58 protein-coding genes, 1 other RNA gene, 1 pseudogene and 1 other annotated feature (1 of these 61 running past the window's edge) are annotated in these 55,352 nt (G+C 63.2%); of the genes and pseudogenes, 38 read left to right on the forward strand and 22 right to left on the reverse strand.

Going from position 1 to position 55,352, the window contains the following annotated elements; all coding sequences use genetic code 11:
• From CQ13_RS10130 to CQ13_RS10140, 3 genes are all read right to left on the reverse strand, one after another.
• Positions 1–318: transposase (locus CQ13_RS10130; protein ID WP_197427299.1), on the reverse strand; the 318-nt coding region annotated here is incomplete at its 3' end.
• Between the two features lie 189 nt (positions 319–507).
• Entirely contained in the window at positions 508–1,989 is a 1,482-nt protein-coding gene (locus CQ13_RS10135) for a SulP family inorganic anion transporter (RefSeq protein WP_057842767.1), read from the reverse strand.
• 79 nt (positions 1,990–2,068) lie between these two features.
• Positions 2,069–2,122, reverse strand: a sequence feature (sul1 is cis-regulatory element that is thought to sense ions involved in sulfur or methionine metabolism; They are found in Alphaproteobacteria).
• Between the two features lie 279 nt (positions 2,123–2,401).
• Positions 2,402–2,875, reverse strand: coding sequence for a VOC family protein (locus tag CQ13_RS10140; protein ID WP_057842768.1), 474 nt, complete (start codon positions 2,873–2,875; stop codon positions 2,402–2,404).
• A 301-nt stretch (positions 2,876–3,176) separates the two neighbouring features.
• Here CQ13_RS10140 and CQ13_RS10145 point away from each other — a divergent pair.
• A pseudogene (locus tag CQ13_RS10145) lies at positions 3,177–3,374 on the forward strand (transposase); the annotation flags it as partial.
• 201 nt (positions 3,375–3,575) lie between these two features.
• On the opposite strand, the gene CQ13_RS10150 reads toward CQ13_RS10145, so the two are convergent.
• The 8 genes from CQ13_RS10150 to tkt all read right to left on the reverse strand — a co-directional run bounded on the left by CQ13_RS10150 (position 3,576) and on the right by tkt (position 13,309).
• The gene (locus tag CQ13_RS10150) at positions 3,576–4,370 is read right to left on the reverse strand and encodes an inositol monophosphatase family protein (protein WP_057842769.1); all 795 of its coding nucleotides are present in this window, start codon (positions 4,368–4,370) and stop codon (positions 3,576–3,578) included.
• Positions 4,371–4,596: 226 nt separating this feature from the next.
• Positions 4,597–5,697, reverse strand: coding sequence for a tetratricopeptide repeat protein (locus tag CQ13_RS10155; protein ID WP_057842770.1), 1,101 nt, complete (start codon positions 5,695–5,697; stop codon positions 4,597–4,599).
• Between the two features lie 9 nt (positions 5,698–5,706).
• Positions 5,707–6,417 (reverse strand): thiamine phosphate synthase, encoded by a 711-nt coding sequence (locus CQ13_RS10160; protein ID WP_057842771.1) that lies wholly within the window; start codon positions 6,415–6,417, stop codon positions 5,707–5,709.
• Positions 6,418–6,419: 2 nt separating this feature from the next.
• A complete protein-coding gene (locus tag CQ13_RS10165) occupies positions 6,420–7,445 on the reverse strand; it encodes a class I fructose-bisphosphate aldolase (protein ID WP_057842878.1) in 1,026 nt (341 codons plus the stop codon).
• 113 nt (positions 7,446–7,558) lie between these two features.
• The gene (fba, locus tag CQ13_RS10170; protein ID WP_057842772.1) at positions 7,559–8,626 is read right to left on the reverse strand and encodes a class II fructose-bisphosphate aldolase; all 1,068 of its coding nucleotides are present in this window, start codon (positions 8,624–8,626) and stop codon (positions 7,559–7,561) included.
• Positions 8,627–8,679: 53 nt separating this feature from the next.
• Positions 8,680–9,876, reverse strand: coding sequence for a phosphoglycerate kinase (locus tag CQ13_RS10175; protein WP_057842773.1), 1,197 nt, complete (start codon positions 9,874–9,876; stop codon positions 8,680–8,682).
• 130 nt (positions 9,877–10,006) lie between these two features.
• Positions 10,007–11,014 (reverse strand): type I glyceraldehyde-3-phosphate dehydrogenase, encoded by a 1,008-nt coding sequence (gene gap, locus CQ13_RS10180; protein WP_057842774.1) that lies wholly within the window; start codon positions 11,012–11,014, stop codon positions 10,007–10,009.
• A gap of 312 nt (positions 11,015–11,326) precedes the next feature.
• Positions 11,327–13,309: a transketolase gene (gene tkt / locus CQ13_RS10185; RefSeq protein WP_057842775.1), complete on the reverse strand. Its 1,983-nt coding sequence runs from the start codon at positions 13,307–13,309 to the stop codon at positions 11,327–11,329.
• A 288-nt stretch (positions 13,310–13,597) separates the two neighbouring features.
• On the opposite strand from tkt, the gene CQ13_RS10190 reads away from it, so the two are divergent.
• From CQ13_RS10190 to CQ13_RS10205, 5 genes are all read left to right on the forward strand, one after another.
• The gene (locus tag CQ13_RS10190) at positions 13,598–13,924 is read left to right on the forward strand and encodes a DUF4164 domain-containing protein (protein WP_057842776.1); all 327 of its coding nucleotides are present in this window, start codon (positions 13,598–13,600) and stop codon (positions 13,922–13,924) included.
• Positions 13,921–14,304, forward strand: coding sequence for a cell division protein ZapA (locus CQ13_RS10195; RefSeq protein WP_028349229.1), 384 nt, complete (start codon positions 13,921–13,923; stop codon positions 14,302–14,304). Before CQ13_RS10190 ends, CQ13_RS10195 begins: the two co-directional genes overlap by 4 nt.
• A 52-nt stretch (positions 14,305–14,356) precedes the next feature.
• Positions 14,357–14,517, forward strand: a non-coding RNA gene (gene ssrS / locus CQ13_RS40135) — 6S RNA.
• A 194-nt stretch (positions 14,518–14,711) separates the two neighbouring features.
• Positions 14,712–15,287 carry a 5-formyltetrahydrofolate cyclo-ligase gene (locus CQ13_RS10200; RefSeq protein ID WP_057842879.1) on the forward strand — a complete coding sequence of 192 codons (576 nt, stop codon included), beginning with the start codon at positions 14,712–14,714 and terminating at the stop codon, positions 15,285–15,287.
• Between the two features lie 3 nt (positions 15,288–15,290).
• Positions 15,291–16,112 carry a TIGR00282 family metallophosphoesterase gene (locus CQ13_RS10205; RefSeq protein WP_057842777.1) on the forward strand — a complete coding sequence of 274 codons (822 nt, stop codon included), beginning with the start codon at positions 15,291–15,293 and terminating at the stop codon, positions 16,110–16,112.
• 13 nt (positions 16,113–16,125) lie between these two features.
• On the opposite strand, the gene CQ13_RS10210 is transcribed toward CQ13_RS10205, so the two are convergent.
• The 4 genes from CQ13_RS10210 to CQ13_RS10225 form a co-directional block, all read right to left on the reverse strand.
• A complete protein-coding gene (locus CQ13_RS10210; protein ID WP_057842778.1) occupies positions 16,126–18,333 on the reverse strand; it encodes a xanthine dehydrogenase family protein molybdopterin-binding subunit in 2,208 nt (735 codons plus the stop codon).
• 5 nt (positions 18,334–18,338) lie between these two features.
• Positions 18,339–19,355 carry an FAD binding domain-containing protein gene (locus CQ13_RS10215; RefSeq protein WP_057842779.1) on the reverse strand — a complete coding sequence of 339 codons (1,017 nt, stop codon included), beginning with the start codon at positions 19,353–19,355 and terminating at the stop codon, positions 18,339–18,341.
• A complete protein-coding gene (locus CQ13_RS10220; protein ID WP_057842780.1) occupies positions 19,352–19,867 on the reverse strand; it encodes a (2Fe-2S)-binding protein in 516 nt (171 codons plus the stop codon). Before CQ13_RS10220 ends, CQ13_RS10215 begins: the two co-directional genes overlap by 4 nt.
• A gap of 228 nt (positions 19,868–20,095) precedes the next feature.
• A complete protein-coding gene (locus CQ13_RS10225) occupies positions 20,096–21,868 on the reverse strand; it encodes a methyl-accepting chemotaxis protein (protein WP_057842781.1) in 1,773 nt (590 codons plus the stop codon).
• Positions 21,869–22,069: 201 nt separating this feature from the next.
• Between CQ13_RS10225 and CQ13_RS10230 the strand changes: the two genes are divergently transcribed.
• The 10 genes from CQ13_RS10230 to CQ13_RS10270 all read left to right on the forward strand — a co-directional run bounded on the left by CQ13_RS10230 (position 22,070) and on the right by CQ13_RS10270 (position 28,594).
• The gene (locus tag CQ13_RS10230) at positions 22,070–22,816 is read left to right on the forward strand and encodes a YebC/PmpR family DNA-binding transcriptional regulator (protein ID WP_057842782.1); all 747 of its coding nucleotides are present in this window, start codon (positions 22,070–22,072) and stop codon (positions 22,814–22,816) included.
• A 205-nt stretch (positions 22,817–23,021) separates the two neighbouring features.
• Positions 23,022–23,549: a crossover junction endodeoxyribonuclease RuvC gene (gene ruvC, locus CQ13_RS10235; RefSeq protein WP_057842783.1), complete on the forward strand. Its 528-nt coding sequence runs from the start codon at positions 23,022–23,024 to the stop codon at positions 23,547–23,549.
• Entirely contained in the window at positions 23,546–24,163 is a 618-nt protein-coding gene (ruvA, locus tag CQ13_RS10240; protein ID WP_057842784.1) for a Holliday junction branch migration protein RuvA, read from the forward strand. The genes ruvC and ruvA overlap by 4 nt, the downstream gene beginning before the upstream one ends.
• Before the next feature lie 41 nt (positions 24,164–24,204).
• The gene (locus CQ13_RS10245; RefSeq protein WP_057842880.1) at positions 24,205–24,624 is read left to right on the forward strand and encodes a cytidine deaminase; all 420 of its coding nucleotides are present in this window, start codon (positions 24,205–24,207) and stop codon (positions 24,622–24,624) included.
• On the forward strand, positions 24,621–25,670 hold the full coding sequence (ruvB, locus tag CQ13_RS10250) for a Holliday junction branch migration DNA helicase RuvB (RefSeq protein WP_057842785.1): 1,050 nt from the start codon (positions 24,621–24,623) through the stop codon (positions 25,668–25,670). Before CQ13_RS10245 ends, ruvB begins: the two co-directional genes overlap by 4 nt.
• Positions 25,671–25,871: 201 nt before the next feature.
• Positions 25,872–26,783, forward strand: a complete 912-nt coding sequence (locus CQ13_RS10255; protein ID WP_057842786.1) for a metallophosphoesterase — start codon at positions 25,872–25,874, stop codon at positions 26,781–26,783.
• 51 nt (positions 26,784–26,834) lie between these two features.
• A complete protein-coding gene (locus CQ13_RS40795) occupies positions 26,835–27,026 on the forward strand; it encodes a type II toxin-antitoxin system VapB family antitoxin (protein WP_245309119.1) in 192 nt (63 codons plus the stop codon).
• 10 nt (positions 27,027–27,036) lie between these two features.
• Complete coding sequence (ybgC, locus tag CQ13_RS10260; protein ID WP_057842787.1) at positions 27,037–27,489, forward strand: tol-pal system-associated acyl-CoA thioesterase; 453 nt, start codon at positions 27,037–27,039, stop codon at positions 27,487–27,489.
• Positions 27,490–27,555: 66 nt separating this feature from the next.
• Positions 27,556–28,023 (forward strand): nuclear transport factor 2 family protein, encoded by a 468-nt coding sequence (locus CQ13_RS10265; protein WP_057842788.1) that lies wholly within the window; start codon positions 27,556–27,558, stop codon positions 28,021–28,023.
• Positions 28,024–28,027: 4 nt separating this feature from the next.
• Positions 28,028–28,594 carry a TetR/AcrR family transcriptional regulator gene (locus tag CQ13_RS10270; protein WP_057842789.1) on the forward strand — a complete coding sequence of 189 codons (567 nt, stop codon included), beginning with the start codon at positions 28,028–28,030 and terminating at the stop codon, positions 28,592–28,594.
• 160 nt (positions 28,595–28,754) lie between these two features.
• Here the strand turns inward: CQ13_RS10270 and CQ13_RS10275 are convergent, their stop codons facing one another.
• A complete protein-coding gene (locus CQ13_RS10275) occupies positions 28,755–29,399 on the reverse strand; it encodes a glutathione binding-like protein (protein WP_057842790.1) in 645 nt (214 codons plus the stop codon).
• A 107-nt stretch (positions 29,400–29,506) separates the two neighbouring features.
• Between CQ13_RS10275 and CQ13_RS10280 the strand changes: the two genes are divergently transcribed.
• Together CQ13_RS10280 and CQ13_RS10285 are read left to right on the forward strand one after the other, a co-directional pair.
• Positions 29,507–30,187 (forward strand): TetR/AcrR family transcriptional regulator, encoded by a 681-nt coding sequence (locus CQ13_RS10280; RefSeq protein WP_057842791.1) that lies wholly within the window; start codon positions 29,507–29,509, stop codon positions 30,185–30,187.
• 167 nt (positions 30,188–30,354) lie between these two features.
• Positions 30,355–30,783, forward strand: a complete 429-nt coding sequence (locus CQ13_RS10285; protein WP_057842792.1) for a VOC family protein — start codon at positions 30,355–30,357, stop codon at positions 30,781–30,783.
• 95 nt (positions 30,784–30,878) lie between these two features.
• On the opposite strand, the gene CQ13_RS10290 is transcribed toward CQ13_RS10285, so the two are convergent.
• Entirely contained in the window at positions 30,879–31,844 is a 966-nt protein-coding gene (locus CQ13_RS10290; RefSeq protein WP_057842793.1) for a 2-hydroxyacid dehydrogenase, read from the reverse strand.
• A 334-nt stretch (positions 31,845–32,178) separates the two neighbouring features.
• On the opposite strand from CQ13_RS10290, the gene CQ13_RS10295 reads away from it, so the two are divergent.
• The 5 genes from CQ13_RS10295 to CQ13_RS10315 all read left to right on the forward strand — a co-directional run bounded on the left by CQ13_RS10295 (position 32,179) and on the right by CQ13_RS10315 (position 35,450).
• Complete coding sequence (locus tag CQ13_RS10295; RefSeq protein WP_057842794.1) at positions 32,179–32,547, forward strand: YciI family protein; 369 nt, start codon at positions 32,179–32,181, stop codon at positions 32,545–32,547.
• Positions 32,544–33,815 carry an RNA polymerase sigma factor gene (locus CQ13_RS10300; protein ID WP_057842795.1) on the forward strand — a complete coding sequence of 424 codons (1,272 nt, stop codon included), beginning with the start codon at positions 32,544–32,546 and terminating at the stop codon, positions 33,813–33,815. Before CQ13_RS10295 ends, CQ13_RS10300 begins: the two co-directional genes overlap by 4 nt.
• A 123-nt stretch (positions 33,816–33,938) precedes the next feature.
• The gene (locus CQ13_RS10305; protein ID WP_057842796.1) at positions 33,939–34,352 is read left to right on the forward strand and encodes a DoxX family protein; all 414 of its coding nucleotides are present in this window, start codon (positions 33,939–33,941) and stop codon (positions 34,350–34,352) included.
• A gap of 32 nt (positions 34,353–34,384) precedes the next feature.
• Positions 34,385–34,921, forward strand: coding sequence for an SRPBCC family protein (locus CQ13_RS10310; protein WP_057842797.1), 537 nt, complete (start codon positions 34,385–34,387; stop codon positions 34,919–34,921).
• A gap of 115 nt (positions 34,922–35,036) precedes the next feature.
• On the forward strand, positions 35,037–35,450 hold the full coding sequence (locus CQ13_RS10315) for a VOC family protein (RefSeq protein ID WP_057842798.1): 414 nt from the start codon (positions 35,037–35,039) through the stop codon (positions 35,448–35,450).
• 129 nt (positions 35,451–35,579) lie between these two features.
• Here CQ13_RS10315 and CQ13_RS10320 read toward each other — a convergent pair whose 3' ends face one another.
• The 4 genes from CQ13_RS10320 to CQ13_RS10340 all read right to left on the reverse strand — a co-directional run bounded on the left by CQ13_RS10320 (position 35,580) and on the right by CQ13_RS10340 (position 39,902).
• Complete coding sequence (locus tag CQ13_RS10320; protein ID WP_245309123.1) at positions 35,580–36,011, reverse strand: hypothetical protein; 432 nt, start codon at positions 36,009–36,011, stop codon at positions 35,580–35,582.
• Between the two features lie 539 nt (positions 36,012–36,550).
• A complete protein-coding gene (locus CQ13_RS10330) occupies positions 36,551–37,339 on the reverse strand; it encodes an SDR family NAD(P)-dependent oxidoreductase (RefSeq protein ID WP_057842800.1) in 789 nt (262 codons plus the stop codon).
• A 166-nt stretch (positions 37,340–37,505) separates the two neighbouring features.
• Positions 37,506–39,191 carry a methyl-accepting chemotaxis protein gene (locus tag CQ13_RS10335; RefSeq protein WP_430649674.1) on the reverse strand — a complete coding sequence of 562 codons (1,686 nt, stop codon included), beginning with the start codon at positions 39,189–39,191 and terminating at the stop codon, positions 37,506–37,508.
• Positions 39,192–39,401: 210 nt separating this feature from the next.
• Entirely contained in the window at positions 39,402–39,902 is a 501-nt protein-coding gene (locus CQ13_RS10340; protein ID WP_057842882.1) for a winged helix-turn-helix transcriptional regulator, read from the reverse strand.
• A 114-nt stretch (positions 39,903–40,016) separates the two neighbouring features.
• Between CQ13_RS10340 and CQ13_RS10345 the strand changes: the two genes are divergently transcribed.
• The 15 genes from CQ13_RS10345 to CQ13_RS10415 all read left to right on the forward strand — a co-directional run bounded on the left by CQ13_RS10345 (position 40,017) and on the right by CQ13_RS10415 (position 54,829).
• Positions 40,017–40,562, forward strand: coding sequence for a dihydrofolate reductase family protein (locus CQ13_RS10345; RefSeq protein ID WP_057842802.1), 546 nt, complete (start codon positions 40,017–40,019; stop codon positions 40,560–40,562).
• 52 nt (positions 40,563–40,614) lie between these two features.
• Entirely contained in the window at positions 40,615–41,268 is a 654-nt protein-coding gene (locus CQ13_RS10350) for a glutathione S-transferase family protein (RefSeq protein ID WP_057842803.1), read from the forward strand.
• Between the two features lie 11 nt (positions 41,269–41,279).
• A complete protein-coding gene (locus CQ13_RS10355; protein ID WP_057842804.1) occupies positions 41,280–41,648 on the forward strand; it encodes a nuclear transport factor 2 family protein in 369 nt (122 codons plus the stop codon).
• Between the two features lie 82 nt (positions 41,649–41,730).
• A complete protein-coding gene (locus CQ13_RS10360; protein ID WP_057842805.1) occupies positions 41,731–42,939 on the forward strand; it encodes a serine hydrolase domain-containing protein in 1,209 nt (402 codons plus the stop codon).
• Between the two features lie 132 nt (positions 42,940–43,071).
• A complete protein-coding gene (locus CQ13_RS10365; protein WP_057842806.1) occupies positions 43,072–43,488 on the forward strand; it encodes a YciI family protein in 417 nt (138 codons plus the stop codon).
• 59 nt (positions 43,489–43,547) lie between these two features.
• A complete protein-coding gene (locus CQ13_RS10370; protein ID WP_057842807.1) occupies positions 43,548–43,973 on the forward strand; it encodes a YciI family protein in 426 nt (141 codons plus the stop codon).
• An 85-nt stretch (positions 43,974–44,058) separates the two neighbouring features.
• Positions 44,059–44,424, forward strand: coding sequence for a hypothetical protein (locus tag CQ13_RS10375; RefSeq protein ID WP_057842808.1), 366 nt, complete (start codon positions 44,059–44,061; stop codon positions 44,422–44,424).
• A gap of 120 nt (positions 44,425–44,544) precedes the next feature.
• Positions 44,545–45,270, forward strand: coding sequence for a TetR/AcrR family transcriptional regulator (locus tag CQ13_RS10380; protein WP_057842809.1), 726 nt, complete (start codon positions 44,545–44,547; stop codon positions 45,268–45,270).
• Positions 45,271–45,377: 107 nt separating this feature from the next.
• The gene (locus CQ13_RS10385) at positions 45,378–45,863 is read left to right on the forward strand and encodes a DUF2852 domain-containing protein (protein ID WP_057842810.1); all 486 of its coding nucleotides are present in this window, start codon (positions 45,378–45,380) and stop codon (positions 45,861–45,863) included.
• A 642-nt stretch (positions 45,864–46,505) separates the two neighbouring features.
• Complete coding sequence (locus CQ13_RS10390) at positions 46,506–48,158, forward strand: efflux RND transporter periplasmic adaptor subunit (RefSeq protein WP_057842811.1); 1,653 nt, start codon at positions 46,506–46,508, stop codon at positions 48,156–48,158.
• Between the two features lie 13 nt (positions 48,159–48,171).
• The gene (locus CQ13_RS10395) at positions 48,172–51,300 is read left to right on the forward strand and encodes an efflux RND transporter permease subunit (protein WP_057842883.1); all 3,129 of its coding nucleotides are present in this window, start codon (positions 48,172–48,174) and stop codon (positions 51,298–51,300) included.
• A gap of 26 nt (positions 51,301–51,326) precedes the next feature.
• Complete coding sequence (locus CQ13_RS10400) at positions 51,327–51,701, forward strand: hypothetical protein (RefSeq protein WP_057842812.1); 375 nt, start codon at positions 51,327–51,329, stop codon at positions 51,699–51,701.
• Positions 51,702–51,825: 124 nt separating this feature from the next.
• The gene (locus CQ13_RS10405; protein WP_057842813.1) at positions 51,826–52,593 is read left to right on the forward strand and encodes a serine acetyltransferase domain-containing protein; all 768 of its coding nucleotides are present in this window, start codon (positions 51,826–51,828) and stop codon (positions 52,591–52,593) included.
• 217 nt (positions 52,594–52,810) lie between these two features.
• Positions 52,811–53,218, forward strand: a complete 408-nt coding sequence (locus tag CQ13_RS47060; RefSeq protein ID WP_082637402.1) for a twin-arginine translocation signal domain-containing protein — start codon at positions 52,811–52,813, stop codon at positions 53,216–53,218.
• 489 nt (positions 53,219–53,707) lie between these two features.
• A complete protein-coding gene (locus tag CQ13_RS10415; RefSeq protein ID WP_057842815.1) occupies positions 53,708–54,829 on the forward strand; it encodes a PQQ-dependent sugar dehydrogenase in 1,122 nt (373 codons plus the stop codon).
• An 83-nt stretch (positions 54,830–54,912) separates the two neighbouring features.
• Here CQ13_RS10415 and CQ13_RS10420 read toward each other — a convergent pair whose 3' ends face one another.
• Positions 54,913–55,352 carry the 3' end of a ferritin-like domain-containing protein gene (locus CQ13_RS10420; protein ID WP_082637403.1) on the reverse strand. 454 nt of this gene lie beyond the right edge of the window, so the window shows 440 of its 894 coding nt (coding positions 455–894); the start codon falls outside the window, past its right edge; it ends in the stop codon at positions 54,913–54,915.

Consider the following 55,352-nt stretch of genomic DNA (forward strand, 5'->3'; position numbering starts at 1 on the left):
CGCCCGCGAGAACGCCGAATGATCCGGGATAGCATCCTCGATACCGAGCTTGCAGAACCAGCGATAGGCGAGGTTCACCTGCACTTCACGGCAGAGCAGCCGCTCCGAGCGGATCGCAAAGACGTACCCCACGACCAGCATCCGGATCATCAGTTCCGGATCGATCGACGGGCGACTCATCGACGAATAGTGAGGTGCAAGCTCGCTGCGAAGCCAGGAAAGATCGAGAGCAGCATCGATCTTCCGCACCAGATGATCTTCGGGAATCGCGGCGCTAAGATCAAACTCGTAGAACAGTTGACCTTGGTCACTCTTCAGACGGCCCGATCATGGATCGACCTCGTCGCGATTCGCCTCAACACAACGGAATCTCGCCTCGAGGCCTCTCTCAACCGACTTTTGCAACAAAATCTGCCATGAGGCAACATCGCAAGGTGCCGGGCAAAGTCCCATGCGGGTGCCAACTTCACTTCGGCTACGAGCACTCGATATTTGAGATCAGAGACGTTAGTGCGCAGGCTTCTGCCGCACATTCGGCTTATGGTGCGTCCCGAACCGCTCGACCATGGTCGCACTCGCCTCGTTCAATCCAATCACTTCAACATGCGCACCGTGGCGACGAAGCTTCAGGACGATATCGTCCAGCGCGCCGATCGCGGTGATGTCCCAGAAATGCGCGTCGCTCACGTCAATGCGAACGCGGTCGGGCACGTCCTGATAGTCAAAGGCATCGACGAGGCTATTGGAGGACGCGAAGAACACCTGTCCGGTTACAAAATAGGTGATCTCGCGACCGTCTTCCGACAGCTCGGTGATGATCCCGAGCAACCGGGCAACCTTTGCGGCAAAAAAGACACCACTCAGGACGACACCGGCGAGAACACCCAGCGACAGGTCACCGGTGGCCACTACAACGACGACGGTCGCCAGCATCACCCCGCTTGAACTTAAGGGGTGCGACCGCAAGCTGACGATGGACGACCAGTTGAAAGTACTAATCGAGACCATGATCATCACGGCGACCAGCGCCGCCATGGGGATTTGCTTGACCCAATCGCCCAGCACAACAATCAGGAACAGCAGGAATGCACCGGCGAAGAATGTTGAAAGTCTGGTCCGGGCGCCGGCGGTGACATTGATCACCGATTGGCCGATCATCGCACACCCGCCCATCGCGCCCAAGAAGCCCGTCACGAAACTGGCGAGGCCTTGACCGACGCATTCCCTGTTCTTGTTGCTGCCGGTGTCGGTCATGTCGTCCACGATTGAAGCAGTCAGAAGACTCTCCAGCAATCCAACAGCAGCCATCGTCAGCGAATAAGGCAAGATGATCTTCAGCGTCTCCAGATTGAGCGGGACCTGAGGCACCGCGAAGAAGGGGAGGCTTGACGGCAATTCCCCCATGTCACCGACAGTGCGCAGTTCGATGCCGGAATAGATCGTGAAGGCAGTCAGGACCACGATGCTGACAAGAGCCGACGGAACCCGTTTTGTGACGTACGGGAAAAGATAGATGATCGCGAGGCCGACGCCGACCATCGCATAAGTTTCCCAACCGACATGCATCAGTTGCGGCAACTGGGCCAGGAAGATCAGAATGGCAAGCGCATTGACGAAACCAGTCATCACCGAGCGTGATACAAACTTCATCAGCAGACCGAGGCGCAAGGCTCCGGCCACTATCTGGATCACTCCCATGAGAACCGTGGCTGCGAACAGATATTGCAGGCCGTGGTCTCGCACCAGCGTGATCATGAGAACGGCGGTAGAGGCGGTTGCCGCCGAGATCATGGCCGGTCGGCCACCTACGATGGCGGTGACGCACGCAATCGAGAAGGAGGCGTAGAGGCCGACCTTAGGATCAACACCAGCAACAATAGAGAACCCGATTGCCTCTGGAATAAGGGCCAGTGCAACGAGTACGCCTGACAGCAGTTCGGTTGGGATGTTCGTCAGCCACTCGCGACGCAACGATTGAAGGAATCTCATTTTTAGAACCAAATAGGACCAGCGAGGCGACGGGCGACGCCCGATCGGCCTTGAATTAGGTACATCGCTATTCGCTGAGGGGTTTCCGGGGGATAGGCGCCCGGCCGAGCCACCCGATCAAATCGGGTCCGACGAGACTTGGATAATGCCCTCGCTGCGCCGCAACATCAAGCGAGAATTTGACCAGCGGACTTCACTGAAATCTGAAGGGCGGAAGGGCAGACGTTAATTGAGGTTCTGCGACAAAGCTAGCAGTTGCGTTGGCTCTTATGATGTCCGTTCAGGGTCATAAGCGCCATTTCGACATTCAACCAACCACTTCCGGTCTAGCCCGGTCAACGGACATGGCCAGACCGGTACGGTTGGTCCGTTTAGTGCCCAATAGCAGCCATCACGGACTTCCTGCCTCAACTCAGCCGCGGCGCGCCGCCTCGATCGCAGCGACATCCATTTTCCTCATTTTCATCATGGCATCAAACGCGCGCTTGGCTTCGTCGCCACCTGCCGCCATTGCTGCGGTCAGCACGCGGGGTGTAATTTGCCACGACACGCCCCATTTATCTTTGCACCAGCCGCAGGCGCTCTCTTGGCCGCCATTGCCGACGATGGCGTTCCAATAGCGGTCGGTCTCAGTTTGATCGTCAGTGGTGATCTGGAACGAGAAGGCTTCGTTGTGTTTGAACATGGGGCCGCCGTTGATGCCGATACACGAGACGCCGGCAACATTGAATTCGACCGTAAGCACATCTCCCTTCTTACCGGATGGGTAGTCACCCGGCGCACGGTGGACGGCACCCACGGTGCTGTCAGGAAAGGTTTCGGCATAAAAACGAGCGGCTGCCTCAGCATCCCCATCGTACCATAGACAAATAGTGTTCTTTGCCATCGTGCATATCCACTCACTTTGACCCAAGCCCGGCGGGCTGGTTTAAGCCCTAAGGACGAAGTCAATTAATGCCGGCCGACATCGGCCCAAGGTTTTTTTGGAAGCCAAAGATCCCGTCAACCGCCAGTTGCGAAATGGGTCAATCGCAACACCGGCGACCCAGCGGCAAGTCCGGCCATGTCGGCTATACCTCCGAAAGCGGAAGTAAATTCAGAGGCATTAGCGGCTCCGCTAGGGGCCGGTGCGGATTGATGGCGCTACCCTGGACGTCATTCGAGCTTCGAAACCGAAGCCTCGAATCATGCGCTACGAATTCAGCGAACATGAGTGGACCGCCATTAAGCCGACGTTGCCGGACAAGCCGCGCGGCGTTCGGCGAGTAGATGGCCGCCGCGTGCTCGATGGCATCGTTTGGGTCCTGCGTTCAAGTGCGCCATGGCGCGACCTGCCCGCGAGCTATGGTCCCCGCACGACTTGTTACAATCGCTACCTTCGGTGGATGATGGTCTTGTCTCGCTGATTTGCCGGACGTGTCAAATGTCTACTTCGGCACTCGACGAGTGCCGGCTACTGTGCATGGGGTTGTTTTCAATATTTTGGCTGGGAGCGCCGAGGCTCCTCCGTGTCCTTCCGCCGCCTGCGGAAGGCTGCATCACCCGATCGCGGATGATGCGACGGCGCGTGGCTTGCAACCGTCGCCCTATTTTCCCAGCGGCCCGAGTATCTTCAACAACTCGCCGTGCACGAACTCGTTTCCGCACACCACATGCCCGGTTGTCAGCGCGTCGTCGCTGCCCTCGATCCCACTCACGATCCCACCGGATTCCCGCACCATGATCTGCCCCGCTGCGATATCCCACGGCGACAGGTTGCGCTCCCAGTAGCCGTCGAGGCGGCCGGCGGCGACGAAGGCGAGGTCGAGCGAGGCGGCGCCGAAGCGGCGGAAGCCCGCGACCTTGTTCTGCAGCGCGGCCATCTCACGGTTTGCCAGTTGATGGTCGCCGCGGCCGATATGCGGCAGGCCGCATGCGACCACGCATTCGTTGAGCTGGCGGCGGCCGGCGACGCGCAGCCGCTGGTCGTTGAGGAACGCGCCCTTGCCGCGCTCCGCGATGTACAACTCGTCGTTGGCCGGGTTGTAGATCACGCCGGCGATTACGGTGTCTTCGCGCCGCAGGCCGATCGAGATCGCGAATTGCGGGATGCCGTGCAGGAAGTTGGTGGTGCCGTCAAGCGGATCGACGATCCAGGTGTGGGTCTTGTCGGCGCCTTCGCGCGTGCCGCCTTCCTCGCCGATGAAGCCGTAGCCGGGACGCGCCTTGGCGAGATCCTCGTACAGCATTTCCTCGGCGCGCTTGTCGGCCTTGGTGACGAAGTTCGCCGGCCCCTTCAGCGACACCTGCAGATGCTCGATCTCGCCGAGGTCGCGCTTGAGGCTGCGGCCGGCGCGGCGCGCGGCTTTCACCATGACGTTGATAAGGGCGGAGTAGAGCATGATGAACAGGTTTCGTTGGCGCGATGATTGTGAGTGGCGATCTGAGTATTGTTCCGTCATCCCAGCAACAACGGCTACGCCGTTATTGCCGGGAGCGCGGGACGCGCGCCTTAAAGGACGACGGCCACCGGCGGGATCGTTCATCCTTCGAGGCTCGCATATAGCGAGCACCCGAGGGATGACGGGAAAGGCATGGGTGCCCTCTGGAGCCGCCGCCGTCAAGGCGTCATTTACTGGCAGTGCCGATCCATTTTTTCGCAGCTTCCTGGGCCTTGGCGCGCTCTTCGGGACTGATCTCGGAGAACCTTTCGTCCAGCTCGGGGTCGCCTTTGCCGGCGGTCTTGGCGACAATGTGCCACTTGAAGCCCTCGATCTTGTCCATCGGCGCGCCCTGTCCGGTGACCAGCACGCGGGCGAGCCGGTTCTGCGCGATCGGCGAGTTCTGCCGCGCCGCCTTGCGCAGCAGCGCGACCGCCGCGGCCTGGTTCTTCGGCGTGCCGGTGCCGTTGTAGAGCGCAATCGCATATTCGACCTCGGCGTCGACATTGTCGGCCAGCGATGCCGCCTGCAGCAGCCGCACCGCCTTGTCGATGTCCTTCGGCACGCCGGTGCCTTCCTTGTAGAAGGTCGCTAACGCGTATTGTGCTTCCGGACTGCCTGCGTCGGCTGCGACGCGCAGCAATTCGGCAGCGCGCCGGACATCCTGCGGCAGCGTGTTGCCGTCGAGGTAGAGCAGCGCCAGATTGTAGGCCGCCTTCGGGTTGCCGAGCTTGGCCGCGGAGGCCAGGAGCTTGACGGCCTGTTCCCGATTGGTCGGCCCGCCGCGGCCGGACAGCCGCATCATGGCGAGTGCGAACATGGCCTCGCGGTCGCCGGCATCGGCCGCACGCTGGTACCAATCGGCCGCCTTCGCATAGTCGCGCTTGATGCCGAGCCCATTGGCGTAGAGCTCGCCCAGCATCGTCATCGCCTTTGGGTCGCCGTTATATTGTGCGCGCGTCGTCGCGAGATCGAACGCCGTCTTGTACATGCCGCGCTGATAGGCGCCGTAGACGAGATCGACGTTGGGATCCTCGAAGGCCGTCGTCGGCGAGGGTGCCGGCGTGGGCGTTGCCTCCGGTTTGGGCGCAGCCACCGGTTTCGGCGGTGCGGCGGCGGGCTGTTTCGCTGCGGGCGGAGCCTTTGGCTTGGGCGGCGCTTCCTTTTTCGCCGGCGGAGGGCTGGCGGGCGGTTGCGCGGCAGGCGGCGTCAGCGAGATCTGCGCGGAGGCGCCGGCCATCGTCATCACGAGGCCTGCAAGCAGCGATATGGGACGCAGGAGTTTCATTGTCCGGCGTTATCCGTGCCCGGCCTTATCCGTGCCAGACTTATCGGTACCAGCTTTGGCTTTTCCGAACGCGGCTTCGTACGCCTGCGCGACTGCCTGCGCGGTGTCGACTAGTGCCGCCTTGGCGCCGCGCGGATCGGCCCAGATGAAATCGCCGACCAGCACGAAATCGGCTCCGGCAGCCGCAAATTCGCAAACCTCCTCGCGCGAGGCGGCAAAGCCGACGCAGGGCGGCTCGAACAGTTCATCCCACCATTGCAGGCGTTCGGCAATCGCTTCAGTCGATGGCCGCTGTCCCTTGGCATCGGGCTCGCCGAACAGCACGTAGTCGGCGCCCGCTTCGCCCGCGGCCATCGAATCGTGCCGCGTGGCAAGGCCGCCGATGCCGGCGATGCGGTCCGGCTTCAGCGACGGCCAGGCATCTTCCAGCGCGGCGAGGCCGGTCAGATGCGCACCGTCGGCGCCGGCACGCGCCACCAGTTCGACATGGCCGTCGAGCAACAGCGCCGCGCCGCCATTCTGGATCGCGGGCGCGAGTGCTTTCACGCGCGAGATCATCGTGCGCTGGTCGGTCTGCTTCAGCCGCAACAGCACCGCCGCGACGTCGGCCGCGGCCAACAGCTCCGGAAGCTGGTTTGCGAGCTGCGATGGATCGTCCACCTCGGGCGTCGCGAGATAGAGGCGCGGCGCCGGGCGCGGCGGAACGGGTTTGTTGGACAAGTCTAGGCGACCTTCTTTTCCTGGCCGGTGTCCCACTCGCCCTTGCTCGCCAGCGCGTTCATCCGCGCACGGTGTGTGAACGCGCGCTGGCCTGCGGCGACGTTCTCGGCCTTACCCGACCACGCCTTCTGCGGCGCCGCCTGCAGCGCTCGGCCATAGGAGAAGGTCAGCCGCCACGGCAGGCCGCCGATCCGGTTCATGGCGTTCAGATGCGCGGTCGCTTCCTCATCGGACTGTCCACCGGAGAGGAAGGCGATGCCTGGCACGGCCGCGGGAACGCACGCCTTCAGGAGACGGACGGTTTTCTCCGCAACTTCCTCGACGGAAGCCTGCTTTCCGCACTTCTTGCCTGAAATGGCCATGTTGGGCTTCAGCACCATACCCTCGAGTTCGACACGCTGGACCCGCAATTCCTGGAATGTCTTGTTCAGCACACGCTGGGTCACGTCGTAGCAGCGCTCGATATCGTGATCGCCGTCCATCAGCACCTCCGGTTCGACGATCGGCACGATCTGCGCCGCCTGGCACAGCGCGGCGTAGCGCGCCAGCGCATGCGCGTTGACGTGGATCGCCGTCTGTGTGGGGATGCCGCTGCCGATATCGATCACCGCACGCCACTTGGCGAAGCGCGCGCCGCGCTCGTAATATTTTTTCAGGCGCTCGGCGAGCTTGTCGAGGCCGATGGTCACCAGTTCGCCCGGACATTGCGGCAGCGCTTGCGTTCCTTCATCGACCTTGATGCCGGGGATGGCGCCGGACTGCTCAATCAGCTTGACCAGCGGCGTGCCGTCCTTGGCGTTCTGCCAGATGGTTTCGTCGTAGAGGATGACGCCCGAGACGTACTTGCTCATCGCCTCGGTGGAGCGGAACAGCATTTCACGGTAGTCGCGGCGGTTCTCCTCCGTGGATTCGACCTTGATGGCGTCAAAACGCTTCTTGATCGTGCCCGAGGATTCGTCGGCGGCGAGAATGCCCTTGCCTGGGGTGACCATGGCGAGGGCAACCTTGTTGAGATCAGCAAGATTCATGGGAACGTTCTCCGAAAACATCATGCCCTTGCGCACCAAAATAGGCGGTTCTCGGGCAATTGCCTAGAAAACGTTCGTCGCACCCCGGGTGTTTGCAAGGCGCGGGGGCCGGCTCAGGCGACCCGCGGGTCCAGCTCACCCTTGCCGTACCGCTTGGCCATTTCGGCCGTCGTCAGCACCTTCTTGATCTTGCTGGCTTGCCCTGCGGTATTGAATTCCTGCAGCCGCTGCTTGCACAGCTTGGCCATCGCTTCCATCGCGGGCTTGAGGTATTTGCGCGGGTCGAACTCTTCCGGATTGTCCTTGAAGACTTTGCGGATCTGCCCGGTCATCGCCATCCGGTTGTCGGTATCGATGTTGATCTTGCGCACGCCGTTCTTGATGCCGCGCTGAATCTCGGACACCGGCACACCCCAGGTCGGCTTCATCTTGCCGCCATTGGCATTGATGATTTCCTGCAGGTCCTGCGGCACCGAGGACGAGCCGTGCATCACCAGATGCGTGTTCGGCAGCTTGCGATGGATTTCCTCGATCACGTTCATGGCGAGGATGTCGCCATCCGGCTTGCGGGTGAACTTGTAGGCGCCGTGCGAGGTGCCCATCGCGATCGCCAGCGCGTCGACCTTGGTCTCCTTGACGAACTTCACGGCTTCGTCGGGGTTGGTGAGCAACTGGTCGTGCGAGAGCTTGCCCTCGGCGCCGTGGCCGTCTTCCTTGTCGCCCATGCCGGTCTCCAGCGAGCCGAGCACGCCGAGTTCGCCCTCCACCGAGATGCCGCCGAGATGGGCCATGTCAGTGACCGTCTTGGTCACGCCGACATTGTAGTCCCAATCACCCGGGGTCTTGCCGTCGGCCTTGAGCGAGCCGTCCATCATGACCGAGGTGAAGCCGGCCTGGATCGCGGTCATGCAGGTCGCGGGCTCATTACCGTGGTCGAGATGCACGCAGACCGGGATCTGCGGATAGATTTCGGTGACGGCATCCATCATGTGCCTGAGCATCACGTCGTTGGCATAGGAACGCGCGCCGCGTGAGGCCTGGATAATGACGGGCGCATCGACCGAGGAGGCGGCCTCCATGATGGCGAGCGCCTGCTCCATGTTGTTGATGTTGAACGCCGGCACCCCGTAATCGTGCTCTGCCGCATGATCGAGCAGTTGACGCAAGGTAATGCGAGCCATTCAAATTCTCCTGTATTTGCCGCGCCTTTGGCGCTTCTTCATTAAGTCCTGGTCTAACGCTGCTTGAGAACTTCGACGCCGGGAAGCGGTTTGCCTTCCATCCATTCGAGAAACGCGCCGCCGGCCGTCGATACGTAGGAAAAATCGTCGGCCACGCCGGCCTGGTTCAGCGCCGCGACCGTATCGCCGCCGCCGGCGACCGAGATCAGCTTCTTCGCCTTGGTGCGCTCCGCTGCGTGCTTGGCCGCAACCACCGTGCCGCGGTCGAATGGCGTCATTTCGAACGCGCCGAGCGGGCCGTTCCAGACCAGTGTCGCGGCGTCGTCGATCGCGGCGTGAATCCGCGCGATCGATTGCGGCCCGACGTCGAGGATCATGCCGTCGGCCGGGATGGCGTCGAGGCCGTAGGCGTGCGAGGGCGAGTTGGCGGCGAAGTGATAGGCGACCACGGCATCGACGGGGAGGATGATGGCGCAGTTCGCGGTGCTGGCCTTTTCCAGGATACGCAGCGCGGTCGCGGCGAGGTCTTTTTCCGCCAGCGACTTGCCGACGCCGACGCCCTGCGCGTGCAGGAAGGTGTTGGCCATGCCGCCGCCGATCACCAGCGCATCGACTTTCGTCACCAGGTTTTCGAGCAGATCGATCTTGGTGGAGACTTTTGCGCCGCCGATAATCGCGATAACCGGTTTGGTCGGCGCTTCCAGCGCTTTGCCCAGCGCGTCGAGTTCGGCCTGCATGGTGCGGCCGGCATAGGCGGGCAGCTTGTGGCCAAGACCTTCCGTCGTAGCGTGCGCGCGGTGCGCTGCCGAAAAGGCGTCGTTGACCCAGATGTCGCCGAGCTTCGCCAGCTCCGCGACGAAGGCAGGATCGTTCTTCTCTTCCTCTTTATGGAAACGGGTGTTTTCCAGGCAGAGGATACCGCCGTCCTTCATCGCAGCCACGGCCTTGGCGGCGGCTTCGCCGATGCAGTCGTTGGCGAAAGCGACCGCCTTCTTGATGACCTTCGACAGGGCTTCAGCGACGGGTTTGAGCGAATCCTTGGCGTCGCGCCCCTTCGGGCGGCCGAAATGGGCGAGCAGGATGACCTTGCCGCCCTTGTCGGCGATCTCGGCAATGGTCGGTGCGACGCGCTCGAGCCTGGTCGCGTCGGTGACGCGGCCGTTCTCCATGGGCACGTTGAGGTCGACGCGCAGCAGCACGCGCTTGCTCTTCACGTCGACGTCATCGAGGGTGCGGAATTTTTTGGACATTGGCGCTCTCTTGTCCCCGGGCGCACTGCGGCGCCAAGCGCCGCTGTGCAGAACCGGGACCTCTACGCTGGAGTGGGTCCCGGCTCTGCGTCGCGTCACTTCGTGCCGCGCCGCGTCCGGGACACGAGACTTACAGCAACTTCCCCATCGCCACGGCGGTGTCCGCCATGCGGTTGGAGAAACCCCATTCATTGTCGTACCAGGACATCACGCGCACCAGCGTGCCGTTCTGCACCTTGGTCTGGTCCTCGTGGAACGTCGACGAGTGCGGATCGTGGTTGAAGTCGATCGAGACATTCGGCGCGGTGGTGTAGCCGAGGATGCCCTTGAGTTGCTGCTCGGAGGCGCGCTTCATCGCCGCGTTGATTTCCTTGGCATCGGTTGCGCGCTTGGCGACGATCTTGAGATCGACGACCGAGACGTTCGGCGTCGGCACGCGGATCGCGACGCCGTCGAGCTTGCCCTTTAGTTCGGGCAGCACGAGGCCGATCGCCTTCGCCGCACCGGTCGAGGTCGGGATCATCGACATCGCCGCCGCGCGGCCGCGATAGAGATCCTTGTGCAGCGTGTCGAGCGTCGGCTGGTCGCCGGTGTAAGCGTGGATCGTAGTCATGAAACCGGTCTCGATGCCGACGGTGTCGTTCAAGACCTTGGCGAGCGGCGCCAGGCAGTTGGTGGTGCAGGAGCCGTTGGAGACGACCAGGTGATCCTTGGTCAGGATGTCGTGGTTGACGCCGTAGACGATGGTGGCGTCGGCGTTGTCGGCGGGCGCCGAGACCAGCACGCGCTTGGCGCCGGCGGTCAGGTGCGCGGAGGCCTTGTCCTTGGCCGTGAAGATGCCGGTGCATTCCAGCGCAATGTCGACGCCGAGCGCCTTCCACGGCAGCTTCGACGGATCGCGCTCGGCGGAAACCTTGATCTTGCCGTTGCCGAGGCTGATCGAGTCACCGTCGACGGTCACGGTGCCGGGGAAGCGGCCATGCACGGAATCGAAGCGCAGCAGGTGGGCGTTGGTCTCGACCGGGCCGAGATCGTTAATGCCGACCACTTCGATATCCTTGCGGCCGGATTCTGCGATGGCGCGCAAGATATTGCGGCCGATGCGGCCAAATCCGTTGATCCCGATGCGGACTGCCATGCTGGTTTCTCCTCTGATAGCCGGTGCCCGCCCCGCGGAGACGTTCCACGGAGGTGCTGACGGCGGAACGCCCGGTTCGGCCGGGCGGGAACGGTCAATATGGGGGTCTAGGTAGTCCTTTTTCCCCCACAGCTCAACCGCCAGCGGAGCGCCGCCGATTTGAAGTTCCTGCTATGGTTGCTGCGAGCACCGTCAGGAACTTCAAAATCTACAAGCGGCGCTCCCAAACGTATTCAATCGTCTAGTGCCCATCTATTTCCGAAGTTCGCATCGCACGGGCCGCAAAAAGCGCGCGAACTTCGGAAACGGGCACTAGACGCGCTTCAGGACAGCGTTAACCGCAGCCTCGGCGGTAATTCCGAAGTGCTTGAAAAGGTCCTTGGCGGGGGCGCTTGCACCGAAACCGTGCATGCCGATGAATTCACCATCCTGGCCGATCACCGCGTCCCAGCCCCAGCGTACCGCGGCCTCGATGGCGACCTTGATCGGCGCATCGCCGATAATGGCTGACTTTCGGTCTGCCGGCTGCGCCAGCAGGAGCTCGAGCGAGGGCACGGAGACCACCCGCGACGGGATGCCACGCTCACTCAGTTGCTTCTGGGCTGCCACCGCGATCTCGACCTCGGAGCCCGAGGCGAACAGTGACACTTTTGCGTTGCCCTGCGCCGCGACCAGCTCATAGGCGCCATGCGCGCAAGGATTATCGTTCGGTGCACTGGTGCGAAGCTGCGGCAGGTTCTGGCGGGTGAGCGCCAGTACCGTCGGGCCGTCGACACGGTTGAGCGCCAGTTCCCAGCATTCCGCGACCTCGACGGCGTCGCACGGCCGGAACACGCGCATGTTGGGAATCGCGCGAAGCGCCGCGAGATGCTCGACCGGCTGATGCGTCGGCCCGTCCTCGCCAAGCCCGATCGAATCATGGGTCATCACGTAGACGACGCCCGCGCCCATCAGCGCGGCGATCCGCATCGCGGGTCGGGCGTAGTCCGTGAACACCAGGAAGGTCGCGCCGTTCGGCGCGAAGCCGCCATGCAGGAAGATGCCGTTCATCGCGGCGGCCATGCCGTGCTCACGGATGCCGTAATGGATGAAGCGGCCCTTCGGCGCCTTGGCCGAGAACGCCACTGCCGACTTCGCCTTGTTGTTGTTGGAGCCGGTGAGGTCGGCCGAGCCAGCCAAAAATTCCATCGGCATCGCAGCCGCAATTGCCTCGATCGCCGATTCGGATGATTTCCGCGTCGCGACATTCTGCGGCGATTCCAATAGCGCCTTCTTGTGCGCCCGCAGCGCCTTCGACAGCGCGGCCGGCCGCTCGTGCCGCATCCGCCGCTCGAACTCGGCGCGCTTGCGGGGGCCGAGCTCGGCGAAAACGCTTTCCCATTCCTCGCGCGCGGCTGCGCCCCGGCTGCCGGCGGCACGCCATGCCTTCAGCACATCGTCAGGCACCGAGAAGGCGTCGAGCGAAATGCCGAGCTTTTCCTTGGCGCCCTTGAGCTCGTCGGCGCCGAGTGCCTCGCCATGGGCCTTCGCCGTGCCGGCCCGCGTCGGCGCGCCGTAACCGATGGTGGTCTTGCAGGAGATCAGCGACGGCTTGTTGGATTTTTGCGCGCGGGCGATGGCGGCGGCAATCGCCTTCGGGTCCTGGCCGTCGATCAGTTCGGCCGCCCAGCCCGCGGACTTGAAGCGCTTCACCTGGTCGACCGAATCGGCGAGCGATGTCGGGCCGTCGATCGAGATGCCGTTGTTGTCATACAGCACGATCAGCTTGTTCAGCTTCCAGTGCCCGGCCATCGCGATCGCTTCCTGCGACACGCCTTCCATCAGGTCGCCGTCGGAAGCGAGCACGTAGGTGTGGTGGCTGACCACCTTTTTGCCGAACTCGGCGGCCAGCATCTTTTCCGCCAGCGCCATGCCGATCGAGGTAGCGATGCCCTGACCGAGCGGGCCGGTGGTGGTCTCGACGCCGCTGGTCTCGAAATTCTCCGGATGTCCCGGCGTCTTGGAGCCGAGCTGACGGAAATTCCGGATCTGATCGAGCGTCATGTCCTTGTTGCCGGTGAGGTACAGCAGCGCATAGAGCAGCATCGAGCCGTGTCCGGCCGACAGCACGAAGCGGTCGCGGTCCGGCCAGGTCGGTGCCGCCGCGTCGAATTTGAGGAACTGCGTGAACAGCACGGTCGCGACGTCGGCGGTGCCCATCGGCAGGCCGGGATGGCCGGATTTCGCCTTTTCGACGGCATCCATGGCAAGCCCGCGAATCGCATTGGCCATACGGGTATGATCGACCTGCGTCATGATGAAAATCCGCCTGAAGTGAGGTGCTTGGTTAGGGGAATGTACCGGGCGAAGGCCGCAATACGGGCGTGTTTGAGGGAAAGTGCGGGCTGGATAGCACCTCAATCCCCGGGAGTCCAAGGCGTGGAAACGCCCTTGCCATGCGAAAAGTTGCTTAGCAGTGCATAGCTTCGCGCGGGCGTTGCGCTTGGCTCGCTTGCCACGTAAATTTCATCCTCTAACCGCTTGCCGAACCGCGGATTTTGCTGCTGTGCGGCGGGCCTACCGCGAGGGTGCGCGCTGTCTCTCATGGGCGATCGTCACACCAACGGGGCCGGCAATGCCGAGCCGGTCTATGCCGACATCGACGCCGCCACACGGCGCCTGATGATGGCGCTGGATGCGCTCGAGGCCGCGGCCGAGCGGCGGCGTGACGCCGACCGCGACGAGAACGAGCTGGCGAGCCGGATCCAGGCGCTCGGCGCCGATCGCTCGCGGCTCGCCGACGAACTCGACGGTTCGCTGGTGAAGACGCGGCGGCTGGAGCGCGCCAACCGCGAGATATCTGAAAAGCTGGATGCCGCGATCGGCACCATCCGTGCGGTGCTCGATGCCGACGCCGGGGAGAGTGAATGAGTCACATCAACGTCACCATCAACGGCCGGCAGTACCGCATGGCCTGCGAGGAAGGGCAGGAGGTGCGGCTGTTGAAGCTCGCCGAGAGCCTGGAATCGCGGGTCGGCGAGTTGCGCGGCAAGTTCGGCGAGATCGGCGATGCGCGCCTGACGGTGATGGCCGCACTCACCGTGTGCGACGAACTGCTGGATGCCAACGCGCGCATCCGTGCGCTGGAGGGCGAACTCGAAACCCTGCGCAACGTTCGCACCGCCGCCGCCGATCGCGCCAAGGCCACCCAGGTCGCCGTCGCCAACGCGCTCAACGCCGCCGCCGACCGCATCGAGAAAACCACGCAGGTCATCAACCGCACCATCGGCAGCGGCGTCGCGATCGGGTGATTGGTAGCGTTAGCGCTGGCGGATTGGCTCCGTAACGCTTACATTGCATCCTGCGAAGCTGCGTCGTGCGTCAGGAGCCATATATCCCCGGGGCCTTATCGATCCTTTAGGGAACTGTCCCTGGCCGGGTCCGTGGATCCGGACATATGGTGCCCACCTACTTTCGTAGGGAACTCCGGGATCGAGTGCTTCAACGGCGTTCGCGGCTTCGCACTTTAATTTGTTGCTTGCGACCTCGTCCTACCCGCGCACGTCCCGCCATACCCCGCGCATGCGGGGTATCCAGTACGCCGCGGCGTCTCGGTTGAATCACTGAAGTCTCTGGAATACTGGATCACCCGCCTTGCGCCTTCGCTCGTTGAGCTTCGGCGGACAGGTCGCGGGTGATGACAGCGGAAAGATACTGGATGACGGCAACCTTGTCGAAAGCCGATCTCCGCGCCGCAGCTCTGGCGAAACGCGATGCGTTGAGCGACGAGCAGCGTGCGGCTGCGGCGCAGGCGATGGCGAAGCGCGGCCTGCCATTCGAGGTCGAGCCAGGGCTCGTCGTGTCGGGATACTCGCCGATCCGCAGCGAGATCGATCCCGCGCCCTTGATGCGCAAGCTCGCCGAGCAGGGCGCAAGGCTCGCGCTGCCGGCGGTGCTGTCGCGCGGCAAATCGCTCGCGTTTCGCGCGTGGTCGCCCGACGATAGGCTGATGATGGGGCCGCTCGGCATTCTCGAACCGTCGCCGGCTGCGGCCGAACTCGTTCCCGATATCATGCTGGTGCCGCTGGCGGCGTTCGATCGCGCCGGCCACCGCATCGGCTATGGTGCCGGACACTACGACTTCACGCTTGCCCACTTGCGCAAGGCGAAGGCCATTACGGCTGTCGGCACCGCCTTTTCCGTGCAGGAAATAAAGGGCGTTCCCGCGCTGCCGCACGACGTGGCGCTGGATTATGTGCTAACGGAAAAGAAAGTGTTCGATTTCCGGAGCTGAACTTTGCGTATTCTCTTCGTTGGTGACGTGGTCGGTCGCGCTGGGCGCGCCGCAGTCGCGGCATATCTGCCCGGCATGATCAGGGACTGGGCGCTCGACCTCGTCGTCGTCAATGGCGAGAATTCTGCCGGCGGGTTCGGTATCACCGAGGTGATCTATCAGGAATTGCTCGACGCCGGGGCGGATGCCATCACGCTCGGCAATCACGCCTGGGATCAGCGTGAGGCGCTGGTGTTCATCGAGCGCGCGCCGAAACTGGTCCGGCCCGCGAACTATCCAAAGGGCACGCCGGGCCGGGGAGCGGCGCTGGTCGATACCAAGAACGGCAAGCGCGCGCTCGTTATCAACGCGATCGGCCGCGTCTTCATGACGCCGTTCGACGATCCCTTCGCGGTGCTTAATCAGGAGCTCGAGGCCTGTCCGCTGCGCGAAGCCGCGGATGCGATCGTGGTCGATTTCCATGGCGAGGCGACCAGCGAGAAACAAGGCATCGGCTACTTCTGCGACGGCCGCGCCAGCCTCGTCGTCGGCACGCATACCCATGTGCCGACCGCCGATCATCAGATCCTCGCCGGCGGCACCGCCTACATGACGGACGCCGGCATGACCGGCGATTATGATTCCATCATCGGCATGCAGAAGGAAGAGCCGCTGCGGCGCTTTACGACGGGCATTCCATCAGCCCGTTTCGAACCGGCCGCAGGGGTGGCGACACTCAGCGGTGTCGCGGTCGAGACCGATGATTTAACCGGCCTCGCGCTGCGTGTTGCGCCGGTGCGGGCCGGCGGCAGGCTCGAGCCGGCCGTGCCGGCGTTTTGGGCGTGAGGCCGCGACGGATTCAATTGAACTGAACCACCTTGTCGAGCGTGATCGGCAGGTCGCGGACGCGCTTTCCCGTCGCATGATAGACCGCGTTGGCGATCGCCGCCGCCACGCCGACGATGCCGATCTCGCCGAGGCCTTTGATACCGAGCGGATTGACGATCTCATCCGGCTCATCGACGAAGATCACCTTGATGTCGTGCACGTCGGCATGCACCGGCACATGGTATTCGGCGATATTGGCGTTCATGACGCGTCCGAAGCGATGGTCGAACAGCGTTTCCTCGTGCAGCGCCATGCCGATTCCCCAGACCACGCCACCCATGACCTGGCTGTGGGCGGTCTTCGGGTTGAGGATGCGGCCTGCGGCGACGGCATTGACCACACGGGTCACGCGGATCACGCCAAGCTGTTCGTCCACCTTGACCTCCGCGAAGATGGCGGAGTGGACGTTGCGCGCGTGAGACTTGTCTTCGGCAACCTTGTTGGCCTCCTCGCGCGTGATGCGATCGGCGTTGCCGGACTGCATCGCGCTGGCAATCGAGACCGCGCGGGTCGCATCCCGCTTGCTGACGATCTTGCCGTCGATCAGCGCGACGTCGTCCACGCCGGCGCCCGCCAGCGGCGAATCTTTCATGCCGATTGCAAGCTTCAGCAAGTCGCCGCGAACCGCGCGGGCGGTATTGGCAATCGCGTTGCATACTGAGGATGCGATCCACGAGCCGCCCTCCAGCGGACATTGCGGCAGCGTGGAATCGCCGAGCTTGACGTTGATGCTGTCGATCGGCAGGCCGAGCATGTCGGCCGCGACCTGTGCCATGATCGTGTAGGTGCCGGTGCCGATATCGGAGGCTGCGGTCGCCACTTCCGCATGGCCGTTCGCCGTCAGCACGATGCGCACCGTGGCCGGCATCTGCAGCGCCTCCCATACGCCGGATGCCATGCCCCAGCCGACCAGGTCGCTGCCCTCGCGCATCGAGCGCGGCTCCGCTGTGCGCTTGTCCCAGCCGAACGCCGCCGCGCCCTGCCGGTAGCACTCACGCAGTTGTTTGCTGGTATAGGGAATATCCGCGCCTTGATCGCGGTCGGAATAGCATTGCAGCCGCAACTGCACCGGGTCCATCTTGAGCGCGACGGCGAGTTCGTCCATCGCGCACTCGAGCGCATAGACGCCGGTCGCAGCCCCCGGCGCGCGCATGTCGCAGGACGTCGGCACGTCGAGCTTCACGAGCTTGTGCTCGAACTTCGCGTTGGGACTCTTGTAAAGCAGATTGCCCCAGCCGGTGTCGTTGCGCGCGAATTCCTCGAACTGCGAGGTCACGGCGATGGCCTCGTGCGTCATCGCATCGAGCGTGCCGTCGCTATTGGCGCCGAGCGCAAGGCGTTCGATGGTCGCGGGCCGGTGGCCTAAGGCGTACATCTGTGCCCGGCTGAGCATGACGCGAACCGGACGGTTGAGCGCGCGCGCCGCCAGCACCGCCAGCACGACCTGGTATTGCGGGCGCAGGCCGGAGCCGAAACCGCCGCCCATATACGGCGACATGACGCGAACCGCGTCCGGCTTCATCTTGAACACGCTGCACAGATATTGCTGCACGTTCTGGACGCCTTGCGTCTTGTCATAGACCGTGAGCTGGCCGTTATCCCAGATCGCCGTCGAGGCGAACAATTCCATTGGATTGTGGTGCTCGGTCGGAATGAAATATTCGGCTTCGTGGCGCAGGGCGGCGGACGCAAATGCCCTTTCGGCATCGCCGCGCGGCTTCTCCGGCTTGTCGATGGCATACGCGTTGGCGCGCTCGGCGTGCAGATCGGTGATGTGAGGGGCCTTCTCGTATTCGACCTTTACCAGCGAAGCAGCGACGCGCGCGGTTTCCCAATCCTCGGCCAGTACCAGCGCGAGCGGTTGTCCGCTGAAAAGGACTATGTCGTCGTAGAGTGGGCGATAGGGTGAGCCTTTTTCCGTCGCGACTTCGTCCTTGTAGGCGTCGTCCTTATCGGCCATCTGCGGCCGATTCCGATGGGTCAGCACGTCGATCACACCGTCAACCTCAAGCGCCCCGCTGGTGTCGATGCGCACGATCCGCCCCTTCGGAATGGTCGATTCGACGACATAGCCATGGACGAGGCCGGGGACGTTGAACTCGCCGGCATATTTGGCTTCGCCGGTGACCTTTGCCCTGCCGTCGACGCGGGATGTCGCTGATCCGATATGGGATGCCATGGCGCTCACCGTATTTTCTTGTCGGAGTTCGACTGCGGCGTGCCCCGCGCGGCCTGATCGAGCGTCCGTATGATGGCGCGCCGCGCCAGGCCGATCTTGAAGTTGTTGTGTCCGTAGCCTTTGGCGCCGTGCAGCAGCCAATCCGCGGCCTTCGCAAACGCGGTCGCGTCAGCGCGTTGTCCGAGCAGGGCCGCTTCGGCCGCGGAACTGCGCCACGGTTTGTGCGCAACGCCGCCGAGCGCCAGGCGGGCTTCCTTGATCGTGTCGCCGTCGAGTTCGAGCGCTGCCGCCACCGATACCAGCGCGAACGCGTACGACAGACGATCGCGAATCTTCAGGTAGGAATAGTTCGCGCTAAACCCTTTTGGCGGAAGCTCGATGGCCGTGATGATCTCATCGGGTTCCAGATTGGTGTCGCGCTGCGGCGTGTTGCCGGGCAGGCGATGGAAATCGGCAAACGCGATGGTGCGCGCCCCGGCCGGACCTGTGACATGCACGGTGGCTTCGAGCGCTGCGAGTGCCACACACATGTCGGAAGGATGCGTAGCGATGCAGGCCTCGCTCGTTCCGAGGATCGCATTGATGCGGTTGACGCCATCGATCGCCGAGCAGCCGCTACCCGGCTCACGTTTGTTGCACGGCGTCGCCGTGTCGTAATAATAGAAGCAGCGCGTCCGCTGCAGCAGGTTGCCGCCGGTCGAGGCCATGTTGCGCAACTGCTGCGACGCGCCTGATAGTATCGCGCGCGAGAGCAGTGGATAGCGCCCTTCGATCAGGGGGTGGTAGGCGAGGTCGGTGTTCGGCACCATCGCGCCGATCAGAACGCCGCCGGCGGAGGTTGGTTCGATACTCCTGAGCGGCAGGTGCGAAATATCGATGAGCCGGCTCGGTCCCTCGACATCATATTTGATCAGGTCGATCAGGTTGGTGCCGCCCGCGATGAATTTTGCGGAAGGATCGGTGGCAATCTGCTTGATGGCGTCGGCGACGTCGTTTGCGCGCGCATATTGAAACGGGGTCATGATCGCTCCATCGCCTGCTGGATCGCCGCCACGATGTTCGGATAGGCGCCGCAGCGGCAGATGTTGCCGCTCATGAGTTCGCGAATCTCGTCGGCCGTTTTGGCTTTGCCCTCGGCGATCAGCCCGGCGGCCGAGCAGATCTGCCCCGACGTGCAGTAGCCGCACTGAAATGCATCGTGATCGATGAAGGCCTGCTGCAGCGGATGCAACTCGCCGTCTTGTGCAAGGCCCTCGATGGTTACTATTTCGGCGCCTTGCTTCATCACCGCCAGCGTCAGGCAGGAATTGATCCGCCGCCCGTCGACCAGAACGGTGCACGCGCCGCATTGTCCGTGGTCGCAGCCCTTCTTGGTGCCCGTCAGGTCGAGATGGTCGCGTAGCGCGTCGAGTAACGTCGTCCACGGGGCGACCGTGAGTTCCATATGGTTGCCATTGACGGTCAGCCTGATCGGAATTTTCTCCGGCACCGTAGCAGTCCGCGTTACACGTTTTGCCGTGCCAGATCGCGCCATGTTGATCTCCGCCTGCCTGGGCTGGTGCGCAAGGATGGTGCGCCGGGATGATCCAGCCTGAGTTCGCGCTGAGGGGGCCAAGCCCGCCTATCAACGAGTTCGAACAGGGAAGGTTCAGAGCGAAAGCACGATATGCGAATCTGCTTGCTGTACAGTTTTTGGACAGGCTTCTGGCGCGATCGCGCGAAACCGCGCGACTGAATGCGGCTTGTCGGCCGGTTAAAGTGATTACAGCCGGTAGGCCGTGCGAAAGCCGCCCCAGTGGCGGCCCTTGACGCGGATCGGCACGTCGATTTCGCGCATCATCACGGTGTTGCCGTTGCCCATGTCGCGGGCGTAGCTCTGGATCAGATAGGCGCGCTGATTGCGTCCGGCAGCGAGTCCGGCCGGATCGTTGAAGATACGGCGGTTGCGGCTGTTGGCGGTATTCCAGGTGACGTCGCCCGGCCGCTGCGGGTGCGAATAGATTTTGTTGTGCACCGGCAAATAGCCGTTGGTGTCGATCATGGCGCAGAACGCCATCCGCTCGTCCTTGGCAAGGAACGCTTCTTGGAACGGCGGCAGCGCGCGATCGGCCCAGTCCAGGATTTTGGTGCGGTATTGCACCGGGTTGCTGCCTGGTATCTCGACATAGTTGGTATCGAACATGTCTTCCATCGAGATGGCGCCGCTATCGATGCCATTCTCGAAAATCTTCTTCAGTGCTGCGCCGGCTTCCATCGCGCGGGTGACCGCTTCGGTGTTGTCGTCCTGAATCGACCACAGCTTGTCTTCGATCTTCTCGGTCAGCGCGGCATTCGTCCGCTCAAACCGGGCCTGCGTTCCGGCCTTCGAGCGCTCACTGACGCGAATGCGACAAGCGCCGATGTCCTGGAGCGTCGCCTCGAAACTCTGGCCCTGCGCGAGCCCTTCGGCGTCTGGCCCGCTGACCAGGATGCCGTCGATCGAAATCTCATAGACCGGCGCCGATATCACGCCGCGCGGCGTCTGGATTTCGATCTTGAGGCTGCAAGGTAGCTTTTGCTGTTCGCGGCGCTCCGGGCGCTCGCCTTGCCGCAGCAGCACCGCGCAACGCGCCTTGAGCTTCTGCGCAAACGTGGTGACGGCCCGTCCGGCCTTGGCGACGCTTTCGCCATGGGCCTCGGCTTCCTTGGTGGCGCTGTCGATTTCGATGGCGCTGGCGCCGACGGAAGCGATGAAGCTCGAAGCGGAGGCCGCATTGTCGGCCATCTCGCCGGTGGTCGCGCTCTGCTCGGCGACCGCGCCGTTGACGTTCTCGAACACCGGGCGGATCGCCTCGATCGCCTGCGTGATGCGATGCACGGCATCGACCGAGCCCGCGGCATCCCGCTGCAGCGCCTCGATCTTCTTGGTGATTTCCTCTGTCGCGTTCTGGGTCTGCACCGCGAGCGCCTTCACTTCGGTGGCGACCACGGCAAAACCGCGCCCGGCTTCACCGGCGCGTGCGGCCTCGATGGTGGAATTGAGCGCCAAGAGCGTGGTCTGCCGCGCGATCTGCGCGATCAGGTTGACCACGTTGCCGATCGCGGCCGATGATTCCCGCAGGCGGTCGACATTGGCGCCGGCTTCGCGGGCGGCCTCACTGGCTTGGTCGGCGAGCTTGCCGGCGTCGCGTACCTGGGAGCCGATCCCTTGCGCCGATTGGGTGAACTTGTCGGCGGCGTGCGAAAACGTCGTCGCCGTGCCCTGTGCAGCGCTGGTGCGGCTCGTCAGGGCGTCGGTGCGCTGGCGAATGGTGGTGAGCGTCGCAGCGGTCGCCTCGGCGCCGCCGGCGACCAAATTGGCCGCGCGCTCGAGCTGGCGGATCATCGCGCCGAGTTCGAGTTCCAGAAGTTCGAGGATCGCCCTTGCCGACTCGTCCTCGCCGGAGGAGCCGGCTTCCGTCACGGCAGCGGCCGGCTGAGCCGCCGTTTGAAGCTTGGGCTGGACGGTAGGCAAGGCCGGTTCCGGTACCCGCTTTTTGAACAAACCGAAGGCCATGACGTCTCTTAAAAGTTGAGGATCGGTGCGAAATCCTCTCATCCGGGCATGAAATCATGGTTAACAACTGCCTGATATTTCGGCGCGCGGCAGTACCGGCATACCCGGATGGGCTGTAAATCTTTGATTTCGGCCAGTTGCCGGCCTATAAGGCCGCGCTTCACCCCCTACATTCCCCGGGACGAATCCAAGAGACTCCGCATGGCCGGCCATTCCCAATTCAAGAACATCATGCACCGCAAGGGCCGGCAGGATGCCCAGAAGTCCAAGCTGTTCAGCAAGCTGGCGCGCGAAATCACGGTCGCCGCCAAACTTGGAACGCCGGATCCGGCGATGAACCCCCGGCTGCGCGCGGCCGTGATCGCGGCGCGCCAGGAGAACATGCCGAAGGACAATATCGAGCGCGCTATCAAGAAGGCGATCGGCGGTGAGAGCGAGAGCTATGACGAGATCCGCTACGAGGGCTACGGCCCCGGCGGCGTCGCCATCATCGTCGAGGCGCTGACGGACAACCGCAACCGCGCCGCCTCTGACATCCGCTCCTATTTCACCAAGTCCGGCGGCAATCTCGGTGAAACCGGTTCGGTCGCCTTCATGTTCGACCGCACCGGCATCATCGAATACGACGCAAGCAAGGCCTCCGACGACGCGATGCTGGAAGCCGCGATCGAGGCCGGCGCCGACGACGTCGTATCCAGCGAAAGCGGCCACGAAATCTACGCCTCGCAGGAAACCTTTCGCGACGTTGCGAAAGCGCTGGAAGCCAGGTTTGGCGAAGCCCGCAAGGCAGCGCTGACCTGGAAGCCGCAGAACACGGTCGCGGTCGACGATGAGACCGGCGAGAAGCTGTTGAAGCTGATGGATCTCTTGAACGAGCACGACGACGTGCAGAACGTCTACGCCAATTTCGAGGTCTCCGACGCGCTGGTCGCCAAGATGGGCGGGTAGTTGGTCGTCACACTCCACTGTCGTCGCCCGGCTTGACCGGGCGATCCAGTATTCCAGAGGCCGTTGTGATTGTACCGAGAAGCCGCGGCGTGCTGGATCCCCGCCTTCGCGGGGATGACAAGAGGAGCAAGGGGCGACGACCGGGGCAGGGGATTTCCGTTCTCTTTATGTTTCGTTCACCCGGCTCTGGCGTTATCACTACGCCATGACATCCCCACCGATTCGCCAACCCGTCCGGATTATCGGCATCGACCCCGGCCTGCGCCGCACCGGCTGGGGCGTGATCGAGACCGAGGGAAACCGGCTCGTCTTCATCGGCTGCGGCTCGGTGGAGCCGCCGGATGGTCTGCCCCTGGCCAGCCGTCTCTTGGCGATCCATGAAGGGCTTGCCGCCGTGCTCGGCGATTTCACGCCGGCGGAAGCTGCGGTGGAGCAGACCTTTGTCAACAAGGACGGCGTCGCCACGCTGAAGCTCGGCCAGGCCCGCGGCGTCGCCATGTTGGCGCCCGCGATGTTCGGCATTGCCGTTGCGGAGTATGCGCCCAATCAAGTGAAGAAGACCGTGGTCGGCGCGGGCCATGCCGACAAGAACCAGATCGCGGTGATGCTGAAGATATTGCTCCCGAAGGCCGAGCCCAAATCCGCCGACGCCGCCGATGCGCTGGCGATCGCCATCACCCACGCCCATCATCGCCAGGGCGCGGCGCTGCGGCTGAAAGTGGCGAGCCTATGATCGGCAAACTCAAAGGCCTGATCGATTCCTACGGCGAGGATTACGTGATCCTCGACGTCGGCGGCGTCGGCTATCAGGTGCATTGCTCGTCGCGGACGCTGCAGGCGCTGCCGTCGCCCGGCGACGCTGCGGTTCTCTCGATCGAGACCTATGTCCGCGAGGATCAAATCAAGCTGTTCGGCTTCCGCACCGACACGGAGCGCGAGTGGTTTCGCCTGCTTCAGACCGTGCAGGGTGTCGGCGCCAAGGTCGCGCTGGCGGTGCTCTCCACGCTGCCGCCTGCTGAACTCGCCAACGCCATCGCGCTGCGCGACAAGGCCGCAGTATCGCGCACGCCCGGCGTCGGGCCAAAGGTTGCCGAGCGCATCGTTTCTGAATTGAAGGACAAGGCGCCGGCGTTTGCCAATGTCGATCCGGCCGTGGTGCATCTCGCCGGCGCGATCGACAGCGACCGCGCGCCGCGCCCGGTCACCGACGCGATCTCGGCTTTGGTCAATCTCGGCTACGGCCAGCCGCAGGCGGCCGCTGCGATTGCCGCCGCCTCGCGCAGCGCGGGCGAGAATGCCGAGACCGCGCAACTGATCCGGCTGGGCCTGAAGGAACTGGCGAAATAGACTATGTTCGCCAGTGACAGATGAAGGAACGCGTTTCCGCCATGTTGAGTGAAAAAGACCAGGAACTAATTGACGCCGCGATTGACGCGATCAGGCCGCGTTATCGCAACAAGTGGCAGGAGGTCGGCGCTGCGATGCGCACCCGCGACGGCCGCATCGTCACCGGCGTGAATATCGATGCCTATATCGGCCGGATCGCCGTCTGCGCGGAGGCGATCGCCATTGGGCGCGCCATCACCGAAACCGGCGATCGCGGCATCGAGACCATCGTCGCCGTGCGCCATCCCAAGCCGGACGAGCCCGGCGATATCGCCGTGGTCTCGCCCTGCGGCATCTGTCGCGAGCTGATCCACGATTACGATGCAAAGGCGCGGGTCATCGTCCCTGACAATGGCCGCGAGCCGAAGGTCGTCACCATCGGCGAGCTTTTGCCCAACAAGTACCGGAGGGGCAACGGGTGAACACCCCCTCCCGCATCGTCACCCCCGAGCGCCGGTCCGACGATGTCGGCGACACCGCGTTGCGCCCGCAACTGCTGTCCGAATTCGTCGGCCAGGCGCAGGCGCGCAAGAATCTCTCGATCTTCATCGAGGCGGCGCGCAAGCGCGGCGAGGCGCTGGACCATGTGCTGTTCGTCGGGCCCCCCGGCCTCGGCAAGACCACGCTGGCGCAGATCGTGGCGCGCGAGCTCGGCGTCGGCTTTCGCGCCACCTCCGGTCCCGTCATCGCCAAGGCCGGCGATCTTGCAGCACTGCTCACCAACCTCGAAGAGCGCGACGTTCTGTTCATCGACGAGATCCATCGCCTCAGCCCAGCGGTCGAGGAAGTGCTGTATCCCGCGATGGAGGATTTTCAGCTCGACCTCATCATCGGCGAAGGGCCGGCGGCGCGTTCGGTCAAGATCGATCTCGCAAAGTTCACCCTTGTCGGCGCCACGACGCGCGCCGGGCTGTTGACCAATCCGCTGCGCGACCGTTTCGGCATTCCGATCCGGCTGAACTTCTACACCGAGGAAGAGCTGGAGAAGATCGTCAGCCGCGGCTCCCGCGTGCTCAATATCGGCATGACGGCCGACGGTGCCAACGAGATCGCGCGCCGCGCCCGCGGCACGCCCCGCATCGCCGGCCGCCTGTTGCGTCGCGTGCGTGATTTTGCATCCGCAGCCGACGCCAGCTCGGTCGACCGCGCCATCGCCGACCACGCGCTGAGCGCGCTGGAAGTCGATGCCGCTGGCCTCGATGCCATGGACCGCCGTTATCTCACGACGATTGCGATGAACTATGGCGGCGGCCCGGTCGGCGTCGAGACCATGGCGGCCGCGTTGTCCGAACCACGCGATGCGATCGAGGACATCATCGAGCCGTTCCTGATCCAGTGCGGCTACCTCCAGCGCACCCCGCGTGGCAGGCTGCTCACCTCGCACGCCTTCCGCCATCTGGGGCTTGCTGAGCCCACACGCGATCCCGCCCAGTTCGGCCTGTTCGGCAATGGCGATAGCGACGACTGAGCGTTCGAACCCGATCCTTCCAGCGGTGCACTAAGGGCAAAATAGCCGGCGCGCCGGATGAGCTGAAGACGCGCCTGGACGCTCTTGTGGGACAGAATCGCTGGTGAGAAGCTGCTGGAGGTCTGCTAACGTTCTGCACAAACGTACCCCAATTCGGGCCCAATCCGCCACCATGTTGGCGCTGCATCACGATTGGATCACATGTTAACACGCCGTCATTTCTTGAAGTCCATGGGTGGATTGGGCGCGCTGGGCGTCTCGACCACCGCTTACGGGTTCAGCGCGCCGGTCGTCCGGCTTCGCGTCGTGCGGTACGATATCTCGCCGCCGCAATGGCCGGCAGGTCTCAAGCTCAGGATCGCCGCCATCGCCGACCTCCACGCCTGCGATCCCTGGATGTCGCTCGATCATATCGGTGAGATCGTCGAACGCACCAATGCGCTGAAGCCTGACATCGTCGTCATGCTCGGCGACTACGTGGCCGGACATCGCAAGGTGACGCGCTTCATTCCCGACGCCGAATGGGCGGGAGCGTTGGCCGGATTGAAGGCGCCGCTCGGCGTGCATGCGGTGCTCGGCAATCACGACTGGTGGGAAGACAAGGAAGTGCAGCGCAACGGGCAGGGGCTGCCGAGCGCGGGCCGTGCGCTGGAAGCGGTCGGTATCCCGGTGTACGAAAACGACGCCAGGAAGCTCAGCAAGAATGGTCACTCGTTCTGGCTCGCCGGTCTCGGTGACCAGCTCGCCTATGTGCCGGCGCGCCGCTTCAGATCGCTCAAGCGGATCGGCGTCGACGATCTCGGCGGGACACTGACGAAGATCACCGACGACGCGCCTGTGGTTCTGATGGCGCACGAGCCCGACATCGCGCGTCGCGTGCCCTCGCGCGTTGCGCTGCAGCTCTCCGGACACACCCATGGCGGCCAGGTGCGGATGCTGGGTTGGTCGCCGATCTCACCCTCCGGCCAGCAGCTGGCCTACGGCCACATCAAGATGAACTGCGATGTCGTCGTCTCCGGCGGCCTCGGCTGCAGCATCATGCCGTTCCGGCTCGGCGTTCCTCCGGAGATCGTGCTGGTGACGGTGGGGGCGGGGCGGCCGGCCGTGGCGTAGCCAACCCGCATCTCGTCGAGCTATTATTCCTCGACGATCAGGCTGGTCGAAATGAGAATCGAGATTTCAATCGACGATCATCTATTTGCAAGCGCGCAGCGATTCGCCGGGGTCGCCGATAAATCTGCTGTCGTGCGAATAGCATTAAAGGCGTTTGTTGAGCGCGAAGTCAGAGATGGGCGGCTCTGCTCCGGACGCAGAAGCGCCGCCACGCCGCCGTTGCTAGTCGCGCTCAGAGGATAGATAGCTCGAAATGACTCCTTCCCTCGACGGCGAGATCCGCGACGGTCGCCATCACATGCAGGTCCGTGTCTATTACGAGGACACCGATTTCTCGGGCATCGTCTACCACGCCAATTATCTGCGTTTCATGGAGCGCGGCCGCACCAACCATCTGCGGCTGATGGGCGCCTCGCAGCATGCGCTGTTCGAGCAGGCGCAGGAGGAGACGCCCGGCTTTGCCTTCGTGGTGCGCTCGATGCAGCTCGACTTCCTGCGGCCGGCGCGGATGGATGACGTGCTCGACGTGGTGACGTGGCCGGTTGCGGTGAAGGGCGCTTCCATCACGCTGGCACAGGAGGTGCGGCGAGGCGAGGATGTCCTCATCAAGGCGGCAGTGCGCGTTGCCTTCATCAGCGAGGGACGGGCGAAGCCGATCCCGAAATCGCTGCGGCTGTTGATGAAGGCCGATCTGGCGCCGGAGTAAATCTTCGGATTGACTCTATGTACCGTTCGGTACAATGTCTCGGGGTTAGCAATCCGGAGAAACCTCATGTCGCGTCCGCCGCTGCCGCCCTTCACCCGCGAAACCGCAGCCCAGAAGGCGCGCATGGCCGAAGACGCCTGGAATTCGCGCGATCCGGTCCGGGTATCGCTGGCCTATACCGAGGATAGCCGTTGGCGTAACCGCGCCGAATTCTTCCAGGGCCGCGAGGCGATCGTCGAATTCCTCACCCGCAAATGGGCGAAGGAGCACGAGTACCGCCTGATCAAGGATCTCTGGGCGTTCGATCAGAACCGCATCGCGGTGCGCTTCCAGTATGAGTGGCACGACGATACCGGGCAGTGGCATCGCTCCTACGGCAACGAGCAGTGGGAATTCGACGAACACGGCCTGATGCGGCGGCGCGAGGCCAGCATCAACGATATCGCCATCAAGGAAAGCGAGCGGCGCTTCCATTGGCCGGCCCCGGGTCCGCGCCCGACGGACGTCGCGGGGCTAAGCGAGAATCCGCTGTGATGAGATGCTGAAAAGAGGCGTCGAACGTGGAGAGGTACTGCGCGCGCTCGGCGAGGTGTTTCGCGCGCATGGCTACGAGGGCGCCTCGCTGACGCTGATCACGGAGGCCACAGGCCTCGGCAAGGGCAGCCTCTATCATCTGTTTCCCGGCGGCAAGGAGCAGATGGCCGCCGAGGTGCTGGCCGAGATCGACCGCTGGTTCGAACTCCATATTTTCGCGCCCTTGCGCACCGCCGACGATCCTGCGCGCGCCATCGCTGCGATGATCGCTCGCGTCGATCAATATTTCCACTCGGGCGATCGCGTCTGCCTGGTCGGCATGGTGGCGCTCGGCTCGGCGCGCGACAGTTTTGCCGAAGCGGTCGATGGTTATTTCGCGCGCTGGCAAACGGCGCTGGCGTCGCTGTTGCGGCGATCCGGGCTGACGAACAGCCAGGCACAGCGGCGCGCCGAAGATGCGCTCCTCACCATTCAGGGCGCGCTGGTGCTGGCACGGGCGCGGGCCGATGCCAAAATTTTTCGTCGCGCGTTGAGCGATCTGACGGCGCGGTTGCTGGCGCCACCGGCGTGACGGCTGCTAGAACGATGCGAAAGCAGGGACCCATACGCCGCGGCCTTTCGAGTTGTACGCGGTGAGTGGCGATTGCCCTCACGGATGCCGGTGGTTATGGGTCCCCGCGCCAGTGCGCAATTGCGCACAAGGCGGGGACGACACGTTGAGAGATAACGCCCTACGCCGCTGCCTTATGCCGCGCGAGTTCGGCCTTGTAGAGTTCGAACTCCTCGGCGACCGCCTTTGCAATGCTCGGGCGGGCGCGCAGCCGCTCGTAATAGGCCTTCACCGCCGGCCACTTCGCCAGTTCGATCGGCGGCGTCGCCATCGTCCAGTTGATGATGGTGACAAGATAAGCATCCGCGACGCTGAAGTGATCGAGCAGGAATTCGCGGCCCTTCAGGTAGTTCTCGAGATAGTCGAGCCGCGACATATTTTTGTTCAGCGCATACGTCTTTGCGTCCTGCGGCGCTGTCTTGTCGAGCAGCGGCACGAACAGCGCCTTGTGCAGTTCGGTGCCGATGAAGCACAGCCATTGATGCAGGCGGCTGCGCTCCTCGGCGGAGTTGGCCGAGATGCCGGCGCCCGGAAAGCGGTCGGCGACATATTGCAGGATCGCCGCATTCTCCGTCAGCACGGTCCCGTCGTCGGTGCGCAGCGTCGGCACCAGGCCGAGCGGGTTGACGGTGCGGAAATCCGAGCCGTCCTTCTGCACCACCTTGGTCTTGGGATCGACCTCGAGATAGTTGGCCTCAACGCCGGCTTCGTACAGCGCAATCCGGGTCGCCAGCGAGCAGGCGAGCGGCGAGAAATACAGGTCCATGATTTGCCTCCTTGGCGGTTGATCAATCGGCCAGCGTTCAAGGCGGGCAGGATTGATTTTTATACTGTTCCGCATAGTATGGACCCGGTCAAGGAATTATTTGCGAAATGGTACAAAAAAGGAAGAGGCCTCCGATCCCCCGGATCGACGCCCCGATCCCGCCCAAGCGGCGGGGCCGCCCTCGCGCCTATGAGCCAGGCGTGGCGCTCGGCAAGGCGCTCGACCTGTTTCGGAAGGACGGTTTTGCGGCCACCTCGCTCGACGATCTCTCCGCCGCCACCGGCATGAACCGGCCGAGCCTCTATGGCGCGTTCGGCGACAAGCGCGAACTCTTCATCAAGAGCTACCGGCGCTATCGCGACGACGCGCGGGTCGCGATGGGGGACATCTTCCGGAACGAGCTGCCGATCCGAAAACGCCTGGAACGCATCTACGCGGTGGCGCTCGACATCTATCTGTCCGGCGAATCCGGTCCGCGCGGCTGCTTCACGGTAATGACCGCAGCCTCCGAGGCGGTGCATGACGCCGATATCCGCGCGATGGTGCTGGAAGGCTTTGCCGAGCTCGACAAGGCATTTGCCACCTGTTTCCGGCTCGCCCAGGAAAGGGGCGAGCTACCGGTGAGCGCCGACGCGACCGTGCTGGCGCAACTTGCCTCCGCCACCATTCACACCATCGCCATCCGCGCCCGCGCTCAGGTGCCGCGCAAGGAATTGGAAGCGATTGTCAACGGTGCGATCGACGTGATGGTTGGGGCGGCGAAACAACGCTCTCCGTCGTCCCCATAACCACCGGCCTTTGTAGTTGCGACGGCAACCGGCCCCAGCGTCAAGACGAGAGGCCGCGGCGTATGGGTCGCCGCGTTCCGCGGGGACGACGATCTTTTTTGCGCCCCATGTCGGTTTTCAGCGTGCTCATTCGTCCTCGTGACGTGTCCAAAATCAGGAGCCCAGAAATGACTGAACCCGTCCAGATCGTTACCCCCCATCTCGTCGTTAGCGACGCCAACGCGGCGCTCGAGTTCTACAAGAAGGCGCTCGGCGCCACCGAAACGCTCCGAATGCCGGCCGAGGATGGCAAGCGGCTGATGCATTCGGAAATTCACGTCAACGGCGCGCGCATCTTCGTCATGGACGACTTTCCCGAGCACCGCGGCTCCCATGGCGTCGACGCGGTATTTCCGCCGGATCAGATCAAGGGCACCTCGGTCACCATGCATCTCGAAGTCGAGAACTGCGATGCCGCGGTGAAACGTGCAAAGGACGCCGGCGCCGCCGTGACGCTGGAGCCATGGGATTCGTTCTGGGGCGACCGCTATGCTCGCATCATGGACCCGTTCGGCCATTCCTGGAGCTTTGCGCACAGGTTGCCGGCGAAGGGGTAAGGCGTTCACCGCCGTCATTGCGAGCGAAGCGAAGCAATCCATATCTCGGCATAAGTGGATTGCTTCGTCGCTTTGCTCCTCGCAATGACGGAGAACTAATATCCTCGCTTACGGTCCACCACATTCTCCAGCGCGCCGCCTTCCTCGAAACGCCCGATCTGGCGCGCGACGTATGTCGATATCTCGTCGGGATCGGTGTCGGCGGCGTTGTGCGGCGTCAGCACTACCTTTGGATGAGTCCAGAACGGGCTGTCGGCGGGCAGCGGCTCGGTGGCATAGACGTCGAGCGAGGCGCCGCCGAGCGTGCCGTCGTCGAGGCATTGCAGAATGTCGGCCTCGTTCTGCAGGCCGCCGCGGCCGGCATTGATCACGACCGGCGCGCCGAGCGGACTTCTGCGATTTAGTTTCTCAAACAGCTCCCGATTGAGAATGTGCTGCGTCTCCGGCGTCAGCGGCAGAAGGCATACCAGAATGTCGGTCCGCCGCAGGAATGGCTCAAGCTGCGCTTCGCCGTGAAAGCATTCGATGCCCTCGATCGTTCGCGGGCTGCGGCTCCAGCCTGCGACACGAAAGCCCAGTCGCCTGAGCACCTCAGCCGCATCAGCTCCGAGCGTACCCAGCCCCATGATACCGACCGTAATTGCGCCCGCCGCCCATTGCGATTTCGGCGCCCAACGCTTTTTGCGCTGCGATTCCCGCAAGTACGGCTCCTGCCGGTGGTGCATCAGGACATGCAGCACGACATATTCGGTCATCCGCGCGGTGAGATCGCCGACCGCGACGCGCACCAGCGGCACGTCAGGCAATGAGCGATCGGCCATCAGCGCATCGACGCCCGCGCCGAGATTGAAGATGACACGCAAGTTGGGGAAGGCGGCAAGCTCGCCCGGATGCGGCTTCCACACCGCCGCGTAATGGACATCAGCCGGATCGAACGACGCATCCGGCAACAGCAGCACGGACCGCCCCTCGCAAACGTCATCGAACCGGCTCTTCCAGCGCTGCGGCGACCAGTTTTCGGTCCCGCCATGCACCAGCAGCGCAAGGGCACCCTTCGTCATTGCCATTCCTTTCGCATCGCCAACCCGGCGTGACCCGCCTCACATCGCGGACCGAGGTGTTTCTCTAGCCTCCTTTCATCCGACAAGGGAGACCTTGCATGGTCAATCAGGGTCGAGGCCGTCAGATGAAAACGCTCAGGTGCATCGTTCTCATTCTCGGAGTGTGCAGCCTTTGTTCCACGGCGGCCATTCACGCCTACAGGCACTTCAATCCACCACCGCCGCCGATTGTAGGTCCCTGACGGCAGGCAGGCGTCTTCAAAATTTCTTCGACGCGCCTGTCGGCTCCGGGCATAATCGTTCGTCATCAAGACAACGGAGATGCTTGAGCCTCATGCTGTACGCCATTCTTTGCTATCACGATGAAGACACCGTCGGTTCCTGGACCAAGGAACAGGACGCCGCGGTCATGAAGAAACTGACCGTCGTTCAGGACAAACTGACCAAACAGGGCCGGCTCGGCCCGGTCGCGCGTCTGTTGCCGACCACGGCGGCGACCACGCTGCGCAAGGACGATCCGCCGCTGGTGCTGGACGGCCCCTATGCCGAAACCAAGGAACAATTGCTCGGGTTCTATCTCGTCGACTGCAAGGACCTCGACGAGGCGCTCGACGTCGCCCGGGATCTCGGCGCGGCCAATCCCGGCGGCGCCTACGAGATTCGCCCCGTCGGCCACTTCACGGCGGGGAGCGTGCAGCCATGACCGATACCGCCTGGATCGATGCCGCACTGACTTCGGCGCGCCCCCAGGCGGTCGGCGCGCTGCTGCGCTATTTCCGTAACCTCGATACCGCCGAGGAAGCCTTTCAGAACGCCTGCCTGCGCGCGTTGAAGAGCTGGCCGCAGAACGGCCCGCCGCGCGATCCGGCGGCGTGGCTGATCATGGTCGGGCGCAATGTCGCGATCGACGATATCAGGCGCGGCAAGAAGCAGACGGCGCTGCCCGAGGACGAGGCGATCTCCGACCTCGACGACGCCGAGGAGGAGCTTGCCGAGCGGCTCGACGGCTCGCATTACCGCGACGACATTCTGCGGCTATTGTTCATCTGCTGCCATCCGGACCTGCCGGCGACGCAGCAGATCGCGCTTGCGCTGCGCATCGTCTCGGGTCTCACGGTGAAACAGATCGCGCGCGCCTTCCTGGTCTCGGAAGCCGCGATGGAGCAGCGCATCACGCGGGCGAAGGCGCGGGTGGCGGACGCTAAAGTGCCGTTCGAAACGCCGGGCGCAGCGGAGCGTTCTGAGCGCCTCGCCTCCGTCGCCGCCATGATCTATCTGATTTTCAACGAGGGCTACTCGGCCTCCGGCGACACCGCCGAGATTCGCAAGCCCCTGTGCGAGGAAGCGATCCGCCTGGCGCGGCTGCTGCTGCGGTTGTTCCAGAGCGAGCCCGAGATCATGGGGCTGACCGCGCTGTTGCTGCTGCAGCATGCGCGCTCTGATGCGCGGTTCAATGCCGATGGCGCCGTGATCCTGCTCGACGACCAGGACCGTTCGAAATGGAATAAGACTCTGATCGCCGAGGGGTTGGCGCTGATCGACAAGGCGATGCGCCATCGCCGCAGCGGGCCCTATCAGGTGCAGGCCGCGATCGCCGCGCTGCATGCCCGCGCCGAGAAGCCCGAGGATACCGACTGGACCCAGATCGACCTGCTCTATGGCGCGCTGGAGATCATGCAGCCGTCGCCGGTGGTGACCTTGAACCGCGCGGTCGCGGTGTCCAAGGTGAAAGGGCCGGAAGCTGCGCTCGACATGATCGAGCCGCTGGCGGCGCGGCTGTCGAACTATTTTCATTTCTTCGGCGTGCGCGGCGCCTTCCTGATGCAACTCGGCCGCAATGACGAGGCCCGCGTCGCCTTCGACCGCGCCATTGCGCTGGCCAACACCTCGGCCGAAGCCGCCCACATCCGCATGCACCTCGACCGTCTGCAGCGCGACAGCCAGCCCCGCGGCAAAAAAGCCGGGAAGTAACCCTTCTCCCACAGGGGGAGAAGGGAAGAACCGACACCACGAAAATTTTTCTTCCCCTGTCGGTTTCCACCTCCCTCGTTCGTCTTGAATCCGAGCAGCCATTCAAGACAACGGGGACCGATCATGACCGTCATCGCCGAGACCGCGCCTGTCTCAAATCCGGCACGCTGGATGGGCCGCATTCTCTCTGGCCTCGTCATCCTGTTCCTGATGATCGACGGCGCCATCAAGCTGGTGCCGTGGCCGGTCGTCACCGAAACCATGGAGAGAATGGGTTATGAATCGAGCGACGCGCTGATGCGCGGCCTTGGCGCCATCACCATCGTTTGCACTGTGCTCTACGCCATTCCGCCGACCTCGATCTTAGGGGCGATCCTGCTCACCGGCTATCTCGGCGGCGCGATTGCTTCGCATGTGCGGATCGATAGCCCCCTGCTTACGCACACGCTGTTCGGGCTCTATCTCGGCCTGATGCTGTGGGGCGGGCTGTGGCTGCGCGACAAGAACCTGCGCAGCTTGATCCCCCTTCGCCGCTGATTAGCTTCAACCAATTGTTCACGGAGCCCGATATGCTGGAAGTCATTGCCGTCGTCGCCGTCATACTGGCGATTGCCGTCGCCATCGTGCTCGTTCTCGCCGCAACGAAGCCGAATACGTTACGGGTGCAGCGCGCCGTCAGCATCAAGGCGCCGGCGGAGCGGATATTTCCGCTGATCTCCGACTTTCAGCAGTGGCGGAGCTGGTCGCCCTACGAGGAGAAGGATCCGGCGATGAACCGCACCTATAGCGGTGCGGAGCGCGGCAAGGGTGCCGTCTATGCCTGGGACGGCGACAAGAATGTCGGTTCCGGCCGCATGGATATTCTCGAGGCCCTCGCGCCGTCGAAAATCGTCATCAAGCTCGATTTCTTTAGGCCGTTCGAAGGTCACAACACCGCCGAGTTCACAATGCTGCCGCAGGGCGATGGCACCCATGTCACATGGCTGATGCATGGTCCGGCGAACTTCATGTCCAGGCTGATGCAGGTGTTCATGAACCTGGATCGCATGATCGGCAGGGATTTCGAAGCCGGTCTCGCCAATCTGAAGACGCTCACCGAGAAATGAGCGACGCGACAATGTCGCCGACACTATCGTGTCTCGGACGCGTGCAGCACTTCGTGCTGCGCAGCATCCGGGGAACGCCGCGGACGCGACTGATCGACAACCAAAGGAGCCACCGATGCAGGTCAATCCCTATCTGTTCTACAACGGTAATTGCGAAGAAGCGCTGAACTATTATCAGAAGGTGTTGGGCGCCCAGATCGAGGCGAAGATGCCGTATGGCGAGGGGCCCGCCGATATGCCGGTCCCAGGGGACTGGAAAACCAAGATCATGCATGCCCGCATCACCATCGACGGCGAATTGCTGATGGCCTCCGACGCGACGCCCGGCGATTACCATCAGCCGCAGGGCATGTCGGTTGCGCTGGCGGTCGAGGATCCCGCCGACGCCGAACGCCGCTTCAATGCGCTCGCCGAAGGCGGCACGGTCAGGATGCCTTTCGGCAAGACCTTCTTCTCCAACGGTTTCGGCATGTGCGTCGACAGGTTCGGCATTCCCTGGATGGTGAACTGTCCGAAGGAAGATATGTAGATTTGGTAGGATGGGGCAAAGCGACTTGTCCGCCGTAGCTCAACGCGCGAACGCGGAAGCGTGCCCACCATGCTTGCCGCAACGACGATGGTGGGCACGGCGCTAGAGCGCCTTTGCCCACCCTACAAATCATCTGCACCGCGGGTAGATCGCCGCCAGGTCACGCCCGCGCAGCAGCAACAGCCGCGAGGTCAGGCCGCCGCGGCTCCTGATCCAGTCCCGCACCGGCGCTGGATAAGCTGCCTGCACGGCGCGCGAGGCTTCCGGCTCGGCATAGATCCGGCCGCGGCCGTCGATCGAGCGCGCGGCGTGGAATCCGAGCACCGCCCGGCGCGTCACGCAGATGCGCTCGGCCGGCACCGTCATCAGCACCAGCGTGCAGGCCGACAGGCATGGCCCGTCGATCACCACCCGCTCGCCGGATTCGCGCACGCGCTCGAACAGCTCGAGAAACGGCCCGACCTGTCCGCCGGGGCTGGCGAGAATGCGGATCTCGGCCCGCCCCGGCACGATTGCCGCCAACAGCGCGGCGGCGACAACGATGAGCTTGATGAGTGCCATTCCCATGTGGGGCTCCTTCGTCAGCACGGCCCTCCTGGCACAGTTACCCTGAGATAAGTGGCAAGGTTTCGTCAAGCGTCTGCGCTGAAGACGCCGGCCTCGGTAAACGTTGCCATCCCGGCGTGGCAGGCGAGTGCGCGCCAGCGGAATCGCAAAATGACGCGTCCACCGTGGCTTTCACGAGCGAACGCGGGACCGGACCCTTCGCCTCCGCCCGTTTACGGGCGCTGAGAAGCTCAGCGTTACTCCATCGAAAACGGTCCGCGCAGTCGCGGAACGAATAGTGCAGCTCCTCGTTGAGGCCCGATGGATCATCTTTTCCTCAGCATAATCTGCGCGGGCGTTCTACTGCTCGTGACGGCGTTCGCACTGGGAACGCCGAGCATGAGATCGGATGTTCCGCTGGAAAGGACGGTGTTGCTGCATCGCGGCGCACTGAACAACGACCTGCCTCCTCGATCCAGCAATGATGGGCCGCCAGCCAAGTTCATTCTTACTGGGCTCTGATCCGCACTCCGAGCAACATAGCCACTGAGGAACTACCCGTTCCGCCGCTGGCCGCGCAGCGTCGGCAAACCGATGCCGGCGGCATCAAAACCGCCATCGACGGCGAGGATCTGCCCGGTGATGTAACTAGCGCGATCGCTGCAAAGGAAGAAGATCGCTTCCGCCAGTTCCTCCTCGAGGCCATAGCGGTTGAGCGGAATGGCGTCGTGATAATCGGCGCGGATTTCCGGCGTGTGGACCTGCTTTGCCATCGCGGTCTCGACCGGACCGGGCGCCACGGCGTTGACGCGAATGCCGAGCGAGGCCAATTCGACCGCGAGCTGTTTGGTCAAATGCGCGAGCCCCGCCTTGCTGGTGCCGTAGGCCGAGCGCAGCGTGGAGGCGCGCACTGCCGAGATCGACGTGACGTTGACGATCGCGCCGCCGCCATGTTCGCGCATCAATGGCGCCGCCGCCTTGGTGCACAGGAAAGGACCGGTGAGGTTGACCTGCAGGATGCGGTTCCAGTCGTCATCCGAGGTGTCGAGCAGCGGCGCGAACACCGCGATGCCGGCATTGTTGACCAGCGCGTCGAGCCGGCCGAAACACTCGCTCACCGCCGCCACGGCGTTCGCCACCGCCTTGCCGTCGGAGACGTCGCAATGCAGCGCCAGCGTATTGTCGGGGTCGGCGAGGCCGGCGACCGCGCCGCGCAGCAATTCGCCTTCGATGTCGAGCAGCGCCACCTGCCAGCCCTCGGCGACAAAGCGTTTCGCCGTCGCAAGCCCGATGCCGCGCGCGGCGCCGGTGACGAGAGCAACTTTTTGCGGAGAGGGAGGCATGGGCGGGTCCGTTTGCGAGAGAGAAGATTTCCCGCTCCTATAACCCAGGCCCCGTCGCATGTCCCGGCGACAGTGATGCAGACTTCAGCGCTGCCCGGCCGAGCCCCGGCATAGCAAATCCGGTACGGGCGGCTGTCCCGTACCTGACGCATTTCGATGGTGGTATCTAACTGCCCGCGCGCTGCGCGATCGCCTTCGCTTCCGCGGCGGCGCGCTGCATGTTGGCCGACATCTCGCCGGTCACCGTGCTCTGCTCCTCGACTGCGGCCGCGGTGGCGGTAACATATTCGCTGACGCCCTGGATCGCACTCTTTATGCTGTCGAGCGCGCCAACGACGTCGCCGGAGATGCCGTTGAGATTGCCGATCTCCTGGCCGATCTTGTCGGTCGCCTGCTTGGCCTGGGTGGCGAGGTTCTTGACCTCGGAAGCCACCACGGCAAAGCCGCGTCCGGCCTCGCCGGCGCGCGCCGATTCGATCGTCGCATTGAGCGCCAACAGGTTGATCTGGCCAGTGATGTTGCCGATCAGTTCCACGATGCCGCTCATCGCCTGCGCCGCTTCGTTCAGCCGCTGCGCCTGGGCGTCGGCCGCCTCGACCCGCCCGACCGCGGTCGCCGCCGTCTCGCGCGACTTGGTCATGGCTTCGGAGATTTCCCGGACCGAAGCGTTCAGTTCCTCGGCGCCTGCCGCCACCGATTCCATCATGCCGCGCACGCGCTCGTTGCCCATGCGGACCAGCACCTGCGCGGTGGTGTCGGTGGCGTATTTCACCACCTTGAACGGCTTGCCGTTGAGGTCGAGGATCGGATTGTAGGACGCCTGGATCCAGATCTCCTTAGCCCCCTTGCCGATCCGCTTGTATTCGGCCGCCTGATATTCCCCGCGGTTGAGTGCCACCCAGAATTCACGATAGGCCGCGCTGTCGCGCTCCGTCTGTTCGACGAACATGCTGTGGTGCCGGCCGCGGATCTCGTCCAGCGCATAACCGACCGTCCTGAGGAAGTTCTGGTTGGCGCCGATGATGGTGCCGTCCATCTTGAACTCGATCACGGCCTGCGACTTGCCGATGGCGGCAATCTGGCCGGCGAGATCGGCGGTCGAAACTTTCTGGCTGGTGATGTCGGTGGCGAATTTCACCACCCGGAACGGCTTGCCCTTCTCGTCGAGCACGGGGTTATAGGAGGCGAGAATCCAGACTTCCTTCCCGCCCTTGCCGATCCGCTTGTACTCGGCCTGCTGGCTTTCGCCGCGGTTGAGGCTCGCCCAGAACTGCCGGTAGGCGGCGCTGTCGCGCTCCGACGGACTGACGAACATGCCGTGATGCTTGCCCTGGACTTCGGCGAGCGTGTAGCCCATCGTTTTCAGGAAGTTGTCATTGGCGGTGACGACGGTGCCGTCCATCTCGAACGCAATGACCGCCTGCGTACGGTTGATCGCGGCTATCTGGCCGGCATCCTCCATGCCCTTGAGCTTGCGGGCGGTGATGTCGGTCGCGAACTTCACGACCTTGCAAGGTTTGCCGCTGCCGTCGAGCACGGGGTTGTAGGTCGCCTGGATCCAGACTTGCTTGCCGCCCTTGCCGATCCGCCTGTATTCGGCGGCCTGGCATTCGCCGCGCTTGAGCGCCGTCCAGAAGTCGCGATACGCCGCGCTGTCGCGCTGCGATGGATCGACGAACATGCTGTGATGCTTGCCCTTGATTTCGCCGAGCGAGTAGCCAAGAGCTTTGAGGAAATTGTTGTTGGCGGTGAGAATCGTGCCGTCCATGCCGAACTCGATAACGGCCTGCGAGCGGCCGAGAGCGTCGGCAAGCGCTTTGTCTGTCGAGGAACTCCTGAGAAACTGAAACACCGAAGGCCTCATCCAAATGGCGGTAAGATGTTGAGGCCGTCGTCCGGTTTACCCGAGCCTCATTGCTTTCCTACGTTTGACCGGAAGGCAAAAAGAATGCGTTAACGCTGTTCTCCGTAATATGACGGATCACATCGCGACGTAATGCTGATCTTAAGATGTCCCCGCGCGCCACGCCGGCTTGACGAGCATGCGGCCCGTCAACCTGGGCTATCTTCCGTTCACGACGCTTTCATACGCTGCCTGCAGTCGCTCACCGACCGAAGGACCGCTACGCCTGCGCCGCTTTGCGCCGAGATGGCTCTCGCGCAGTTCGTCCATGAATTCGGTCCACATCTTCGGTCCGCCCTCGCTGAGCAGCCGCGCGCGGATGCCGAGTTCCTCGGTGACGGGTAGATACTTGTAACCCCAGGCCGCCATCTGCGCGAGAACGGGCAAGAGCTCGATGCCTTGCTCCGTCAGCGAATAGATTCCCTTCTGCTTGTGCGTGGGATCGTCTTCGCGGGTGATGATGCGCTGCTCGAGCAGGGTCTTCAGCCGGTCGGCGAGGATGTTGGAGGAGATGCCTTCCTCCGATTTGGTCAGAAGCTCGCGAAAATGCCGCCGGTTGCCGAACATCATGTCGCGGATGATCAAAAGGCTCCATTTGTCGCCGAGCACTTCCAGCGAAAGATTGATCGGGCAGCCGGAGCGCTGGTGGGCATCGGTCATGGTCGTCTCCAGGGCGGGCGCCAAGGCGCCCTCAAAAAAACTGCTTGCAATATCGCACCAGTTTGGTCATCCTGCAACCAGTTGCAATTCGCAATCAGTTTAGGAGAGATCGCAATGGCGAAATTGATCATGTGGAACCTGATGACGCTGGATGGCTTCGTTGAAGGCCCCAACCGCGACATTTCCTGGCATTCCGATGTTTGGGGCGAGGAACTGGCGCAATTGTCGATCGTGCAGTTGAACGCCGCCGGTGGATTGCTGTTCGGCCGCGTCACCTATGAGCTGATGGCGGGCCACTGGCCGAGCGCGACCGGCGAGGTCGCCGACTTCATGAATGCCGCGCCGAAATATGTCTTCTCGCGCACGGTGAAGAAGTCCGACTGGAACAACACCCAGATATTCCGCGCTGATGTGCCGGAGACCGTCGCGCGGCTGAAGCGCGACAGCGCCAAGGACATGTTTCTGTTCGGCAGCGCCGATCTCGCCAGCAGCCTGATCCCGCACGGGCTGATCGACGAGTTTCGTATCGCGGTAAGCCCCGTTATCCTCGGCGGCGGAACGCCGCTGTTCAAGCCGGGGGAAAAGCTCAAGCTGAAGCTGCTCGACAGCCGGCCGTTGTCGACCGGCATCGTGATCCTGCGCTACGTGCCGGCGCCATAAATGTCGGCATCACCAGGCGCAGATCGTCTTGCAAAGGCAAACCGGAGTTTCCATGTCGCTGACACTGCACTTCCACCCGCTGGCCTCGTTCTGCTGGAAGGCGCTGATCGCGCTCTACGAGAACGACATTCCGTTCCGGCCGAATCTCGTCGATCTCGGCAATCCGGCCGAGCGCGCCGCGCTGCTGAAACTGTGGGGGATCGGCAAGTTCCCGGTGCTGCGCGACGATGCGCGGGATCAGACCGTGCCGGAATCCAGCATCATCGTCGAATATCTCGATTCATACTATCGCGGCCGAGTCCGGCTTATTCCCGAAGATCCCGCCCGCGCCTTGCAGACTCGGCTGCGCGACCGCTTCTACGATTTCTATGTGCATATGCCGATGCAGAAAATCGTGACGGACCGGCTGCGACCCGAGGGCAGGCAGGACCCGCACGGCATCGAGGAGGCGCGGGCGCAGTTACACACTTCCTATGCCATGATCGAGCAGCAGATGAAAAGCGGCGGCTGGGCGATGGGCGAGGATTTCAGCCTCGCCGATTGCGCGGCAGTGCCGTCATTGTTCTACGGCAACATGGCGATGCCGTTCGGCGAAGCGCAGAAAAACCTCAGCGCCTATCTCGAGCGGCTGAAGGCGCGTCCCTCCGTCGCGCGCGTGTTGAAGGAAGCCGAGCCGTATTTTCAGATGGTGCCCAAGGAGCCTTAAAGGAGTGCTGAATGGCCGAAGCAAACAGGGCGGAGACGATCCGCAAGATCTTCGCAGCTTATCTGTCCAACGATCGCGAGTTCGTCGAGAATGCCTTCAGCGAGGAGTTCCGCTTCACCAGTCCGTTCGATGACAACATCGATAAAGCGACCTATTTCGCGCGCTGCTGGCAGAGCAGCGACTGGATCGAACGGCACGAGCTGGAGCGAATTCTCGTCGAAGGCGATCAAGCCTTTGTGACCTACCGCTGCACGGCCAAGGGCGGAAAGAGTTTTTGCAACACCGAGTTCCTTGTGTTCGACGGCGACAAGGTGAAGCGCATCGACGTCTATTTCGGCGCGACCTACCAGGACGGCAAGTTCGTCAGGCAACAGCTATAGAAATCACGCGCCAGATCGTCTGCCATGTCGGCAAGAGGCAGGCCGGATCGTCGTGGTTGCAATCTCGAGAGGAGAATGGGCCATGCCGACAAATTCAGATGCCGGTGGACTGTCGGGATCGCGGCTCGGCCGTATGCATGAGATCCTCTCGGGGCATGTCGAGCACGGCGGTGTTCCCGGTCTGGTGGCGCTGGTCAGCCGCCGCGGCGAAATTCATGTCGATGTCATGGGCAGCATGGCAATCGGCGGCACGCCCATGCAGCGCGACAGCATCTTTCGCATCGCGTCCATGACCAAGCCGGTGACGGCGGTGGCCGCGATGATCCTGGTCGAGGAATGCAAGTTGCGGCTCGATGATCCCGTCGATGACTTTCTGCCAGAACTAGCCGACCGCAAGGTGCTGCGTGCGATCGACGCAGCCATCGACGACACGGTGCCGGCGAAACGCGCCATCACGCTGCGTGATCTGCTGACCTTCCGGCTCGGCCTTGGCATGATTGCGATATTTCCCGATCGCTATCCGATCCAGAAGGCGATTGCGGAAGCGGGCTTCGCGCCCGGGCCGGTATTTCCCTCGTTTCCACCGGACGAACTGATGCGCCGCTACGGCACGCTGCCGCTGATCTATCAGCCCGGCGAGCGCTGGCTCTACAACAGCGGCAGCGAAATCCTCTCCGTGCTGATCGCGCGCGTCGCGGGAATGAGCCTTGCAAAATTCCTGGGCGATCGCATCTTCGCGCCGCTCGGCATGAAAGACACCGGCTTCCACGTGCCCAAGGAAAAGCGCGACCGGCTCACGACCGCCTATGCGCGGGATCAAGCGAGCGGCGAATTGAAAGTCTTCGATGATCCTGCCACCGGCAAATATGCAAGCCCGCCGGTGTTCGAGAATGGCGCCGCCGGATTGGTATCGACTGCGGACGATTTCAACGCGTTTGCGCAAATGATGCTGAATGGCGGCCGGCTCGGCAGCGAGCGCATTCTCTCCCGTCCGTCCGTTGAACTGATGGCGAGCGACCAGCTCACCTCGGAGCACAAGCAGGGTTCCGAACTGTTTTTTGGCGACAACAGGGGCTGGGGTTTTGGTGTGTCGGTCTTCACGCGGCGTGACGATCTCGCTGATACGCCCGGCCGTTTCGGCTGGTATGGCGGCTACGGCACCTCCTGGTATTCCGATCCCAGCGAAGGCCTCACCGGGATCGTGCTGACCCAGCGAATGATGGAATCGCCGCAGCCGCCGCGGGTGATGACCGACTTTTGGACCTCGACCTATCAGGCGATCGACGATTGACCGGCCTGCTGGTCAAATTACTTCCGAAATAATTTTGCAGGACATGTCGGCGGCGTAAAAGCCCGCTCGTCTTGTTGACGAAGGCCGACGCGGCAAGTGGCCGGCCCAAGAAGATCAACACGGAGAATGACGATGCGATTCATGGTGATTGTGAAGGCAAACAAGGATTCGGAAGCCGGCGTGATGCCGACTACGGAACAACTGGCGGCGATGGGCAAATTCAACGAGGAGTTGGTCCAGGCGGGCATGATGGAAGCAGGCGAGGGCCTGCATCCGACCTCGAACGGTGCGCGGATCAAGTATGCAGGCGGGCAGGGCAGTGCCAGCCGCGGTCCGTTCCCGCTCTCGGGTGATCTCGTCGCCGGCTTCTGGCTGATTAACGCCAAATCGCTCGATGAAGCGATCGGCTGGATGAAGCGCGCGCCGTTCGGCGATGGCGACGAGGTCGAAATCCGCCAGGTGTTTTCGACCGAGGATTTCGGCGAAGCCCTCACGCCCGAACTTCGCGAGCAGGAAGAGTGGCTGCGGGCGCAGACTGCGAAGAAATGACGGCGCGCCGTCGCTGCGCGATGCCCCGGAATGACGACACCTGAACAAGGACACCCACCATGCGATTCATGATGCTGATGATCCCCCTGGGCTATGAGACCGCACCGCCGGACGTGCAGCTCGATACCGAGCGTGTCAAGGCGATGATGAAATACAACGAGGCGCTGAAGGAGGCCGGCGTGCTGATCGCGCTCGACGGGTTGCATCCGCCCTCGACGGGCGCGCGGGTCTCCTTCGCCACCGGCAAGCCTGTCGTTACCGACGGCCCGTTCACGGAGGCCAAGGAAGTGCTCGGCGGCTACTGGATGATCAACGTGAAGTCGCGCGAGGAGGCGATCGAGTGGGCGAAGAAGTGCCCGGCCTCCGAAAACGAGATCATCGAAATCCGCCAGGTGCAGGAAATCGGCGATTTCTCCGAGGAAGTGCAGCAGGCCGCCAAAGGCTTCGAGGAATTGCAGAAGGGAAATGCGAACAAGGCGCGGTGAACCGGGAGGCGCTGTAACTTGGCTCCGCCCGACGTCAAGTCGACAGCCTATCGCTATCAGTCAAACCGCAAGGGAGGAGAACCTCATGAGCACCAACGATACGTTCCTCGCAGTCTTCCTCGGCAGCAAGACCAATGCGAAAATGGCGGCCTGGAATGCGTTGCCCGAGGCTGAGCGGCGCGCCAAGGAGCAGCAGGGAATCGCGGCGTGGAAGGCTTGGGTCGAAAAGCACCAGGCGGCGCTCGTCGCCATGGGTGGCCCGCTCGGCAAGACCAAGAAGGTCGATTCAAACGGTATTGCTGACGTCGCAAACGAGATGGGCGCCTTCACGGTGGTGCGCGCCGGCTCGCATGAGGACGCCGCAAGGATGTTCGAGAACCACCCGCACTTTACGATCTTTCCCGGCGAGCGCGTGGAGATCATGCCGGTCCTTCCGATCCCGGGCGGTTAGGCCGGGCGGCTTGGAATCCTCGGAATTTGCGCCGCCCGCACGCCGTTAATCTTGATGAACACCAGTTAACGGCCTCAAATTAAGTGACCTTTACGGCCACCTCATGTAAAAGCCTTTAACATGAGTTGGCAAAAGGACCGCCGCGGCGAGCGTGGCTACCATCACGGCAATCTGAAAGAGGCATTGCTGCAGGCGGCGCTCGACCTGATTACGCAAAAAGGCCCCGCCGGCTTCACCTTTGCGGACGCCGCACGCATGGCCGGCGTCAGTCCGGCCGCGCCCTATCGTCATTTTCGCGACCGCGAGGAATTGCTGTCCTCGATCGCGCAGCGCGGCTTCGAGCAGTTTGAGGCGCTGCTGACGCAGGCCTGGGACGACGGTCGCCCGGACACGGTCACGGCGTTCGAACGGGTCGGCAAGGCCTATCTCGCCTTCGCCCGCAACGAGCCGGCGTTCTATTCGGCGATGTTCGAATCTGGGGTGCCTGTCGATTCGAGCCCGGCATTGATGGCTGCCAGCGAGCGTGCGTTCGCGATCATTCGCGCCGCCGCCGAGCGGCTCGCCGCACTGGCGCCGCCCGGCATGCCGCGGCCTCCCGCGATGATGATGGCGCTGCATATCTGGTCGATGTCGCACGGCATAGCCTCGCTGTTCGGCCGCGGCGACGCCGCGCGCCGCAAATTGCCGATGTCGCCGGAAGAGCTGTTGGAAGCGGAAGTGCTGATTTATCTGCGCGGCCTCGGCTTCCCGACCGACCGCCGGCCGTCAGACCAGAAACCGTCCCGCCCGCCGCCGGTGCCGCCGGAAGGGGGCGCGCCCTCAGGCCCCTGGGGAACCCGCAAATAATTTTGCGGGCTGCGCCCAGCCGCCCGCTTGACAAAAACGCGGGCCGGTTTAATTATGTAAATGTTATTTACATTCACAACGGCGTGATTGCCGTCATGGAGAGGGAAATGGCCTACACCGCAGATGTCAATCGATGGCGCGGTCAGACGGAACAGACCTATCGACCGCATATGCTTGAGAGCCCCTGGCACCCCGGCTGGATCGTGGTGACTATCCTCGGCTTCATCATCTGGTGGCCGATCGGGCTTGCCCTTCTCTTTTTCACACTAGGGAGCAGAAAAATGGGTTGCTGGAGCAACGGAGACCGCTGGCAGAACAAGATGGAGCGGATGCAGTACAAGATGGACCGGATGCGCGACCGCATGGAGCGTCGCGGCTTTGGCGGCTTCGGATTCGGCCCGCCGTCCAGCGGCAACCGCGCCTTCGACGAGTACCGCATGGAAACCCTGCGCCGGCTTGAGGAAGAGCAGGTCGAGTTCAAGAATTTCCTCGAGCGTCTGCGCCAAGCCAAGGACAAGGAAGAGTTCGACGCCTTCATGGCGCAGCACAAGCAGCGTCCGACCCCGCCGAACGACCAGCCGCAGCAGGGATGAGCTCGAAATACGCATTCAGCCGCAGGCGTGATGCCCCCATGACGCCTGACGGCGGATACAACCGCCCATCTGCGAGAAGCAGGTGGGCGGTTTGTTTTGTGTGGACGGCAACCCTGAAACGCGCTGTAACTGCGGCAGCGTTCGTCCTATAATTGAATAATGATGTTGCTTGCGATGATTTACCGAATGGTCGGAATGGCGGTCGTCTTGGCCGTGCTTTCGTTCATTCCGTCTGCAGCCAAGGCCCATTCGGGTCATCAACATCATGCCGCGCATCACGCGGGTGTTGCATCCATTGCGACGGCAAGCACCCATCACCAGGCATCTCTCTCCGCCGCGGCGGAGGCGAAGCTGGACCAGGATGGAGATCAAGCGCCCCCGGAAGGACCCTGCGTGGGCGGATGCTGCTCCTCGGCCTTCGGCTCGTGTTGCCCTTCGGGACTTCCCAGCGCCTCGCCGCTGCTGATTCCTTATCTGCAGAGTGTCTCGCGCTTAGGTTTTCCGCCGTCGCAAGCGGGGGTACGCCGCACCCCGGAATCTTTCGAGCGTCCTCCCAGAACGTCCCTCTGAGTGCTGAATCCGCGTGAGCGCGCCCGCGTGTGGCGCTTCTCGCGGCACGAATCTCGAGTGAGGACGACTGCCATGTTTCGAAAGTTTCGGCGCATCTCGTGCGCCATCGCCTTTGCCGTTGTTGCGACCTGCGCCACGCCAACGGCTGCATCGGCCCATGAAGGCCATAACCACGCCGATGAGCCGCCGGCGAGCGTCAGCGCGGCGCCGCGCGGCGAAGCCGCCTCCGCAGACTTTGAGCTGGTTGCGGTCGCTCGTGGCGACGCCATCGATATCTATGTGGACCGTTTCGCGACCAATGAGCCAGTGACCGGCGCCAGCCTGGTCGTTGAGACGCCTGCCGGGCCTGCCACGCCGAGCGAGCAGCCGGATGGCGCCTATCGGCTGGCGGCGCCCTGGCTCGCCAAGGGCGGCCGAACCGATCTTGTCGTTTCGATCACGGCCAGGGACCTGACCGACATCCTTCCGGTAAGCATCGAAACGCCACCGCAGACATCTGCATCGCCGGTTGCGCAGGCCGGATTGTCAGCCGACCCGCGCACGATTTTGCTCATCGGTGGCGGGTTTGTTGCGGGTCTTCTTGTCGCGGCGGTTGCCCTGCGCCGCCGCGCGGCCATTGTCGCCCTGGCTTGCATGGCACTCGCCGGCAGCGTGGAGCAAGGCCGGGCGCATGAAGGCCACGGTCACGAGGAGGAAAAGGGGCAGGTCGCGATCAGGGCAAATTCGGAGGAACGTGCCCAACGCCTTTCGGATGGAACGGTGTTCGTTCCTAAGTCCGTCCAGCGCATCTTTGCCCTGCGCTCGATGGTGACGGAGAAGGCGCGTCATCCGAAGGTCGCCGAGCTTCCCGGTCGTATCATTCCGGACCCCGCCGCCAGCGGTTACGTGCAGTCATCCGTCGGTGGTCGGCTGTCGGCGTCGACGGACGGCTTTCCCCGGCTCGGCACCCGCGTGAAGCAGGGGGATATTCTGGGCTACGTCACGCCGCCCTTGCAGGCCATCGATCTGTCGGACATGCGCCAGCGGCAGGGTGAACTGGATCAGCAAATCTCGATCGTCGAGCGGCGCGTGGCGCGCTACGAGCAGCTCGCGGCGGGCGGGGCCGTGTCCCGAACACAGCTCGAAGAGGCCCGCCTTGAACTCGAAGGGTTGCGCGACCGCCGCGCCTCGATCGAGAAGGCCCGTCGCGAACCCGAAGCGCTCGTCGCTCCGGTGGCCGGCGTGATCGCCGAAGGCACTGCGGTCGCCGGACAGATCGTGCAGCCGAGTTCGATCGTCTTCAATATCGTCGATCCGTCGCGCCTGTGGGTCGAAGCATTGAGCTTTGAGACCATCGAAGGCGCAACGAGCGCGCGCGCCACGACCTATTCGGGCCGGAGCCTCGACCTTGAATATCGCGGCGCCGGCTTTGCCGACCGCAGCCAGTCGGTACCGGTGCATTTTTCCATCGTCGGCGATACGGCCGGCTTGAGGGCGGGGCAGTTCCTGACCGTTCTTGTCCCGACGCGGGAGGAGAAAGAAGGAATCGCGGTCCCGCGCACCAGCCTTGTCCGCGGCTCGAACGGCCAGGACTTCGTCTATGAGCATGTCGGGCCCGAGCGGTTCGCGCCGAGGAGCGTGCGCGCGGAGCCGCTCGACGGCGAGAAGGTGCTGATCATGTCGGGCGTCGCCGCCGGCAAGCGAATCGTCTCGCAAGGAGCCGAGCTCCTTGAACACGTACGCTGAAGGAGGCGTCTTGATGTTTTCGCTTCTCGTCAGCGCCTCGCTCCGCAACCGGCTTTTCGTGCTCGCCTTGGCCGGCCTGCTCGTGGTTCTCGGCGCCTACACGGCCCGACAACTCCCCGTGGACGTATTTCCTGATCTTAACCGCCCGACGGTCACCGTCATCACGGAGTCCGAAGGCTACGCGCCGCCCGAGGTCGAGCAGCTCATCACATTTCCGATCGAAACCCAGATGAACGGTGTTCCCGGCGTCAGCCGTGTTCGTTCGGTTTCGGGAATCGGGCTTTCGATCGTCTACGTCGAGTTCGACTGGGGCACGGATATCTACCGCAACCGGCAGCTCGTGGCCGAGCGTCTGGCGCGGGTTCAAAGCCAGCTTCCCCTCAATGTCACCTCGCAGATCGCCCCGATCAGCTCGATCATGGGGCAGATCCTTCTCGTGGCCGTGACCTCGAAGACGGCATCGCCCATGGAAGTGCGCGAGGTCGCCGACTTCACGATCCGTCCGCGCCTGCTCGCCATCCCCGGCGTCGCACAGGTGATCCCGATCGGCGGCGAAGTCAGGCAATACCGGATTGCGCCGCAGCCTTCGGCGTTGCGAGCGCTTTCGGTGAGCTATGAACAGCTTGAGCTTGCGCTGGCCCAGTTCGGAACCAATACCGGCGGCGGCTTCACCGACCAGAACACCCGCGAGTACCTGATCCGCAATATCGGACGGACGACAAGCCTGGACGATCTGCGAAGCATCGTCGTGGCCACCATCGACGGCAGGCCGGTCTACATGCGTCAGGTGGCGGATGTCGACTTCGCGCCCAAGATAAAGCGCGGCGATGCCGGGTATATGAGCAAGCCCGCCGTCATTGTCTCGGTCGAAAAGCAACCCGGCATCGATACCGTGCGGTTGTCGGGTCAGATCGAGCAGGCGCTTTCCGAACTCGCGCCGTCGCTTCCGTTCGGCATCAAGGCCGACGAGGTCGTCTTTCGCCAGGCGGACTTCATCGAGAATTCGCTCCACAATGTCGGCCGGGTTCTGATTGAGGCGGCCATCGTCGTTTCGGTGATCCTGTTCGCATTCCTTCTCAATTGGCGCACCACGGCCATCTCGCTCACGGCCATCCCGGTATCGATCCTGACCACGGCGATCGTTTTCAAGCTTCTTGGTCTGTCGATCAATACGATGACGCTCGGCGGACTTGCGATTGCCATCGGCGAGCTTGTCGACGACGCGGTGGTTGATGTCGAAAACATCTTTCGGCGGCTGCGGGAAAACAGGGAGCAGGGCAATCCGCGGAGCGTGTTCGAAGTCGTCGTTGCCGCCTCCAGCGAAGTCCGTTCCGGCATCGTTTATGCGACGACGATCATCGTGCTGGTGTTCGTGCCGTTGTTCGCGCTCTCCGGCGTCGAAGGGCGCCTGTTCGCCCCGCTCGGCCAGGCCTACATCATTTCCATTCTCGCAAGCCTTGTGGTCTCGATCACGCTCACGCCGGTCATGGCCTATTACCTGCTGCCGGGCGCAAAACGCATGGCGGAGGGCGAAGGCTGGCTGGTGCGACAGCTCAAGCGCATCAACCGCGCCGCACTTGATGCGGCTTTCGTCCGCGGGAAGCTTCTGCTGGCGCTGACCTTGATCGCGGTGGTGGCGGCGGGGTGGGGCGCGTTCCAGCTCAAGCGCGCCTTTCTGCCGGCATTCAACGAAGGCACGTTCACCATCAACCTCGCCTTCAATCCCGGCGTTTCGCTGGCAGAATCGAACCGCGTCGGCACGATCGCCGAACGGCTGCTGCTGGACGTCCCGGAGGTGATCAGCGTGGGCCGGAGGACCGGCCGCGCCGAGCTGGACGAGCATGCGGAAGGCGTGCATTCCTCCGAGCTCGATGTCGCCTTGAGGCATTCGGATCGCGCGAAGGCGGACATCGTTGCCGACATACGCTCGCGCCTCGCTGTCCTGCCACTGTCCGTCAACGTCGGGCAGCCGATCTCACACCGGCTCGATCACCTGCTCTCCGGTGTCCGGGCAGAGATCGCCTTGAAACTGTTCGGCGAGGATCTCGACACCCTGCGCGGTACGGCAGAGGAAATCCGGAGCCGAATCGCCGGCCTGCCCGGCATCAAGGACCTCCAGGTCGAAAAGCAGGTGCGAATTCCCCAGCTTGAAATCCGCGTCAACTATACCCGCGCTGCGCTTTACGGGGTTCAGCCGGGCGCGGTCGTCGAGCAATTGTCGCGGCTGTCAAGCGGCCGCGTGATATCGCGCGTCGTCGACGGCTATCGCCGCTTCGATGTTGTCATGCGCCTTCCGGACCGTCTGCGAACCACGGAAAAGCTCGGCGATCTCCTGATCAAGACGCCGACCGGATGGATACCGGCGCGACAGATCGCCGATATCACGGAGACCGACGGACCCAATCAGATTTTGCGGGAAAACGGCCGGCGGCGCATCGTCATCCTCGCAAATTCCGATGCCAAGGCCGACATGGCCAAGCTGGTCGAGGGAATTCGCGGCGAGCTGCAAGCCGCGAAACTGCCATCGGGCGTGACCGCAAGCCTTGAAGGAACCTTCCAGGCGCAGGAAGAAGCGAGCCGGACCATCGGCATTCTCGCGCTCATCTCGCTCTCCCTGATCTTCGCAATCCTGTACAGCCGCTATCGGTCCGCGGTGCTGGCGCTGATCATCATGGGCGGCATTCCGCTCGCCTTGATCGGATCGGTTGCCGCGCTGGCCATCACGGATCAGCCGCTCTCGGTTGCGAGCCTGGTCGGGTTTGTCACGCTCACCGGCATCGCCGCGCGCAACGGCATCCTCAAGATCAGCCACTATATCAATCTGGCGCTGCACGAGGGGATGGCGTTCGGGAAGGAGCTGGTCGTCCGGGGAAGCCTCGAACGGATGACGCCGGTCTTGATGACGGCGCTGTCGGCGGGGGTGGCGCTGGTGCCGCTCCTGATTGGCGCCGATGAATCGGGCAAGGAGATTCTCCATCCCGTTGCGGTGACGATCTTCGGCGGCCTCGTCAGTGCGACACTGCTCGATACCGTCGTGACGCCGGTGCTGTTCCTGTGGTTCGGGAGAAAACCGCTTGCGCGCTTGTTGCAACGGCAGGCCGACGACACGGGCAAACGAACCGCCCCGGCCCACTCTTACTGACGCAACACGAGAAGGAAAGAATTCACATGAGACACAACGCCATTGTCATTCGTTTTGTGCTTCTGATGGCGTTGATGGCCTCGCCAGCCGGCGCTCACTCATCGAAAGGGCCGCATGGCGGTCGGTTCGTCGATGCCAAGCCCTACCACGCCGAACTCGTAACCAAGGGCGACATCGTCGAAATCTTCATCAGCGACGCCGACGAAAAGCCGATGAATGCTGCCGGCTTCAGGGGCGTCGCTATTTTCCAGGTTAGCGGCAAGGTGGAACGGATCGAACTGCGGCTAAGCGAGTCGGGTGCGCTTGCCGGAAAAGCCGGTGAGGCGCTTCCAGAAGCCGTCAAGGGCGCGGTCCAGCTTACCGGCCCCGACGGAAAAACGACCATTGCTCGCTTCGAGTGATTACTTCTCTGTGAGGATGAGTCCGTTTACTGGCACGAACGGATATCCGCCAGCGCACCGGCTGGCGCGTTCTTGTAAGTGGCTTATATTGCCTCGGCAGCATTAGGGTCACGGGCGGACCGCGATGATTCCAAACGAAATTGCACCAGTCGGTCAACTCTGGCAGGCGATCCGGCGTGAAGCCGAGGGTGTGCTCGCAAATGATCCGGTATTTGGCGCCGCGCTGTCATCAGCCATTCTCGACCAGCCCGATTTCGGCGGCGCATTATCGCATCAGATCGGCGCGCGGCTCGGCAAGACTCCAGCGGATCGCGCGCGCTTTGCGGAGCTTGCCCGTGACGCCGTCAGATGCTCCCCTGATCTGATCGACGCGGCGAGCCGCGATCTGCAAAGCATTGCTATTCACGATCCCGCGACGATGATGCTTCTGCCGCCGCTGTTGAACTTCAAGGGCTATGTCGCACTGCAGACTTGGCGCGTCTCCAACTGGCTCTGGCGCCAGAGCCGCAACGATCTCGCGCTGTTGCTGCAAAGCCTGTCGGCCGATCAGCTTCAGATCAGCATTCACCCCGCCGCTTCGATCGGCACGTCGGTGTTTCTTGATCACGCCACCGGCATCATCATCGGCGCCTTTGCCGTGATCGGCGATGAGGTGACGATTTTACAAAACGTCACCATCGGCCGAAAGCATTCGGAACCGGACCGCGCGCCGAAGATCGGCAGGGGAGTGCTGCTTAGCGCCGGATCGACCATTCTCGGCAACGTTACCGTCGGCGACTTCGCGAAAATCGGCGCAGGCGCAGTCGTCGAGCACAACGTGCCGCCCGGCTGCACCGCCGTCGGCGTTCCCGCGCGGCTGACCAATTGCCCAGAAGCGTCGGTGCCGGCCTGAGCGCTGCACCCGCACAGGCAGTCACGCCGACGTCCTCGAACAGCGTAGTTGGGAAGAAGAGGTAATATGGCTGCCCTGATTTTTGTGGAAGGGCCCTCGCTTGGCGCTGTCCGGCCTTAAGCAGCGATCTGTGTGACCTCGCTGCAAAGGAAAGCTCGGCAATGCGAGGAACAACGCGTCCCTCAGTAAATTGTTTTGATCGTCTGGAAGACCGCGAATGGTCCCTCCACAACCCCGGAGGACACCCGTGAGCGAGCACTCGAAAAAGGAATCCATTTCGCGTCGCAATTTTATTGGAAAAACCCTCTGTGGAGCGGCACTTGCCGGGACGGCGCTGCCGGCATGGGCGGCCCCGCCGATTACGCCCCTGCCATTAGATGACGGGCTGCTGCAAGAGATACGCGGCCGGCGAAAAGTCAGCAAAGCATCGGCCCAGTATCGCGATAGTCCAAATGGACCCCAGCGCTGCGGCGGCTGCGTCAATTTCCGCGGAGGGACCTGCGCGATCGTCGAGGGACGCATCAGCGCCAACGGCTGGTGTCGCCACTACCGAGCCGCTAGTAGAGGCCGAGCGCCCGGTGCTTCCGGCGGCGGAGGTGCGCGTGGAGGCGGAAGCAGTTACTAGAACTGCCCCCAACACGTACGGCACCGTAGGCGGTGTCTGCGCTGACAGGACGGTGCCGCGACCACAGCGGCGCAGCAATGAATGTCTGGGCGGCAGCAAGACGATCAGGACAGACCACTGATCAGCCTGAAGGCGGCGCTGCGCTCAAGTGTCTTAAACTCGAAAAGCCTGACTCGACTTCGATGAGAGGCTCGCAATGAAAATCCCTTCTTCCCGCCTCGTGACCCTTACGGCAGTTCTCGTTGCGATTGGCTTCGCGCTTGCACCAGCCTGGGCTCAGCGTAGAAACGCGCCCGCCGCTCAGCCCCCGGCAGAAAAGCCGGCGGACCCGGCGCTCTTGCCCGACCAGGAACTTGGACGCCGGTTCACGGTCAAGGCGGAGGACCTGCCGCCCCCGAAGACCGGCCCGATCGTCAGCAACCGCTCCCTTGTCATTCCCCACCAGGGCAAACGCCCCGCGTCCTTGAAGGCTTCATCACGACAGCTTTCATGACCGGCCTTGAGCATCCGAGGCGTCTGCTCGTGCTGCCGAACGGCGACGTGCTCGTGGCCGAACAGAAGGCGGGCTATCTCACATTGCTGCGCGATGAGGACGGGGACGGCAAGGCCGACTGGATTCAGCGCCACGCGGAGGGACTCAACCAACCTTACGGACTCGCCTGGCGGGACGATCACGTCCTGGTCGCGGATCAGGATGGGATCTGGAAGGTACCGCACCGGCTTGGCGCATTGCGTGCAGGCCGTGGTGGCGAGCAAACGAAGGCTGCCGATGTGCCGCCGGATCAGCGCAAACCTTCGCCCGCCGTGGTTGGCGAGGAAATGATCACCAGGAAGGGCGTGTTCGGCATCGTTCAAGGCCATATGAACCGACACCTCGCGATTGATCCCAAGACCGGCGGACTATTCGTCGGTGTCGGCTCGTCCGGAAACGTCGGTGTTGAACCGGAGGTCAAGGCGACGATCCAGCGCTTCGATCCCAATGGCGCGAACCAAGTCACGTTCGCTTCGGGATTGCGCAATCCGACGGCGCTCGCCTTCGAACCTGGAACGGGCGATCTCTATGCGGTGGTTCAGGAGCGCGACGGTCTCGGCGACCGGCTTCCGCCCGATTATCTGACGCGTGTCGAGAAGGGCGCCTTCTACGGTTGGCCTTACGCATATATCGGTCAACACCCGCAGCCGGGTTTCGCCAATTTGAAACCAGACAAGGTCAAGGCTTCAACCAAGCCCGACCTTCTGTTCGAAGCGCATTCCTCGGCGATGGATCTGGTGTTCTACGATGGCGAACAGTTTCCGCCCGAATTCCGCGGCGGCGCCTTTGTCGCCCTCAAAGGGTCGTGGAATCGATCCGAACCAACCGGTTACAAGATCGTGTTCGTGCCGTTCAAGGATGGCCGTCCGCAAGGCTGGTACCAGAATTTCGCCGTCGGCTTCTGGGTTTCCGGCATGCATCGCGCGGAGATCTGGGGCCGACCTGCCGCGCTTGCCATTGCCAAGGACGGTTCGTTGCTCGTTGCCGACGACACCGGCGGCACCGTCTGGCGCATTGCTTACGCAGGGCCTCAGAACCGTACAGGAAAACCCGATGGCAATACCGAGGCGCCACGCTAGCTTGAACGGCTGTCCGAACAGCCAGCGCGGCGGATGCCGGCACGATCACAACCTGGATTCGTGCGGCAGAGTGCGTATCGCAGTCAGGTGCTCCTGAGCTCTCCGTTCATTCCGTTCGGGTAGAACCCGCCCTTGCTGACGCCGGCCTTGTCGGTCAGATAGACGATACGCAGCACCTCTTGCGGCGTGCGGTGGAAGGCGATCGCGTCGGCGGTCGAAGGCACGAAGTTGGCTTTGCCGTCGATCCTGATCCCCTCGTCTTCTTTTTCGGGCGTCCCGTCAATTTTATCCCGTGCATCCGAAATGGCGTTGGCGGCGTCCCACGCCTTCTCGCCCATCATGTAGAGCTGGGAGCGCGCCATTCCCATGTGGTAGGCCTCAACAGCAAGTATCCCCGCTGCAGCCTCCACGAATTCCTTTTTCTTGAGTAGGGGAGCCGCGCCCGCATAGGCGGTCACGCCGACGTCCTCGAATAGCATGCCGCCGAGCAGAACCGACATGTCGTCGGCAAAGGGATCGAAAT

Origin of the sequence: Bradyrhizobium retamae, assembly GCF_001440415.1 — a bacterium.
Classification (GTDB): domain Bacteria; phylum Pseudomonadota; class Alphaproteobacteria; order Rhizobiales; family Xanthobacteraceae; genus Bradyrhizobium; species Bradyrhizobium retamae.

Excerpts from the sequence above, each read along its gene's own strand:
- CQ13_RS10135 (WP_057842767.1), bottom strand. The coding sequence starts at position 1,989 with ATGAGATTCCTTCAATCGTTGCGTCGCGAGTGGCTGACGAACATCCCA.
- CQ13_RS10140 (WP_057842768.1), bottom strand. The coding sequence starts at position 2,875 with ATGGCAAAGAACACTATTTGTCTATGGTACGATGGGGATGCTGAGGCA.
- CQ13_RS10150 (WP_057842769.1), bottom strand. The coding sequence starts at position 4,370 with ATGCTCTACTCCGCCCTTATCAACGTCATGGTGAAAGCCGCGCGCCGC.
- CQ13_RS10155 (WP_057842770.1), bottom strand. The coding sequence starts at position 5,697 with ATGAAACTCCTGCGTCCCATATCGCTGCTTGCAGGCCTCGTGATGACG.
- CQ13_RS10165 (WP_057842878.1), bottom strand. The coding sequence starts at position 7,445 with ATGAATCTTGCTGATCTCAACAAGGTTGCCCTCGCCATGGTCACCCCA.
- fba (WP_057842772.1), bottom strand. The coding sequence starts at position 8,626 with ATGGCTCGCATTACCTTGCGTCAACTGCTCGATCATGCGGCAGAGCAC.
- CQ13_RS10175 (WP_057842773.1), bottom strand. The coding sequence starts at position 9,876 with ATGTCCAAAAAATTCCGCACCCTCGATGACGTCGACGTGAAGAGCAAG.
- gap (WP_057842774.1), bottom strand. The coding sequence starts at position 11,014 with ATGGCAGTCCGCATCGGGATCAACGGATTTGGCCGCATCGGCCGCAAT.
- tkt (WP_057842775.1), bottom strand. The coding sequence starts at position 13,309 with ATGACGCAGGTCGATCATACCCGTATGGCCAATGCGATTCGCGGGCTT.
- CQ13_RS10190 (WP_057842776.1), top strand. The coding sequence starts at position 13,598 with ATGGGCGATCGTCACACCAACGGGGCCGGCAATGCCGAGCCGGTCTAT.
- CQ13_RS10195 (WP_028349229.1), top strand. The coding sequence starts at position 13,921 with ATGAGTCACATCAACGTCACCATCAACGGCCGGCAGTACCGCATGGCC.
- CQ13_RS10200 (WP_057842879.1), top strand. The coding sequence starts at position 14,712 with ATGACGGCAACCTTGTCGAAAGCCGATCTCCGCGCCGCAGCTCTGGCG.
- CQ13_RS10210 (WP_057842778.1), bottom strand. The coding sequence starts at position 18,333 with ATGGCATCCCATATCGGATCAGCGACATCCCGCGTCGACGGCAGGGCA.
- CQ13_RS10215 (WP_057842779.1), bottom strand. The coding sequence starts at position 19,355 with ATGACCCCGTTTCAATATGCGCGCGCAAACGACGTCGCCGACGCCATC.
- CQ13_RS10220 (WP_057842780.1), bottom strand. The coding sequence starts at position 19,867 with ATGGCGCGATCTGGCACGGCAAAACGTGTAACGCGGACTGCTACGGTG.
- CQ13_RS10225 (WP_057842781.1), bottom strand. The coding sequence starts at position 21,868 with ATGGCCTTCGGTTTGTTCAAAAAGCGGGTACCGGAACCGGCCTTGCCT.
- CQ13_RS10230 (WP_057842782.1), top strand. The coding sequence starts at position 22,070 with ATGGCCGGCCATTCCCAATTCAAGAACATCATGCACCGCAAGGGCCGG.
- ruvC (WP_057842783.1), top strand. The coding sequence starts at position 23,022 with ATGACATCCCCACCGATTCGCCAACCCGTCCGGATTATCGGCATCGAC.
- ruvA (WP_057842784.1), top strand. The coding sequence starts at position 23,546 with ATGATCGGCAAACTCAAAGGCCTGATCGATTCCTACGGCGAGGATTAC.
- CQ13_RS10245 (WP_057842880.1), top strand. The coding sequence starts at position 24,205 with ATGTTGAGTGAAAAAGACCAGGAACTAATTGACGCCGCGATTGACGCG.
- CQ13_RS10255 (WP_057842786.1), top strand. The coding sequence starts at position 25,872 with ATGTTAACACGCCGTCATTTCTTGAAGTCCATGGGTGGATTGGGCGCG.
- CQ13_RS40795 (WP_245309119.1), top strand. The coding sequence starts at position 26,835 with ATGAGAATCGAGATTTCAATCGACGATCATCTATTTGCAAGCGCGCAG.
- ybgC (WP_057842787.1), top strand. The coding sequence starts at position 27,037 with ATGACTCCTTCCCTCGACGGCGAGATCCGCGACGGTCGCCATCACATG.
- CQ13_RS10265 (WP_057842788.1), top strand. The coding sequence starts at position 27,556 with ATGTCGCGTCCGCCGCTGCCGCCCTTCACCCGCGAAACCGCAGCCCAG.
- CQ13_RS10270 (WP_057842789.1), top strand. The coding sequence starts at position 28,028 with ATGCTGAAAAGAGGCGTCGAACGTGGAGAGGTACTGCGCGCGCTCGGC.
- CQ13_RS10275 (WP_057842790.1), bottom strand. The coding sequence starts at position 29,399 with ATGGACCTGTATTTCTCGCCGCTCGCCTGCTCGCTGGCGACCCGGATT.
- CQ13_RS10280 (WP_057842791.1), top strand. The coding sequence starts at position 29,507 with ATGGTACAAAAAAGGAAGAGGCCTCCGATCCCCCGGATCGACGCCCCG.
- CQ13_RS10285 (WP_057842792.1), top strand. The coding sequence starts at position 30,355 with ATGACTGAACCCGTCCAGATCGTTACCCCCCATCTCGTCGTTAGCGAC.
- CQ13_RS10290 (WP_057842793.1), bottom strand. The coding sequence starts at position 31,844 with ATGACGAAGGGTGCCCTTGCGCTGCTGGTGCATGGCGGGACCGAAAAC.
- CQ13_RS10295 (WP_057842794.1), top strand. The coding sequence starts at position 32,179 with ATGCTGTACGCCATTCTTTGCTATCACGATGAAGACACCGTCGGTTCC.
- CQ13_RS10300 (WP_057842795.1), top strand. The coding sequence starts at position 32,544 with ATGACCGATACCGCCTGGATCGATGCCGCACTGACTTCGGCGCGCCCC.
- CQ13_RS10305 (WP_057842796.1), top strand. The coding sequence starts at position 33,939 with ATGACCGTCATCGCCGAGACCGCGCCTGTCTCAAATCCGGCACGCTGG.
- CQ13_RS10310 (WP_057842797.1), top strand. The coding sequence starts at position 34,385 with ATGCTGGAAGTCATTGCCGTCGTCGCCGTCATACTGGCGATTGCCGTC.
- CQ13_RS10315 (WP_057842798.1), top strand. The coding sequence starts at position 35,037 with ATGCAGGTCAATCCCTATCTGTTCTACAACGGTAATTGCGAAGAAGCG.
- CQ13_RS10320 (WP_245309123.1), bottom strand. The coding sequence starts at position 36,011 with ATGGCACTCATCAAGCTCATCGTTGTCGCCGCCGCGCTGTTGGCGGCA.
- CQ13_RS10330 (WP_057842800.1), bottom strand. The coding sequence starts at position 37,339 with ATGCCTCCCTCTCCGCAAAAAGTTGCTCTCGTCACCGGCGCCGCGCGC.
- CQ13_RS10340 (WP_057842882.1), bottom strand. The coding sequence starts at position 39,902 with ATGACCGATGCCCACCAGCGCTCCGGCTGCCCGATCAATCTTTCGCTG.
- CQ13_RS10345 (WP_057842802.1), top strand. The coding sequence starts at position 40,017 with ATGGCGAAATTGATCATGTGGAACCTGATGACGCTGGATGGCTTCGTT.
- CQ13_RS10350 (WP_057842803.1), top strand. The coding sequence starts at position 40,615 with ATGTCGCTGACACTGCACTTCCACCCGCTGGCCTCGTTCTGCTGGAAG.
- CQ13_RS10355 (WP_057842804.1), top strand. The coding sequence starts at position 41,280 with ATGGCCGAAGCAAACAGGGCGGAGACGATCCGCAAGATCTTCGCAGCT.
- CQ13_RS10360 (WP_057842805.1), top strand. The coding sequence starts at position 41,731 with ATGCCGACAAATTCAGATGCCGGTGGACTGTCGGGATCGCGGCTCGGC.
- CQ13_RS10365 (WP_057842806.1), top strand. The coding sequence starts at position 43,072 with ATGCGATTCATGGTGATTGTGAAGGCAAACAAGGATTCGGAAGCCGGC.
- CQ13_RS10370 (WP_057842807.1), top strand. The coding sequence starts at position 43,548 with ATGCGATTCATGATGCTGATGATCCCCCTGGGCTATGAGACCGCACCG.
- CQ13_RS10375 (WP_057842808.1), top strand. The coding sequence starts at position 44,059 with ATGAGCACCAACGATACGTTCCTCGCAGTCTTCCTCGGCAGCAAGACC.
- CQ13_RS10380 (WP_057842809.1), top strand. The coding sequence starts at position 44,545 with ATGAGTTGGCAAAAGGACCGCCGCGGCGAGCGTGGCTACCATCACGGC.
- CQ13_RS10385 (WP_057842810.1), top strand. The coding sequence starts at position 45,378 with ATGGCCTACACCGCAGATGTCAATCGATGGCGCGGTCAGACGGAACAG.
- CQ13_RS10390 (WP_057842811.1), top strand. The coding sequence starts at position 46,506 with ATGTTTCGAAAGTTTCGGCGCATCTCGTGCGCCATCGCCTTTGCCGTT.
- CQ13_RS10395 (WP_057842883.1), top strand. The coding sequence starts at position 48,172 with ATGTTTTCGCTTCTCGTCAGCGCCTCGCTCCGCAACCGGCTTTTCGTG.
- CQ13_RS10400 (WP_057842812.1), top strand. The coding sequence starts at position 51,327 with ATGAGACACAACGCCATTGTCATTCGTTTTGTGCTTCTGATGGCGTTG.
- CQ13_RS10405 (WP_057842813.1), top strand. The coding sequence starts at position 51,826 with ATGATTCCAAACGAAATTGCACCAGTCGGTCAACTCTGGCAGGCGATC.
- CQ13_RS47060 (WP_082637402.1), top strand. The coding sequence starts at position 52,811 with ATGGTCCCTCCACAACCCCGGAGGACACCCGTGAGCGAGCACTCGAAA.
- CQ13_RS10415 (WP_057842815.1), top strand. The coding sequence starts at position 53,708 with ATGACCGGCCTTGAGCATCCGAGGCGTCTGCTCGTGCTGCCGAACGGC.